At 38.4% G+C, this 57,671-nt stretch carries 48 protein-coding genes and 1 tRNA gene (1 of these 49 running past the window's edge); 30 read left to right on the forward strand and 19 right to left on the reverse strand.

Annotated features, from left to right (window positions below; all coding sequences use genetic code 11):
- Positions 1-1,274: 1,274 nt before the first annotated feature.
- Positions 1,275-1,481, reverse strand: coding sequence for a LysE family transporter (locus OOA_RS20930; RefSeq protein ID WP_336431281.1), 207 nt, complete (start codon positions 1,479-1,481; stop codon positions 1,275-1,277).
- A gap of 1,229 nt (positions 1,482-2,710) precedes the next feature.
- Between OOA_RS20930 and OOA_RS15980 the strand changes: the two genes are divergently transcribed.
- The 9 genes from OOA_RS15980 (at position 2,711) to OOA_RS16020 (ending at position 10,508) form a co-directional block, all read left to right on the forward strand.
- Positions 2,711-3,052 (forward strand): helix-turn-helix domain-containing protein, encoded by a 342-nt coding sequence (locus OOA_RS15980; protein WP_008913204.1) that lies wholly within the window; start codon positions 2,711-2,713, stop codon positions 3,050-3,052.
- Positions 3,053-3,214: 162 nt separating this feature from the next.
- The gene (locus OOA_RS15985) at positions 3,215-3,766 is read left to right on the forward strand and encodes a fimbrial protein (RefSeq protein ID WP_008913205.1); all 552 of its coding nucleotides are present in this window, start codon (positions 3,215-3,217) and stop codon (positions 3,764-3,766) included.
- Positions 3,767-3,828: 62 nt separating this feature from the next.
- Entirely contained in the window at positions 3,829-4,407 is a 579-nt protein-coding gene (locus OOA_RS15990) for a fimbrial protein (RefSeq protein WP_008913206.1), read from the forward strand.
- A 61-nt stretch (positions 4,408-4,468) separates the two neighbouring features.
- Complete coding sequence (locus OOA_RS15995) at positions 4,469-7,033, forward strand: fimbria/pilus outer membrane usher protein (protein WP_008913207.1); 2,565 nt, start codon at positions 4,469-4,471, stop codon at positions 7,031-7,033.
- Positions 7,034-7,070: 37 nt separating this feature from the next.
- Complete coding sequence (locus OOA_RS16000) at positions 7,071-7,808, forward strand: fimbrial biogenesis chaperone (protein WP_008913208.1); 738 nt, start codon at positions 7,071-7,073, stop codon at positions 7,806-7,808.
- A gap of 40 nt (positions 7,809-7,848) precedes the next feature.
- Positions 7,849-8,268, forward strand: coding sequence for a hypothetical protein (locus OOA_RS16005; protein ID WP_008913209.1), 420 nt, complete (start codon positions 7,849-7,851; stop codon positions 8,266-8,268).
- Entirely contained in the window at positions 8,261-8,794 is a 534-nt protein-coding gene (locus tag OOA_RS16010) for a fimbrial protein (RefSeq protein ID WP_008913210.1), read from the forward strand. The genes OOA_RS16005 and OOA_RS16010 overlap by 8 nt, the downstream gene beginning before the upstream one ends.
- Positions 8,794-9,327, forward strand: coding sequence for a fimbrial protein (locus OOA_RS16015; RefSeq protein ID WP_008913211.1), 534 nt, complete (start codon positions 8,794-8,796; stop codon positions 9,325-9,327). Before OOA_RS16010 ends, OOA_RS16015 begins: the two co-directional genes overlap by 1 nt.
- 29 nt (positions 9,328-9,356) lie before the next feature.
- The gene (locus OOA_RS16020) at positions 9,357-10,508 is read left to right on the forward strand and encodes an adhesin (RefSeq protein WP_236611258.1); all 1,152 of its coding nucleotides are present in this window, start codon (positions 9,357-9,359) and stop codon (positions 10,506-10,508) included.
- Between the two features lie 136 nt (positions 10,509-10,644).
- On the opposite strand, the gene OOA_RS16025 is transcribed toward OOA_RS16020, so the two are convergent.
- From OOA_RS16025 to narX, 5 genes are all read right to left on the reverse strand, one after another.
- Positions 10,645-11,112 carry a hypothetical protein gene (locus OOA_RS16025; protein WP_008913213.1) on the reverse strand — a complete coding sequence of 156 codons (468 nt, stop codon included), beginning with the start codon at positions 11,110-11,112 and terminating at the stop codon, positions 10,645-10,647.
- Positions 11,099-11,902 carry a winged helix-turn-helix domain-containing protein gene (locus tag OOA_RS16030; RefSeq protein WP_008913214.1) on the reverse strand — a complete coding sequence of 268 codons (804 nt, stop codon included), beginning with the start codon at positions 11,900-11,902 and terminating at the stop codon, positions 11,099-11,101. Before OOA_RS16030 ends, OOA_RS16025 begins: the two co-directional genes overlap by 14 nt.
- A 669-nt stretch (positions 11,903-12,571) precedes the next feature.
- Positions 12,572-13,108: an isopentenyl-diphosphate Delta-isomerase gene (idi, locus tag OOA_RS16035; protein ID WP_008913215.1), complete on the reverse strand. Its 537-nt coding sequence runs from the start codon at positions 13,106-13,108 to the stop codon at positions 12,572-12,574.
- 235 nt (positions 13,109-13,343) lie between these two features.
- On the reverse strand, positions 13,344-13,982 hold the full coding sequence (gene narL, locus OOA_RS16040) for a two-component system response regulator NarL (RefSeq protein ID WP_008913216.1): 639 nt from the start codon (positions 13,980-13,982) through the stop codon (positions 13,344-13,346).
- Positions 13,983-14,021: 39 nt separating this feature from the next.
- Entirely contained in the window at positions 14,022-15,800 is a 1,779-nt protein-coding gene (narX, locus tag OOA_RS16045) for a nitrate/nitrite two-component system sensor histidine kinase NarX (protein ID WP_008913217.1), read from the reverse strand.
- Positions 15,801-16,295: 495 nt separating this feature from the next.
- On the opposite strand from narX, the gene OOA_RS16050 reads away from it, so the two are divergent.
- The 5 genes from OOA_RS16050 (at position 16,296) to narI (ending at position 24,454) form a co-directional block, all read left to right on the forward strand.
- Positions 16,296-17,693 (forward strand): NarK family nitrate/nitrite MFS transporter, encoded by a 1,398-nt coding sequence (locus OOA_RS16050; RefSeq protein WP_008913218.1) that lies wholly within the window; start codon positions 16,296-16,298, stop codon positions 17,691-17,693.
- A 65-nt stretch (positions 17,694-17,758) separates the two neighbouring features.
- The gene (locus tag OOA_RS16055) at positions 17,759-21,520 is read left to right on the forward strand and encodes a nitrate reductase subunit alpha (RefSeq protein ID WP_008913219.1); all 3,762 of its coding nucleotides are present in this window, start codon (positions 17,759-17,761) and stop codon (positions 21,518-21,520) included.
- Positions 21,520-23,061, forward strand: coding sequence for a nitrate reductase subunit beta (gene narH / locus OOA_RS16060; RefSeq protein ID WP_008913220.1), 1,542 nt, complete (start codon positions 21,520-21,522; stop codon positions 23,059-23,061). Before OOA_RS16055 ends, narH begins: the two co-directional genes overlap by 1 nt.
- Positions 23,058-23,780 carry a nitrate reductase molybdenum cofactor assembly chaperone gene (gene narJ / locus OOA_RS16065; RefSeq protein WP_008913221.1) on the forward strand — a complete coding sequence of 241 codons (723 nt, stop codon included), beginning with the start codon at positions 23,058-23,060 and terminating at the stop codon, positions 23,778-23,780. The genes narH and narJ overlap by 4 nt, the downstream gene beginning before the upstream one ends.
- Positions 23,777-24,454, forward strand: coding sequence for a respiratory nitrate reductase subunit gamma (narI, locus tag OOA_RS16070; RefSeq protein ID WP_008913222.1), 678 nt, complete (start codon positions 23,777-23,779; stop codon positions 24,452-24,454). The genes narJ and narI overlap by 4 nt, the downstream gene beginning before the upstream one ends.
- Positions 24,455-24,512: 58 nt before the next feature.
- Here narI and OOA_RS16075 read toward each other — a convergent pair whose 3' ends face one another.
- Complete coding sequence (locus OOA_RS16075) at positions 24,513-25,433, reverse strand: DUF808 domain-containing protein (RefSeq protein WP_008913223.1); 921 nt, start codon at positions 25,431-25,433, stop codon at positions 24,513-24,515.
- 651 nt (positions 25,434-26,084) lie between these two features.
- Here OOA_RS16075 and OOA_RS16080 point away from each other — a divergent pair.
- Positions 26,085-27,068 carry a glycosyltransferase gene (locus tag OOA_RS16080; RefSeq protein WP_008913224.1) on the forward strand — a complete coding sequence of 328 codons (984 nt, stop codon included), beginning with the start codon at positions 26,085-26,087 and terminating at the stop codon, positions 27,066-27,068.
- A 62-nt stretch (positions 27,069-27,130) separates the two neighbouring features.
- Here OOA_RS16080 and uriH read toward each other — a convergent pair whose 3' ends face one another.
- The gene (gene uriH / locus OOA_RS16085) at positions 27,131-28,075 is read right to left on the reverse strand and encodes a uridine-preferring nucleoside hydrolase UriH (protein WP_008913225.1); all 945 of its coding nucleotides are present in this window, start codon (positions 28,073-28,075) and stop codon (positions 27,131-27,133) included.
- Between the two features lie 337 nt (positions 28,076-28,412).
- On the opposite strand from uriH, the gene OOA_RS16090 reads away from it, so the two are divergent.
- The 5 genes from OOA_RS16090 to OOA_RS16110 all read left to right on the forward strand — a co-directional run bounded on the left by OOA_RS16090 (position 28,413) and on the right by OOA_RS16110 (position 33,686).
- Entirely contained in the window at positions 28,413-29,222 is an 810-nt protein-coding gene (locus OOA_RS16090; RefSeq protein WP_008913226.1) for a helix-turn-helix transcriptional regulator, read from the forward strand.
- 183 nt (positions 29,223-29,405) lie between these two features.
- On the forward strand, positions 29,406-30,707 hold the full coding sequence (locus OOA_RS16095) for an NAD(P)/FAD-dependent oxidoreductase (RefSeq protein ID WP_008913227.1): 1,302 nt from the start codon (positions 29,406-29,408) through the stop codon (positions 30,705-30,707).
- 48 nt (positions 30,708-30,755) lie between these two features.
- A complete protein-coding gene (locus tag OOA_RS16100; protein WP_008913228.1) occupies positions 30,756-31,124 on the forward strand; it encodes a cupin domain-containing protein in 369 nt (122 codons plus the stop codon).
- Between the two features lie 28 nt (positions 31,125-31,152).
- Entirely contained in the window at positions 31,153-32,646 is a 1,494-nt protein-coding gene (locus OOA_RS16105; protein WP_008913229.1) for an aldehyde dehydrogenase family protein, read from the forward strand.
- A 296-nt stretch (positions 32,647-32,942) separates the two neighbouring features.
- Positions 32,943-33,686 (forward strand): SDR family oxidoreductase, encoded by a 744-nt coding sequence (locus OOA_RS16110; RefSeq protein WP_008913230.1) that lies wholly within the window; start codon positions 32,943-32,945, stop codon positions 33,684-33,686.
- A 46-nt stretch (positions 33,687-33,732) separates the two neighbouring features.
- Here OOA_RS16110 and OOA_RS16115 read toward each other — a convergent pair whose 3' ends face one another.
- A complete protein-coding gene (locus tag OOA_RS16115; protein WP_008913231.1) occupies positions 33,733-34,404 on the reverse strand; it encodes a LuxR family transcriptional regulator in 672 nt (223 codons plus the stop codon).
- A 394-nt stretch (positions 34,405-34,798) separates the two neighbouring features.
- Between OOA_RS16115 and OOA_RS16120 the strand changes: the two genes are divergently transcribed.
- From OOA_RS16120 to OOA_RS16145, 6 genes are all read left to right on the forward strand, one after another.
- Positions 34,799-36,292: an APC family permease gene (locus OOA_RS16120; protein ID WP_008913232.1), complete on the forward strand. Its 1,494-nt coding sequence runs from the start codon at positions 34,799-34,801 to the stop codon at positions 36,290-36,292.
- The gene (locus tag OOA_RS16125; protein ID WP_008913233.1) at positions 36,267-36,890 is read left to right on the forward strand and encodes a DUF3156 family protein; all 624 of its coding nucleotides are present in this window, start codon (positions 36,267-36,269) and stop codon (positions 36,888-36,890) included. The genes OOA_RS16120 and OOA_RS16125 overlap by 26 nt, the downstream gene beginning before the upstream one ends.
- A gap of 180 nt (positions 36,891-37,070) precedes the next feature.
- Positions 37,071-38,651, forward strand: coding sequence for an alpha/beta hydrolase-fold protein (locus OOA_RS16130; RefSeq protein ID WP_008913234.1), 1,581 nt, complete (start codon positions 37,071-37,073; stop codon positions 38,649-38,651).
- 222 nt (positions 38,652-38,873) lie between these two features.
- Positions 38,874-40,310, forward strand: coding sequence for an alkaline phosphatase (gene phoA / locus OOA_RS16135; RefSeq protein WP_008913235.1), 1,437 nt, complete (start codon positions 38,874-38,876; stop codon positions 40,308-40,310).
- Positions 40,311-41,005: 695 nt separating this feature from the next.
- On the forward strand, positions 41,006-42,658 hold the full coding sequence (locus tag OOA_RS16140; RefSeq protein ID WP_008913236.1) for a Na/Pi cotransporter family protein: 1,653 nt from the start codon (positions 41,006-41,008) through the stop codon (positions 42,656-42,658).
- A gap of 255 nt (positions 42,659-42,913) precedes the next feature.
- Positions 42,914-43,174, forward strand: coding sequence for a DUF1435 family protein (locus tag OOA_RS16145; protein ID WP_008913237.1), 261 nt, complete (start codon positions 42,914-42,916; stop codon positions 43,172-43,174).
- A 160-nt stretch (positions 43,175-43,334) separates the two neighbouring features.
- On the opposite strand, the gene OOA_RS16150 is transcribed toward OOA_RS16145, so the two are convergent.
- From OOA_RS16150 to rsmC, 8 genes are all read right to left on the reverse strand, one after another.
- On the reverse strand, positions 43,335-44,063 hold the full coding sequence (locus tag OOA_RS16150) for a nucleoside/nucleotide kinase family protein (RefSeq protein WP_008913238.1): 729 nt from the start codon (positions 44,061-44,063) through the stop codon (positions 43,335-43,337).
- Positions 44,060-44,569 (reverse strand): MltR family transcriptional regulator, encoded by a 510-nt coding sequence (locus tag OOA_RS16155; RefSeq protein ID WP_008913239.1) that lies wholly within the window; start codon positions 44,567-44,569, stop codon positions 44,060-44,062. The genes OOA_RS16150 and OOA_RS16155 overlap by 4 nt, the downstream gene beginning before the upstream one ends.
- Positions 44,570-44,854: 285 nt before the next feature.
- Positions 44,855-45,826 carry a class II fructose-bisphosphatase gene (glpX, locus tag OOA_RS16160; protein ID WP_008913240.1) on the reverse strand — a complete coding sequence of 324 codons (972 nt, stop codon included), beginning with the start codon at positions 45,824-45,826 and terminating at the stop codon, positions 44,855-44,857.
- Positions 45,826-47,100 carry a zinc-binding dehydrogenase gene (locus OOA_RS16165; protein WP_008913241.1) on the reverse strand — a complete coding sequence of 425 codons (1,275 nt, stop codon included), beginning with the start codon at positions 47,098-47,100 and terminating at the stop codon, positions 45,826-45,828. Before OOA_RS16165 ends, glpX begins: the two co-directional genes overlap by 1 nt.
- Positions 47,101-47,124: 24 nt before the next feature.
- Positions 47,125-48,507, reverse strand: coding sequence for a PTS mannitol transporter subunit IIBC (locus OOA_RS16170; RefSeq protein WP_008913242.1), 1,383 nt, complete (start codon positions 48,505-48,507; stop codon positions 47,125-47,127).
- A gap of 21 nt (positions 48,508-48,528) precedes the next feature.
- Complete coding sequence (cmtB, locus tag OOA_RS16175; protein WP_008913243.1) at positions 48,529-48,981, reverse strand: PTS mannitol transporter subunit IIA; 453 nt, start codon at positions 48,979-48,981, stop codon at positions 48,529-48,531.
- A gap of 514 nt (positions 48,982-49,495) precedes the next feature.
- Positions 49,496-49,581: transfer RNA gene (locus tag OOA_RS16180), tRNA-Leu, on the reverse strand.
- A gap of 167 nt (positions 49,582-49,748) precedes the next feature.
- Positions 49,749-50,762, reverse strand: a complete 1,014-nt coding sequence (rsmC, locus tag OOA_RS16185; protein WP_008913244.1) for a 16S rRNA (guanine(1207)-N(2))-methyltransferase RsmC — start codon at positions 50,760-50,762, stop codon at positions 49,749-49,751.
- Between the two features lie 183 nt (positions 50,763-50,945).
- Here rsmC and OOA_RS16190 point away from each other — a divergent pair, with 183 nt between their 5' ends.
- Both OOA_RS16190 and rimI read left to right on the forward strand, forming a co-directional pair.
- The gene (locus tag OOA_RS16190; RefSeq protein ID WP_008913245.1) at positions 50,946-51,356 is read left to right on the forward strand and encodes a DNA polymerase III subunit psi; all 411 of its coding nucleotides are present in this window, start codon (positions 50,946-50,948) and stop codon (positions 51,354-51,356) included.
- Positions 51,325-51,792 carry a ribosomal protein S18-alanine N-acetyltransferase gene (gene rimI / locus OOA_RS16195; RefSeq protein WP_008913246.1) on the forward strand — a complete coding sequence of 156 codons (468 nt, stop codon included), beginning with the start codon at positions 51,325-51,327 and terminating at the stop codon, positions 51,790-51,792. Before OOA_RS16190 ends, rimI begins: the two co-directional genes overlap by 32 nt.
- Positions 51,793-51,918: 126 nt before the next feature.
- On the opposite strand, the gene OOA_RS16200 is transcribed toward rimI, so the two are convergent.
- On the reverse strand, positions 51,919-54,834 hold the full coding sequence (locus OOA_RS16200; RefSeq protein ID WP_008913247.1) for an autotransporter domain-containing protein: 2,916 nt from the start codon (positions 54,832-54,834) through the stop codon (positions 51,919-51,921).
- 88 nt (positions 54,835-54,922) lie between these two features.
- On the reverse strand, positions 54,923-55,843 hold the full coding sequence (locus OOA_RS16205; RefSeq protein ID WP_008913248.1) for a LysR substrate-binding domain-containing protein: 921 nt from the start codon (positions 55,841-55,843) through the stop codon (positions 54,923-54,925).
- Between the two features lie 118 nt (positions 55,844-55,961).
- Here OOA_RS16205 and OOA_RS16210 point away from each other — a divergent pair, with 118 nt between their 5' ends.
- Positions 55,962-57,029 (forward strand): tartrate dehydrogenase, encoded by a 1,068-nt coding sequence (locus OOA_RS16210; RefSeq protein WP_008913249.1) that lies wholly within the window; start codon positions 55,962-55,964, stop codon positions 57,027-57,029.
- A 229-nt stretch (positions 57,030-57,258) separates the two neighbouring features.
- A protein-coding gene (prfC, locus tag OOA_RS16215; protein WP_008913250.1) for a peptide chain release factor 3 crosses the window boundary here: on the forward strand, positions 57,259-57,671 show its beginning. 1,177 nt of this gene lie beyond the right edge of the window; 413 of the gene's 1,590 nt are visible here — the first part of the coding sequence; it begins with the start codon at positions 57,259-57,261; its stop codon lies beyond the right edge, outside the window.

Raw genomic sequence — 57,671 nt, forward strand, 5'->3', positions numbered from 1 at the left:
CTCTTATCTCTTATCTCTTATCTCTTATCTCTTATCTCTTATCTCTTATCTCTTATCTCTTATCCCTTATCCCTTATCTCTTATCTCTTATCTCTTATCTTCATTCTGACTTATCTTTAATCCGTGATCCTATTTACCCGTGAATATTTAGCGTGTTACTCTGCTCGAACTAACAGCATGAATGGATTATCACGATGTAAATCAGTCAGTAATAGCTCACTTATTTTCACATGCTAATTCATAGAATTGTGGGGTGTGATTGATATTACAAATTTTATATTTAAAAAGGTAAATAACCATCCTATTTAATAGAAAGAATTACTGATATGAATATATTCTCACGATGTAAACTAGTGAGTAACAGCTCACTAATTTACAGATAACTTACCTCTAATGGTTGAGGGGTTGGCGTGATAAATTTGACTCAGTTTGCTTTATTTCGTGTTTAGGAAGAGCAAAATTATTTGTAATACTACTGTGTTGATATTTTGTCTGTAAATGATTACTAACTAATATGTAGCAGTTCACTTGTTTTGGAGATAGTGAATTGAATTATCTTGTTTTTTATCTATCGCTTGGCTTGTGTGAGACGAATGAGTTAGAGAGCGTAAAACTAGTACCATTGCGGTAATCGAATTGGCGATGTGAATAGATCACTGAGATTTAAACTAGTAAATAATTTACTTTTCTATTTTATTATGTAATGTGACATGTCACGATTTTTTGTTTTTTATTTAAAAATCAATGAATTAGTTTTATAAGGATAAAGTTGATATAAATACGAAATTATTGATTTTGAAATATATGATGTAATTAGCACACGATAACACCATTACTATGTATTAATTAGCTTTGACCTTTGGTGGGTCGCTTCCTAAGAGCGGTTCTAACGATGATAAATTAGATAGTATAAATCAGCCAAAACTGAGTGAAATCGAAAGTTATTATCTTGAATTTCATGATATTTGAGTCCAAATTGAAGGTAGATAATAACTAATGAAACGACGCAAAATGAACAGTTTTATAAGTAGGCAATCAAAATAACCGGCTTATTTTAAATTAAAAGATGGCTTCCTCGATTCAAAAACCATTCTTAATGCTAATCCAGCAAAGACTGTTTCCATCAACCAGCGCTGTATGGTCTGCAACGATGGGCGGCTAATCAATAACAACAAAATTGATCTCGCTATTACAATAATCATAGAGTTTATACTAAGGCTAATTAACATTTTAGTTATTCTAAGTGCTAAGGACGGAACGAGAATACCTCCATATTAGGATAAGATAAATTGTGGAAGTAACGAAAGAGACATAATAGCAATTTTGAGATTTGCTATGCTTATAAAAAATCTCATGATAAATAGCTTAAAAGTACTGTCTATAGGAAGGATTTGGACATTAAATACAGCTCTACCATTTGGTTTTATTGCCTGCCAAGCAAGATAAAGAAGATATAATGCGCCTGCTAAGCGAATATATATATAAAATAAAGCCTAAAGTCATAGCTGTTAATTAAATAAAATTTACTTGCTAATACTGACAAATAGGTCATGAAACTAAATAAATAATATTAGGTTCAGATGTAAATACTATTAAGAGAGCAATAAAGCCGAGTGCCAGTAAATTTGTTTAATCATGGATAATTGAACCCTTTTGAATTTAATAGTTTTCACCACCTATCGTGATAATAAATAAGTGAATATACTTGGATGGATCTTATTTGTACAGGTGTGAATGATTAATGAAAGTCAGAATATTGAAATGTTAATTAAAAATATTAAAAATTAGTAAGATATGCATATACATTATAGTAAAACATTTAAAGATGAACCAAGTAATTATTGTGTAAAGATAGTTAACTAAGCAAATTTTTTAGGTAATAGCTGATGTGAATAAACATACTTAATTAACTATAAAATTGAAATTTAAGTTAGTGTTGAATTAATCTGATTAAATGTTAGGGCTATTTAGTACGAATGAATTGTTTATCAGTATATGGAAAATTATTTTATGTAACTTAAATTTTAGGGAGTGAGCTATTGATGCATACAATATTAAGATTATATATTGAAACTTTTATCTTTTTAATATGGTAAGTTTCAATGATATGAGTGGCTTCATAGAATAATTAGTAATTAATGTTTAATATTAATAGTATCCTTATATCAAATGATTCATAAATTTTGAAAATTTTAAGGGTTGATTGTTTAATTTTAATGGAAAGGTACTCATAAATTTAAGGAAGGAAGTATAGTTAGCATATCTAATGAATAACCTAAGATTTTATCTTCTTAATGAAAAATAATGAAAATGGGAGTTTTTAAGATATTTCTGTTTTAAAAATAATTTTTTGAAATTAATATTATTTTTTCCTAATTAAAATAGGATTAAATAGTTTTCTCTAGGGGGGTTTTATCTAATATTAAGATAAAATAAGGTTGGTTAAACTTAAATACCACTTAAATGAGTATTTTCAAATCATTGAAAATAAAAGGTATTTTTCTTAAATTTTTTCTTTAACTCTTTTTTGGTTTAAAAATATCAAAAAAAAACTATTATTGTTCACAGTTTCCGAAGTGATGTTGATGTGATGAAGAGCGATTTGATTTTTTATTTTATTAGAGATTATCAAATTGATTAGTGACTGGTTGGTTACTATTTAAATGATTCATAACTATCCTAAACGATAAGTATCTAAAGGTAATTAGCTATGCGCGATAATTTTGAATTAATGAATTCATATGGTTCATATGATTTGGAAAATAATTCTTCATTTGAATCTAATAATGATGATGAAGAAATAGATCTTTCATTATATAAAGATAAAATATCTAAAGCTATAGGTCAGGTAATACGTGAAAACAGATTAAAACGAGGTATGTCAGGTAAAGAATTAGGTGATAAACTTCAAATTAGTCAGCAGCAAGTATCTAGATATGAGCGTGGTGTTAACCAAATAGATCTACCTAAATTTATTTGCTTGATGAAAATCTTAGAAATAAGACCTTATGTTATATTTGAAGTAATCAATGACGTATCTATTTTAAATTAGTGATAATTAATTAACAGTAGATGAAGCTATAATTGGTTTTAATTATCACCAATTATATCCTTATCTATTTTAATAATATTAAATTGGATGAGCAACAAGACTAATAATAATCTATTTTTATATGATAGATGAATTTTTATATTAAACTATAAAGGAAATAAAATGAAATTAGCTAAGCTAGCAGTTGCAACCTTATTTGCAGTATCTGTTTTACCATTAAGCTCAATGGCAGATAACACGGGTACAATTAACTTTGTTGGATCAGTAGTTAATACTCCATGTAATATTGCACAATCATCTTTAAAACAAACTGTTGATTTCGGTCAATTATCTCGTAAAGCATTAGAAAGTGGTAAAGCAGCAGAAACTGATTTTGATATTAAATTCACAGGTTGTGACTTCACTAATTTTAGTAAAGATGCTCAAGGTAACCCAGTTGCAGTGAAATCAATGGAATTAGTTTTCACAGGTCAAAGCTACGCAGATAAAGAAAATACTTTACTCTCAACTTCTACTGGTAACGTAAATAACCTGGGTGTTGCGATCGATGGTTTTGAATTTGGTAAAGCACAAGATGTATTAGCTCGTGTTGTTAATCTAAAAGGCGACAATACTTTGACATTTAAAGCATTAGCTAAAGCAATTGATGTTTCTAAAGATGTAGCTGAAGGTAAATTTAGCGCTATCTCTAACTTCCGTATTACTTACCAGTAAGTATCTGGATTAACCGCCAGCATTCCACTGGCGGTACTTTAATACTTTTAAGGGAGAAAAGGGTGGCTGTCTATCTGCGTCTAAGCTTTCAAATAACAGGGATCATGTTTGCACTAATGTATGGTTGTTCTGCAATATTTGCAGCAACAGAAATTGGTTCGAGGCATGAAGGAATAACCCAGCTCGTTGGGAGTGTGATTTCAACACCATGCTCTATCACCATGGATAATCGCGATCAAACTGTAGATTTCTCACCGTTAACTTTACCCATGTTATCGACGGAATCCTCACGAGAGCAATATCTTCAACAGTTTGACATTGAACTTCATGATTGTGGCAGTGTGTATTCTTTTGTTGATAGTAAAACTTGGACAATACGTTTTGATGGTCAAAGTGCAGAGCATATAAATGCATTTGTACTGCAAGGCCCTTCCCAAGGATTGGGAATTTCCGTGCTCGATAACCAAATGCGAAAACTAATACCAGGACATAATTACCCCTTATTTAATAATGTATTACTGCAAGATAAATCCGGGAAAACACTATTTTTGCGTTACTTTCTGCAACTCGAATTGACAGGAAAGCCTATTCAAGCGGGAAGTTATCAAGGACTGATTCGTTTTTTTATCGATTATCAATAAAACACAGAAATAATCCCCTCAATGAAATGGATGTTGAAGGAAAACTATTATCGGATTTGGGATGGTACAGGGCATGATGTTCAAACTTAGCAATATTAGGCAAGCCGTTTTATTAGCATTAAGTGTTACCGTATGGACAGCGCATGCTACTGAATTTAATACTGATGTATTAGATGCAGAAGATATTCAAAACGTAGATATGAGCCAATTTTCTGTTGCTGGGTATGTACCACCAGGTAATTATGTTTTAACAGTATTTGTTAATGGCCAGCGTTTAGGTGCTCCTCGTGATATCACAGTATATGCACAAAATAATGATGTAGAAACACCAATGGAGTTGACGTGTATACCGGCAGATATGTTGGATTTATTGGGGTTAAAAGAATCAGTACGAGAGCAAGTTACTACGACACATGATAAACAATGTTTGAATCTATCAGCCTTAACAGGTGCTCAGCTTAACGTAGAGCTTTCAACCTTATCACTAAAAATGACCATTCCACAGTCATGGATGGAATATCGAGATCCTAACTGGATACCGCCTGCCTTATGGGAGGACGGGATTAATGGTGCATTTATTGATTATAGTGCAACAGCGACAGCGACAGAAGAAACTGCGGGTAATAAACAGATTTATTTATCAACTAATGGAACCGCGGGAGTCAATTTAGGCGCTTGGCGCGTTCGGGGTGACTACAATGCCACTTATCAAAAGCAACATGGTGGTACAAATCCATTAGAAACGCATCAATTTGATTTTAGTCGGCTTTATGCATTTACGTCGTTGAAGACAATAGCTTCTCTCTTGACGTTAGGAGAAAACTATTTTTATTCCGATGTATTTGAATCATGGCAGTACAGTGGGGTTTCATTAGAAAGTGATGACCGTATGTTACCACCAAAATTGGTCGGTTATGCGCCAGAAGTTATTGGTGTCGCCACAACCAATGCCACTGTGACTGTACGCAGTCAAGACCGCGTTATTTTAGAAACAACTGTTCCACCAGGGCCTTTCCGTATTCAAACATTAGACAGCGGTATTCGTGGGGTCTTAGATGTCACAGTACGTGAAGAGAACGGAGAAGAAAAAAAATTCAGCTTGAGTACAGCATCATTGCCTTATTTAACTCGACCTGGTCGTATTGTTTATAAATTAGTTGCAGGTAAAACTCGTTATGATGGTCATCATTTAACTGGAAAACCAGTTATTGGAGGCGAGCTTTCTTATGGTTTATCTAATGCATGGTCATTGTATGGTGGATCACAGGTTAATGGCGATTATCAAACTGTTGCTATAGGTATTGGGCGAGATTTATTCGCTTTCGGTGCACTGTCATTGGATATCACCCAATCTGTCGCTCACTTTAAACAAGAAAATTTACAAGGGCGTTCATATAGATTGAATTATGCAAAATCTTTCGATGATTTACGAACCGATATTACGTTTGCAGGTTATCGTTTTGCGGATAGAAATTACCGTACATTAACGCAGTTTATGGATGAAGATCGTACTGGATATGTGAACCGTGCGCCAAAAGAAAACTATCAAATTTATCTAAATAAATATTTTGATAACTTTAATATTTCTCTTAATTATCAATACAGTACTTACTGGCAAGATAAACCACAAACTCAATATGGTTTATATGCAAGTACCAATATTAGCATTCCTGGGCTATCTCAGCAAAATGCAAACTTATCAATTTCAGCTACACGAACAGAGCGTGATAGTGGTTATAAAGATGATGCGATTAACTTATATCTTACGGTTCCATTATTTACAGGGAATAGCCTGACATTTTCAGAAAACTACTCGCGTTCAGGTGGGAACAATCAATATAACCATAATATTGGTTATAGCGGATATAGCGATCGTGATAACTATAATTTAAGTGTGGGTTATAACCACGGGCAAAATATGGATAGCCAATCAAGTATTAGTGGTTATTATTCACGCGACTTATCACAGGCTAATCTTTCAGCAAATGCGAGTTATGTACCTCACCAATATCGTAGTTTTGGTGCATCAATTAATAGTGGTATTACTGCAACATCTCATGGCGTCGCACTACATCGTAGTGCAAATGGTGATACACGATTAATGATAGAAACACCAGGTGCTAGTGGTGTGCCATTAGATAGTGGAGTGATTAAAACTAATGGATTGGGGTTAGCTGTGCTCCCAAATATCAATAGCTATCGTAAGTCTACTGCGTCTATTAATACCAGTCAGCTACCTGAAAACATGGAAACGTTAGCATCGACAACAGATATTACATTGACGAAAGGTGCAATTGGTTATCGTAGTTTACCCGTGATGAAAGGGGAAAAATTATTTGCCATTTTATCACTGAAAAATGGCAAAAACCCACCTTTTGGCGCGAGTGTACGCAATGTCGATAATCGTGAATTAGGTATTGTGGGAGAAGATGGTGTGACTTGGTTAGTAGGGATTTCACCACGAGAAAGGCTATCTGTTCATTGGGCTGGTGAAAAGCAGTGTGAGCTTTTATTGCCTGAAAATATGGATACCAAGTCCAATATGTTATTGCTGCCATGTTTACAATCAAATAATACTGTTATGGCCACGCCTTCAGTACCACGGACTCAAATAGAGTCTGAATAATTTTAAAAGTATTTAATTTATTTTTATGAGGTTAACTATGTTTCATTTACGTTTACGCCATGGGCTACTGGCGACATTACTTTCAACAACTGCACTAATATCAATGAGTGCTCATAGTGCCGTAACGTTAGATAGAACACGGATTATTTTTCCAGGCACAGAAAAATCCATCAATGTCACCATTTCTAATGACAATCCTGAAGAAGCTTATTTAGCGCAGAGTTGGATTGAAGATTTAAAAGGAAATAAATTAACCAAAGGCGCAATTTTGGCCACTCCCCCTTTGCAACGAATTGAACCTAATAGCAATAGTTTGATTCGTTTAAGTACTACCCCTGAATTGGGAAAATTGCCACAAGATCGTGAATCTGTATTTTATTTTAATTTACGGGAAGTGCCACCAAAGTCTGCAGAGGGTAATACACTGCAGATTGCTTTGCAGTCTCGAGTAAAATTATTCTATCGACCTACCAGTATTTTGTCTGAGTCTGAAACAAAATGGGCACATAAAGTGACATTAACTAAGACTACGAAAGGGTATCGTATTAATAATACAACACCATTTAATTTAACTGTGATTGGGTTAGGTAATAGTAAAGCACAGGCTGAACAAAATGCTTTTAATGTGGTAATGGTACCGCCAAAATCTGCACAAGAAGTTTCTTCACCAGCTTTATCAACACCTTATCTTACTTATATTAATGATTACGGTGGAAAGCCAACACTTACTTTTAGTTGTCAAGGTGAGGCATGCTCTGTCACGGGTGAACTTTAATTTCTATCGTAATAATGGGTGGAAGTAAGAGGATAACATAATGAAAAAACAGAAGATGATTTGGTTATTACCGCTTATTATTGGGAGCATCTTCAGTGTTTCTGTATGGGCTAAGAGTCTTGTTGCGAATACACCAGTAAAACAATCCGATTATGAATTATCACATCAAGGATTGGTGAAAGTAAACGCTACAGTATTTAACGCACCTTGTAACTTTCGCACGGACATAAAAACAAGGAAAACAATACTGACGGAGTGTGGTGCTGGTTCAGTATTTGGTGCAATGAAAGTATTCGATAGTGCAGCGAAAACTCCCGTATCGTTCCAATTGTACGATGTCCAAAGAGGTTATACTCATACTCGTCATGCTATTTATTTACGCAATGGCGATAATCTTATTAATTTACCTTTATTTATGGAAAGTAATAGAACATATCGATTAGAGGTGAGTTATGAATAAGATAAATAAACTTAGGTACCTGTTATTAATTCCATTTTTTTTAGGGGCACCGTTAGCATATAGTTCCAATACTCTTGATGTTGAATTTAATGGTGAATTAATCGCTACGGCATGTCAAATATCATCAAAATCAATTAAGCAGGATGTCCCGTTGTATAACTTACGTTGGCAATTTATTAATGAAAATGGTTCTAGTGCCGTAACACCATTTTCTATTGCTATTGATAAATGCAGTGCAATGGATTTGAAGAAAATTATCAAACTAACGTGGATAAGCAATAAATTAATTACTGTAAAAGGTGACAGTTTCATCGCCACTGAGGGCGACAGTAATGTCCTCTTAGGGTTAGTAGATAAAGATGAACGACCCATTATATGGAATAAACCAATGAGCGTCGGTGCTATTTCTGTCGTTGATAATACACAACAATTAGATTTTGGTGTTTTTGTTCGAAAACCGCCAACAGGCGAAGCAAAGACAGGTGATTTTTCGAGCATAATTATGTTTAATGTGGAGTATGAATAGTGAAAATAATCAATCAGCTGAACCGATCTTGTTTGCTACTATTCTTATTACAACCTTTATTTAGCTATGCAGATGTATTACTCGATGTTACGGCCACAATGATAGAACCTACTTGTGATATTCGCAGTGAAAATAATAGCTCACCATTAAAAATTAGCTTTGGAACACTTAATATCGATGATGTGAATAAATCAAAGGCAGTTAATAATTTCCCACTTTATATTACGGGCTGTAATTTGAATAAAAATCTTGCCATTATATTGAGCCCAAAAGGAATGGGAACATTATTATATAACGGAAAGAAAATTCTTGCGACGAGCATTAGTGGGTTAGGAATTGATTTTAATGAAGTGACTGGTGGTAATGTTCGTTCTTTAGATGTGAGTAAAAAACAACGTATTTACCCAGAAAATATTAGTAGTTCTCAATCTAAGATTGATTTGCAAGCAAAACTGGTAAGTACTGTACCAGTTAATCAACTAGAAGCAGGTAAATTCACATCTACGATGACGATTGCAGTGACTTATTATTAATGAGATTATTGATTATGCGATATTTTAAAATGAACTATTGGATTTTTCGAATAAATATTTATTTACGTAATAAATTTCAAGAAATTAAATTTCCAAATGTATTTTTTTATAATTTTAAATTAATCCTTTCCTATTTGAGTGTTTTTTTATTATTTAGTACATACACTTACGCTGATTATGCTGCTGTGGTTAAAAATCCCACTAGTGGTTATTTAATACGATTAACAAGCAATAATGCTAAGATCTCTGATCCTGTAATAGGTTCAGATGGGAAAAATTATTATCGCATCGGTAATCCTATCATTATTCAGGAAAATGCTTCGTCTGTTACTATTTCAGGAACAGCCTTATGTATGGGAAAAAAGTGGGCACCAAACTTTCAGGGTCTTCTTGAGGCTAATAATGCTTTCCATCGACTCTTCATATCTATACCAGAACTGGGGATCAAAATTGAGGGCATAAATGCTTATAGAATCAACAATAATGTTGCTGTGACAATTGAGTCAAAGATGACTAATAAATGGGTTAATATGAGCGCGGGTGCTTGCTCAACATGGTTGAACCAGCTAACAGCAAGTGTATCGGATTTTACTATGCAATTTCCAATTACTGTTACTTTCTACATTAATGAAAAAATTATTGATAACCAAATTGTCATTGCAGGTATGGATCTTGGTGGGTATGTTAGGGCATATACTGCTAAACGTACTACACCACCTTTTAGTAGCTGGCCAATTGGTGAGTCAACGGCACCTATGCGCCTAGCTTCTTCAGTACTTAATGTTGACTCCTCCTGTAAAACCACGACCAGTACTGGTCAGGCAAGTACCCTTAACTTAAAACATGGGCATTTAAATAGCTTGAATTATGATAGCTTGGTTACAGAGAAAGTGACTTATAATTGTACGTTTTCGAAATCGACAGATGTTCGATTACGCTTAGATTATGCAACCGATGGTGATCCCCAAAAACGATTACCGATGATTAATGCGACTAATAATGAAGATAGAATATACAGTGAATTAAAAATGGTCGATGAATCAACAGGGCAATCAGGAACCGATTTTAAAGTGAATATAAAAGATTTAAAAACCATTACTATTAGCAGTCATCTTCAAGGAAAAAATGCGGTTGCCGGTGATTATCGTGGCTCAGCATGGTTGATTGCAACCTTTGATTGAAATTATCACAACAAAGAATTAAATAATCACTCTATAATAATTTCTTGATTGATTACATGGATTTTTTCAACTTTACCGAATCACAAATATATGTGATTCGGTTTTTTTTTAATCATCTAGATTAACTTTAATGTATCTATGGTTGACAATACACACCATGTTGTTCGGTGGAAGAAATAAAATACCCACCATCTCCCTGAGGGTAAATGGAAAGATCCATATTAGAATCTTTATAAATATAAGCATAAGAAAATATATTTTCTAAAATTTCATTTTTTGCATTATCGCTTTTATATGTAATTATTTCATTTGTATTTAGATTTAATGTGTTTTTAGATTGCGTATAGCTGAAAAATACTTTCCTATTTATTATAGATGAATCATTTCCATTTTTGATATCTCCTTTTATTTTAATCCAACCGTTATTTTTACTTAAAGCCAAATTAAAATAAATATGTGATATAGTATCTTCATTCAATGATTTCATTTTCAATTTTGCACTGCAACTTATATTTGAAAAATCATCTTTTTTGTTTAAAATAAAAATAAGAGCTGCGGATATAACTAAAAAACAGGATAAATAAAATACATTAATTAGTTTCATGAGGGGTTTTTCCTATGATGTAATAAGAAATACAATCGTTAGGGCGTAGATTGAACCGGCTAAATTTATTTTCACAAACTAAGAAGGAAAAGTCATTTCTATATTTATAACTTTTTAAGTAAACTATTCTATATCGTTCATCTAAATTAGCGGTTTCTTTTTCGATTAGCTTTAAATGGTTATCGTCATGGTCATTGTCATAATTACAATATATATTCTTACCTTTTAAGTTTCCACAATGTTCATAATTAAATAATGTTTTTTTATTATCAGAAATTGCATTTTGAAAAAAATAAAAATAGATAACAAAAAACAAAAATGACAATAACAATATGGGGATATATTTTTTATTCTTTAAAGCAGTAGCAGTAGCAGTAGCAGTAGCAGTAGCAGTAGGATTAATATCTTTTTCTATTGTATTTTGTTTTTTTTCATCATCAATAGCAATCAATTCCACTTCTAATTTTTCAATGTGAACATTGTTATTGATTAAATACCCTTTTCTTGGTACTGTCGTGATAATGTTACTTTTTAGATGAAGCTCTTCAAATGCTTTTCTAATTAATAGGATGTTTTGATAAAATGCATTATTAGTAACGTACTTTTCTTTTTCCCCCCATCCTATTTTAAATAATTCCTGCTGTGTTGTTATATTACCACTATTATCGATAAGGTGTTTTAATATCCTTGTTGATGGCGCTAATAATTTTTTATTTACGTTTAAGCTTCTAGATATCAACTCCCCCTCATTATAATGGAATTCAATATCATTATTGATAATATATATCATAAATTGCTCGTTATATTTAATTCGTAGGAATGAGAATTGAATGAATTTAATTATTAATTATAACATAATAATTAAATTCATGTGAAGCTTCATAATTTGAGTGATTTATTGTTTGATGTTTTATTCTAGTTATTACTTTTAAGTATTTAAAAAAGAGTGGATTAAATTAAATTAATATCTGATTGAGTAATCGTAAAAGGAGTGATGGGGTTGTGGATGATTATAAATCACTTTTTAGATGAGGGTAGTCTGTATGCGATAATCGTTATTGTATATTTTCATTCTATTTACTATTAAAGTTACCGTAGCTATATTTATATTTTAAAAAATTTAGAGTTAATCTAAGTTTAGGAGATTTCCGTATGATATTAATATAGATTGGCAATGATTTTAGTTGTGCTTGTCACATTAATTATTAATGTATTTAATTTTACTTCACATTTCTTAGCGTTTTTTATATTTAAACTCGGAAATTGTTAAAACTAATCGTTATTGTTGGGTTTTTGTTATGCCGCGACCGCTAATGTTTGTTTTTGTTTTTAATATGTTAATTTCACCCATGATAAAAATAAATTAACGTTACAAAATATTTTATTACGTAATAATAATTAAGTTAAAATAATTGATTAAATGAAAAAAAATAACGTTTTTTAAGCGTGAGGAAAAATTTTATTTTAAATATGAAAGTTCTTCTATTAGATTTCCTTTAGAAAGTTGCTCTAATATCATTTTAAGCCAAGGTGTAAACTGTTCAGGGGTGCTTTCTATTTCATTACGTAATTGGGATATTGTCACCCAGCGAGTTGCGGCAACTTCATCAGGATTAGGACTTACTTCTTGATTATAATGACCAACGAACAGATGGTCATACTCGTGTTCTATCAACCCACCACTCACATCAGAATGGTAAATCAAATGGCCAGCAGGGGAAATCGCTGTAGAAAAACCAAGTTCCTCTATTAATCTACGTTTTGCTGCATTCAAGGTAGTTTCATTGGGGCGTGGGTGGCTACAGCAGCTATTTGCCCATTGACCGGCAGAATGGTATTTATGAGCAGCTCGCTGCTGTATTAATAATTCGCCTTTATTATTGAAAATAAATACAGAAAATGCGCGATGTAACTTCCCTAATTGGTGTGCTAATAGTTTAGGCATCGTGCCTATTTCAGTATCATTTTCGTCAACAAGAATTATATTTTCATTCATAATATATCTTAGTGGGTGATGAAATGTTAGACCATAGTATTATAGTTTAATACTTCTTATTTGTAGATTTGAGCTGTTTAAATGTTGGTTATTTGTTAATTATTAAAGCTTACAGTGATGAATATTAAGATAGATTTGTCATTCTTCGAGTTGCTTGATTGTTGCATTCGCTTAACTTTACTTCTACAAGTAACTCGAACTATTTTAGGTATAAAAACGGTGAGCCTAATAAAAACTATTTTTGCTGTAGCACCCATACCGCAGCCTCAACCCGTGATTTTAGATTTAGCTTTTTGAGTAAATGTTTAACATGAACTTTGACGGTACTTTCCGCGATATCGAGCTTACGAGCGATCATTTTATTTGATAATCCTTGTGAAATTAACTCTAAAATATCGGACTCTCTTGGTGTTAAAGAGAGAAGACTACTGTCTGTTTGCGGGCGATTATCTCTTAAGGACTCAGCAAGCACTGACGTCAATGCTGGGCTGACAACCATCTTGCCACTTGCTGCTTCTTTAAGGGCAACAATAAGTTCTTCGGGTTCCATATCTTTTAATAAATAGCCATCCGCGCCACGTTTTAGCGCATTCACAAGGTCATCTCCATAATTAGATACGGTGAATAGAATGATCCTTCCTGATAATTCACGTTTTCTGAGTTCATCGAGAGTTTCAAAGCCGTTCATGCCCGGCATATTGAGATCAAGTAAGATAAGATCAGGATCTTGCTCTTCTGCGATTTTTATTCCTGTCATTCCATCGCCAGCTTCGCCAATCACTAATAGTGATGGCTCAAGGCTAATCAGTTGCTTAACGCCACTTCTTAACATGGGATGATCATCGATAAGTAAGATTGTTGATTTTTCGTTCATTATATTTGTAATTTCCATAAATTGTTTTGCTTTAAATAATTAAGCTACTGATTGAGAGAACGTGATTTTAACTTCGGTTCCCCCTTGAGATCTTGGAATAATCTCGAATGTGCCATTGAGGCTGAGTGCTCTTTCTCTCATTATAATCAAACCGTAGTGGTTTTGTTTGTCTGGTGAAGGGCCAATTCCTTCACCATTATCTTCGATTGTAATGGTAATGACGCCTGAATTTTGCTGGAGTGTGACTTGTGCCCAGTTTGCATGCGCGTGTTTTAGAATATTGCTCAATGCCTCTCTGATTATCTGTATGATATGAATAGATTGGTGTGGAGTAATACTTTTTACGGGGAGATCATAATTTAATAAAATTTGAAATCCCATTCGCTGACTAAATTCGCTAATTGTTCCTTCAAGTGAGGGAAGTAATCCTGGCTCCATTAATTTTAAGCGGAATGTCGTTAAAAGTTCTCTAAGTTGGCTGTAGGCGGTATTAATTTCACTTCGCATTTCGCTGAGTAACTGCTGATGCTTTTCAGGTAATGATTCAGGTTGCATTTGTAAGTAGCTAATTTGCATTTTTAGGCAAGAGAGTGATTGTGCTATGGAATCATGTAGTTCTCTTGCTATAGCCGAACGTTCATCCATAATTAGCAATTGTTGTTGCTGCTCTATTTGATGTTCCATCGCTAGCATTCCTGAAATTTGTTTAGCCAGTACCAGAACTAAATTGTTTTGTTCATTTGATATAGCTTCGCTCGTTTCTATTTCTGCGACAATCACGCCATATCGATGAATATTGTCCGATAATTCCCACAATAATGTTTTTGGGTGAAGAACTGTTTCTCTTGGCAAGGGTTGCTTATTGTGATTAAGGCTATTTTGGGTATCGTGATGATCCATTTCATCTGAAGTACAGTAAATTTCATGAAAATATTTTTCATTACTGTCTTCATATAGCCTTAAGCTGAGATTTTTTAATATCGTAATATTTTTGAGTTCACCAAGGACTTTTTGTAGCCTTAAGTCGAGTGGTTTAGCAGAGTGCAGTATTTGGCTTGATTGATAAAGATATGAAAGTACACGATTTTTATTACGCAAATCTGCCGTTTTTTCCGCCACTCTTGATTCTAATTGGTGATAGCTTTGAGCTAATTCATCTGACATTTGGTTCAATGTTAGCCCTAAAGCATTTAATTCATCTTGCGTATTATTAGCTGGGTATCGTTGACTAAAATCTTTTTGTCCGATGGTATTGACCATAGAAAGAAGTTTTTTCCATGGATAGTAAATTTTACGCCTAAGGTGCCAAATTGTCCCCATCAATAATAAAAAGACTAAACAAATAAAGATCATTTGTGTCATTGCGACATAGGCTATTTTTCGTTCTGTTTTTTCATCAATGTCATGAACTAGTTCATCGAGTTTATTAACGAACCCAATCACTTCATATCTTGCGTCATTTGGTGCGGAAGCCTTATTAAGCGCAGGACGTAAGATTTCTAACCAAAAGGTGTGTAGATCAGTCAATTTTGCTGTTAAGTCTTCAGCTTTAACAACTTGAGTTAATTCGGGATTGGATAAATCATGTTCTAAGGCATCTAGATATTTTTCCGAGTGTGCATTTAGAGGGACTAACGAAAGCAAGCGATAGCTTTGCATCCTAAGTGAACCTGATGTATTAATCGCATGCGCATTACCTTGCACACTGATAATCATACGATTTGATATTGTCATGCCAATAATGCCGAGAATAGCAATGAGTAACATCAACCCGATGACTTGATTGATGATTGAAAATCGACGATGAAAATTCGGCATAATAAATTCCTTCAAAATATCCCCGTCATACTTCAATTTGCATGGTTGTTGACTTCACTCAGCTAGCCGAGTCACATAGTTTATCTATGATCCCCGCCTATCTTCACTTGTCGCCTACATGCAACTTGAATTATATATTTCAAGTTACTAAAGTCTGCTACCCAAATTATTGGGGGCATCGACCTTTCGTTATGTTTCTTTTTCTTAAGGGTTGTATTGTTAATAGATTGCTTAAAATTAAATATACTACTTGAGGGTTAACCCTAAATATCCAGTCGATAGAATAACGTAAATATTGATATAAAAGTAATCTTCATAAATCTATTTTTATTATTAATATTTAAATAGTTACTATCAGCTACTCCCTCTACTACTGATTAAGGTTGCTGCTATAGTGTGCAAAATCTAAGTTGAATCTCTCTTGATTTAGATCAGCCTAGTGGTTGCTAAAGCATCACAAACTTGCCTCGAAAATGATATTTATCGAGGTAGGTCATGTCTCAACGAACAGATTTGAATGTAGCAATAAAACAATCTGGGTCTATTATTCAGGATTGGCGTCCTGAAGATACCCAGTTTTGGCAACAAACAGGCCAACGAATTGCAAATCGTAATTTGTGGATTTCTATTCCTAGCTTATTACTTGCGTTTTGCGTTTGGATGTTATTTAGCGCTGTTGCCGTTAATTTAAATAAAGTGGGATTTAATTTCACCACAGATCAATTATTTTTATTAACCGCGCTGCCTTCCGTTTCTGGAGCACTTTTACGCGTACCTTATTCTTTTGTTATTCCGATTTTTGGTGGACGCCGTTGGACAGCAATGAGTACCGCTTTTCTGGTTATTCCTTGTATTTGGTTAGGATTTGCCGTTCAAGATTCAACAACGCCGTACAGTATCTTCATCATTATTTCACTTCTTTGCGGTTTCGCTGGCGCTAACTTCGCGTCAAGCATGGCAAATATCAGCTTCTTCTTTCCTAAAGCACATCAAGGTGGGGCGTTAGGCCTCAATGGTGGGCTAGGTAATTTAGGGGTTAGCGTGATGCAGCTGGTGGCACCATTTATTATTGGTGTCGGTGTTTTTTCCTTTATGGGAGGAACGGGCACCTTACAACAAGATGGCTCAATGCTATGGCTGGAAAATGCAGCATGGATTTGGGTTCCTTTCTTGTTGTTTTTCACCGTAATGGCTTGGTTTGGCATGAATGATTTAGCTGCCAATAAAGCATCTTTAAAAGAGCAATTACCCGTCTTAAAGCGTGGACACCTTTGGATTTTAAGCTTTTTGTATCTCTCTACATTTGGTTCATTTATTGGTTTTTCTGCTGGCTTCGCAATATTGTCCAATACGCAATTCCCAGATGTCGTTATCTTAAAATTTGCCTTCTTTGGCCCTTTTCTTGGTGCTCTAGCTCGCCCAATTGGCGGCATGTTATCTGACCGATTTGGTGGCGTAAAAGTGACTTTGATTAATTTTATCGTGATGACCATTTTCTCAGGCTTATTATTCCTCACATTACCTGAACACGGTCAGGGCGGCTCATTTATTGCGTTTTATGGTGTGTTTATGGTGCTGTTTTTAACTGCGGGACTTGGTAGTGGCTCAACATTCCAAATGATTGCAGTGGTGTTTCGCAAATTAACTATCGATCGCGCAATGTCTCAAGGTACATCAGAACAAGAAGCACAGAAACAAGCAGTAACAGAGAGTGCAGCTGCATTAGGATTTATTTCAGCCATTGGAGCAATTGGCGGCTTCTTCATTCCGAAAGCATTCGGTACCTCGCTAACGCTAACTGGCTCACCTGCTGGCGCGATGATTATTTTCTTTGTGTTCTATATCTCTTGTGTGCTTATCACTTGGTTAGTGTATGGGCGTAAGCACAAATAATAACAATCAATAAAATGACTTAAGCAATGTATGGCGCAATTGGCGTCTCTTTGGAGGTAATCCGAATGAGCAAATTTATAGATAGATTTCGTTATTTCAAACAGCTAGGTGAGACTTTTTCTGGCGATCATGGGCAAGAATTAAATGTAAACCGTGATTGGGAAGATGGTTATCGTAGCCGTTGGCAACATGACAAAGTTGTACGCTCGACACATGGCGTAAACTGTACCGGTTCATGCAGTTGGAAGATTTATGTCAAGAATGGATTGGTGACATGGGAAACTCAGCAAACTGATTATCCACGTACTCGTCCTGATTTACCTGATCATGAACCAAGGGGCTGCCCACGTGGTGCAAGCTACTCATGGTATCTCTACAGTGCCAATCGCGTTAAATATCCAATGGTTCGTAAGCGCTTACTTAAATTGTGGCGCGAAGCGAAAGCAGAACATCAAGATCCAGTGAATGCATGGTTTTCCATCATTAACGATCCACAAAAAGCGCAAAGCTATAAGCAAGCTCGTGGTCGTGGTGGTTTTGTACGTTCAAGCTGGCAAGAGGTGAATGAGCTGATTGCTGCGGCTAATGTCACAACTATCAAAGAGTTTGGTCCTGACCGAATTATTGGCTTTTCGCCAATTCCAGCGATGTCGATGGTTTCTTATGCATCGGGGGCACGTTATTTATCATTAATTGGTGGTGCTTGCCTGAGCTTCTATGATTGGTATTGCGATCTACCACCTGCTTCGCCAATGACTTGGGGTGAGCAGACCGACGTACCAGAGTCTGCTGACTGGTATAACTCCTCTTACATTATTGCATGGGGATCTAATGTTCCTCAGACACGGACACCCGATGCACACTTCTTTGCTGAAGTGCGTTATAAGGGAACGAAAACAGTTGCAGTAACCCCCGATTATGCCGAAATTGCGAAACTGTGTGACCATTGGCTGAACCCAAAGCAGGGTACAGATAGTGCGATGGCGATGGCGATGGGGCATGTCATCCTCAACGAATTCCATGTAAAACGTGAAGCAGAATACTTCCGTGAATATGTTCGCACTTATACCGATATGCCAATGTTGGTGATGTTGGATAAACGGGAGGATGGCTCTTATGTTAGTGGCCGTATGCTGCGCGCTTCTGATTTAATTGATTCACTTGGTGAAGAGAGAAATGCCGAGTGGAAAACGGTTGCGATTGATCAAGCAACAGGAGCGCTATGCGCACCACAAGGTTCGATGGGATTCCGTTGGGATGATAGCCACAAATGGAACCTTGAACCTCGCAATGCGAAAGATGGCCAAGAATTTAAAATGCAGTTGAGTCTTGCTGATTCTTCTGATGAATTTGTTGACGTTGGTTTTCCTTACTTTGGTGGCCTCGAAAGTGAATATTTCCAAAGTGTGGAGCTAAAAGATGTATTGCTTCATAAGCTGCCAGTTAAGCGTATTCAGCTGGTGGATGGTAGTGAATCCTTAGTGACTAGCGTCTATGATTTGATGCTAGCAAATTACGGTATTGACCGTGGATTTGGTGATGAAAATTGCGCCGTAGACTACGATGATATGAAAGCATATTCACCTGCGTGGGCGGAAAAAGTCACCGGTGTGAGTCGTCAAAATATCATTCGTATTGCTCATGAGTTTGCCGATACTGCTGAAAAAACTCATGGACGTTCAATGGTTATCGTCGGAGCGGGGATCAACCACTGGTATCACATGGATATGACCTATCGTGCGATTATCAACATGTTGGTTTTCTGCGGCTGTATTGGGCAAAGTGGTGGTGGATGGTCACACTATGTTGGACAAGAAAAATTACGCCCTCAAACTGGTTGGTTACCACTGGCTTTTGGTCTAGATTGGCAACGTCCACCTCGCCATATGAACAGCACTTCATTTTTCTATAATCATTCCAGCCAATGGCGCTATGAAACCGTCAGTCCTGAAGAGCTATTATCGCCATTAGCGGATAAAAAAGCGTTTAGTGGTAGTCTGGTTGATATGAACGTGCGAGCTGAACGCATGGGCTGGTTACCTTCTGCACCTCAATTAAATGTTAATCCGTTAACGATTGCTAAAAAAGCGCTAGCTGAAGGATTATCTGTTGCTGACTACACTGTCAAACAGCTCAAAGAAGGGACTATTCGCTTTGCCGCAGAGCAGCCAGATAATCCACAAAATTTCCCACGTAATTTGTTTATTTGGCGTTCCAACTTGTTGGGTTCCGCAGGTAAAGGGCATGAGTATCTATTGAAATACCTTTTGGGGACTGAAAATGGAATTCAAGGAACCGATTTAGGTCAGCAAGGTGGAGTGAAACCTGAAGAGGTTGAATGGGCAGATAAAGCAGCCGAAGGTAAAGTCGATTTGGTGGTAACTCTCGATTTCAGAATGTCCAGTACGTGTCTGTTTTCTGATGTGGTTCTTCCTACCGCCACGTGGTATGAAAAAGATGATATGAATACGTCGGATATGCATCCGTTTATTCATCCATTATCTGCTGCCGTTGACCCTGCTTGGGAATCTAAGAGTGACTGGGAAATTTATAAGGGAATAGCGAAAGCATTCTCTGAAGTGAGTATGGGGCACTTAGGCAAAGAAACCGATGTGGTGACATTACCGATCCAACACGATAGTGCCGCTGAAATGGCACAACCTTTTGATGTACGCGATTGGAAAAAAGGTCAGTGTGAGCTTATACCCGGAAAAACCGCGCCACACATTATGGCGGTTGAGCGTGATTACCCATCCACTTATGCACGTTATACCTCATTAGGACCTTTACTCGATAAATTAGGTAATGGTGGTAAAGGGATTAGTTGGAATACGCAGGATGAAGTCGATTTTTTGAAAAAATTGAATAAAACCCAGCCAAGCGGTGCTAATGAAGGGCGACCAAAAATTGAAACAGCGATTGATGCCGCAGAAGTCATTTTAACCTTAGCACCTGAAACTAATGGACAGGTTGCGGTTAAAGCATGGGATGCGCTAGGAAAAATTACGGGTCGTGATCACACCCATCTTGCTCGCAACAAAGAAGATGAAAAGATCCGTTTTCGCGATATTGTCGCCCAGCCGCGTAAGATCATTTCTAGCCCAACGTGGTCGGGTCTAGAAGATGAGCATGTTTCTTACAATGCTTGCTATACCAACGTACATGAAATGATCCCTTGGCGTACTTTGAGTGGCCGCCAGCAGCTGTATCAAGATCACGAATGGATGAGAGCCTTTGGTGAGAGCCTTGTGGTTTATCGCCCGCCGATTGATACACGTGCCGCCCAACCATTGATGGGTAAGAAACCCAATGGTTTCCCAGAAAAAGCACTGAATTTCTTAACCCCACATCAAAAATGGGGGATCCACTCTACCTACAGCGATAACTTACTGATGTTAACACTCGGTCGTGGCGGGCCTGTGGTGTGGTTAAGTGAGGAAGATGCACGTCAATTGGGCGTTGAAGACAATGATTGGATTGAAGCTTTCAATAGCAATGGTGCACTTACTGCAAAAGCGATTGTCAGCCAGCGAATTCCCGATGGCATGATCATGATGTATCACGCACAAGAAAGACTGATCAATCTACCGGGCTCAGAAATTACCGCGCAACGAGGCGGGATCCATAACTCAGTCACCCGTGTCTGCCCTAAACCTACCCATATGATTGGTGGGTATGGTCATCTTGCTTATAGCTTCAACTATTACGGCACAGTAGGTTCAAACCGTGATGAATTTGTGGTGGTAAGAAAAATGAAACAGGTCGATTGGCTTGATGGTGAACAAGATGGCTACCAGCAAGTATTGAGCGGTAAGGAGAAAGCATAATGAAAATTCGTTCTCAAGTCGGCATGGTGTTGAATCTCGACAAATGCATTGGTTGCCATACCTGTTCCGTGACCTGTAAAAATGTCTGGACCAGCCGCGAAGGTGTGGAATACGCGTGGTTTAATAACGTCGAAACTAAACCCGGTATTGGTTATCCCCATAACTGGGAAGACCAAGAAAAATGGAAAGGTGGCTGGATCCGCAATATTAAGGGTAAATTGGTTCCTCGAATGGGGAATAAAATGGGTGTGTTATCGAAAATATTCGCCAACCCAGATGTGCCAGCCTTAGATGATTATTATGAGCCATTTGATTATGACTATAGCAATCTGAAAAATGCCAAAGAAGGCAAACATGTGCCAACGGCTCGACCGCGTTCGTTAATTACTGGTCAGCGAATGAGTAATGTCACCATGGGCCCTAACTGGGAAGATGACCTTGGTGGTGAATTTAGCAAACGCGCCCAAGATAAGAACTTTGAAAATATTCAAAAGGAGATGTACGGGCAGTTTGAAAATACCTTCATGATGTATTTACCGCGTCTGTGTGAGCACTGTTTAAACCCTGCCTGTGTTGCGACATGCCCGAGCGGCGCTATCTATAAGCGTTCTGAAGACGGTATTGTGCTTATCGACCAAGACAAATGCCGTGGTTGGCGTATGTGTTTGACGGGTTGTCCGTACAAAAAAATCTACTTTAATTGGAAAAGTGGCAAGTCAGAAAAATGTATTTTCTGTTATCCACGTATTGAGTCAGGTATGCCAACGGTTTGCTCTGAAACTTGTGTTGGGCGCATTCGCTACTTAGGCGTGCTACTTTATGATGCCGATAAAATCGAACTAGCAGCGAGTACTGAAAAAGAAACCGATCTATACCAAAGCCAACTTGATGTGTTTCTCGATCCGCATGATCCCAAGGTTATTGAAGAGGCGCAAAAACAAGGGATCCCACTGAGTGTGATCGATGCGGCTCAGAAGTCACCTGTGTATAAAATGGCAATGGAATGGAAATTGGCGCTGCCATTACACCCTGAATATCGCACGTTACCGATGGTCTGGTATGTGCCACCTTTGTCACCGATTCAGTCAGTGGCAGATGCGGGAATACTCGCGAATAGTGGTGTCCTACCGGATGTTGAAAGTTTGCGTATTCCTGTACAGTACCTCGCCAACTTGTTAACGGCGGGGGATGTTGAACCTGTTCTATTGGCGCTGAAACGAATGCTAGCTATGCGGCATTATAAACGTGCAGAAACGGTTGAGAATCAATGTGATACCAGTGCATTAGAACAAGTTGGATTGACTGAGTCTCAAGCACAAGAGATGTATCGCTATTTAGCCATCGCTAACTACGAAGATCGTTTTGTGATCCCATCTAGCCATCGTGAACTTGCCCGAGAAGCATTCCCTGAAGCGAAAGCATGTGGTTTTAGTTTTGGTGATGGTTGCCATGGTAGTGACAGTAAGATGAATTTATTCAATAGTCGCCGAATTGACGCTATTGATGTGACACCAAAAACATCACAGGAGAAAACACTATGATGTCATTGAAAGTGATTTCTCGGTTACTTGATTATCCATCAGAAGAATTATGGAAACACCGTGATGAGCTAATTATCGCTTTAGAACAAGCCGACGAGCTACCGTTTACGCGCGCAATCCAATTGATGATGTTTGTGCGCGAATATCTCAATGAAGATCTATTAGATATGCAAGCACAATACTGTGAGCTGTTTGATAGAGGGCGTGCAACATCTTTACTGTTATTTGAGCATGTACATGGGGAATCGCGTGATCGAGGACAAGCGATGGTCGATTTAATGGCGCAATATCAGCAACAAGGCCTCCAGATTGACTGCCGCGAACTGCCGGATCATTTACCGATTTACTTGGAATATCTGACCGCACTTGCACCTAATCAAACTCGTGAAGGTTTAAACGATATTGCCCCCATCTTGGCTCTATTGGGTGAAAGGCTGAAGCAGCGCCAAAGCCGATTTGGTATGTTGTTTGACTTGCTACTTGAGCTTTCAGACACTGCAATCGAAACCAGTCAATTGAGTGGCAAAGTTGCATCAGAAGCGCGTGATGATACACCTGAAGCACTGGATGCCGTTTGGGAAGAAGAGCAAGTTAAATTCTTTGCAGATGAAAAAACGTGTGGTAGCGAAGTTTCTGCTCATCAACAACGTTTTGCCAATGCGGTAGTCCCTCAATATTTGAACCTTGATGCTGATTATAATACGGGAGTTCAAAAATGAATTTTATCAATCAATTCTTCTTCGATATCTACCCGTATATTGCTGGTACGGTTTTTATTGTCGGTAGCTGGCTGCGTTATGATTATGGCCAATACAGTTGGCGTGCAGGTTCAAGCCAAATGCTGGATAAAAAGAATATGCGTTTAGCTTCCAATTTATTTCACATCGGGATTATTGGTGTGTTTGTGGGGCATTTTTTTGGCATGTTAACACCTCATTGGATGTATGAATCATTCTTGCCAATGCATATTAAGCAGTTAATGGCGATGATTGGTGGTGGCGCTTGTGGGGTAATGGTACTGATTGGCGGCGCGATGCTATTGAAGCGTCGCTTAACGAATCCACGCGTCAGAGCTACCTCGTCATTCGGCGATATCATGATCCTCACCTTGCTGGTGGTACAGGTCTGCTTAGGCTTATTGACCATTCCATTTTCTGCCCAGCACATGGATGGTAGTGAAATGTTGAAGTTAGTGGGGTGGGCGCAATCTGTTGTGACATTCCATTGGGGAGCATCTCATTACCTTGAAGGTGTCAGTCTGATTTTTAAACTACACCTTGTTTTGGGGATGACACTGTTTTTACTCTTTCCATTCTGCCGTTTGGTCCATATTTGGAGTGCGCCGATTGAATATATTACGCGTCGCTACCAACTAGTGAGAAATCGCCACTAAATAATATGGCTTCGTACATCGTATTCAGTACGAAGCCATTATCTTAGTTTTGTGAGTGCTATTGAGAAATTTTGCGAGATTTAATTAAGGTAAATAGCAAGACGAGTACAACGCCGACAATAACGCCGAATACTAGGTTTACTAATGACGGAGTAATCAACTGCATTGTTGATCCGATAGCAGGTGTGAGAGTAGCGGCTAGCGAAACCTCTTCGATCCATTGATGAATAAAAGGAATGCCATGTGTGAGTATTCCTCCACCAACCAAAAACATAGCGGCAGTACCGACGACAGATAATGCTTTCATAAGATAAGGTGTTGCATGAATTAGGCCGTTGCCTAGCTTATTTAGCAACATAGACGTTTTTTTCTGTAAATAAAACCCAAGATCATCGATTTTTACAATGCCAGCCACTAGCCCATAAACTCCGATTGTCATAACAATAGCAATAATTGAAAGAACAACTACTTGGTTCATTAGGGTTGTTGAAGACACTATTCCCAAAGTGATAGCGATAATTTCAGCTGACAGCACAAAATCAGTGCGCACCGCACCTTTAATTTTACGTTTTTCGAATGCGGCTAGCTCTTCAGGCGACATTACTGCGTCATGTTCATTTTTTTCTTCTTGATCGACGGCGTGATGAAGATATTTATGCATCAGCTTTTCGGCACCTTCAAAACACAGGTACGCCCCGCCAATCATCAATAATGGCGTGATAGCCCAAGGTATAAACGCACTGATAAGTAGGGCTAGAGGAACCAATATCAGCTTATTGATGAATGAGCCCTTTGCAACGGCCCATACCACGGGGATCTCTCGTTCCGCACGAACACCAGTAACCTGTTGAGCATTCAATGCAAGATCATCACCCAATACTGCGGATGTTTTTTTGGCGGCCACTTTGGTCATAACAGAAATGTCATCTAATACTGCTGCGATATCATCAAGTAAAGCGAGTAAGCTACTTCCTGCCACGGGAATATCCTTATATTGTCTAATTAAGATGTGTTCAATGTTTATTAGGTTGGTCTTGAGATAATTAGTTCAATTGTATATAGGCTGATAAATCTTATTTAAGTCTATATTTGTCATAATTCAAGTGCATAACTGTTGGCTGTGCTCAGCGAGTCGATTCATATAGTTTATCTATATTCCACATCTATTTTTCCTTGTCGCCTACATGCAATTCGAATTATTTAGAGTACATATCGTCATGCTTCAAATGAAGGGTTGTGAATTTTATGCTACAACCTGAATTATATCGCTATACGACTATTTCGATAGTGTCGCGAGTTTATTAGCGCTAATACTCATAATTGAAGTATAAAATGGTGCATAAAAAGACGTAAAATACTCGCTATTCGATAGATTTAGCTTATGAATAATGAATTTTGTATGGTAATGGAACCAATGGACTTAGTTTCTTTCTAATTACCTAAATTTGCTTTGCATAGATTGATTTTTTGAGTATATACAGAATAATTTATGCTGTAGGCTTTATTTACATACACTGCTGACAGCAACTGGGAGTATCGCGATTACATATACCGCGATTTTCAGTAAAAATAATGAAAGAGGATGATCGATAAGGTCATCTCAAAATGAATGGTTTAATAAGGTTAACTCATGTCCTCTCAGCCTGTTTTGAGTATTGTTGTTGCGGTTTATAATGGGGAAAAATTTCTTCCTCACTTTTTTGATAGCTTATTGGCACAGAACTTAAGCAATTGGGAACTGATCATGGTAAATGACGGTTCTAAAGATAATACTGAAGATGTTATTCGCCAGTATCAAGATAAGTTCAGCAATTTTAAATTGCTCACTCAAGAAAATCAGGGAGTATCAGTTGCTCGTAACACGGGTATGGTCGAAGCGACGGGTAAATACATCACATTTCCTGATATCGATGATGAAATAAGCCCTCAAATGTATGGACGTCTGTTGGAGATCGCACTGGCCAGTGATCTGGATGTTGCGACCTGTAACGGTACCTATATTTACACTAACGGTGATGCACCTAAAGCTATTTTTCCGCCAAATAAAGTTCCCTCAACAGGAATTATCAGTGGACCTGAATGGCTTGAAATGGGCTTAAGCTCTCGCAAATTTTTGCATGTGACTTGGCTGAATCTTTATCGTCTCGATTTGATCCGCCAGCACAATTTTTCATTTGAACCGAAATTACACCATCAAGATATCCCGTGGACAACCGAGTTATTGTTGGTAGCAAAACGAGTTCAATTCATTAACGAACAATACTATGAATATTTGATTCATAACCAATCTGTTTCTCATTCACTTAGCGGTGATGAGCGCTCGGTTCGAAAAATCAATACTTACTTGAAAATCATCGATATGCTGCTGGGTATCTACAAACGTTATCCTGAACAAGTTAAACAAGCGCCATCTTGCTTATGGCAGGTAGGTAAAGAAGGTTTAGGTGTGATTCAGGCGATACTCGCTATTCAGTCACCAGAAATTCAGCGTGACATGTCACGACAGTTTTTTGAGAAAGGTTATTGGGATATTGTTTGGTCTCATGCAACGACTATTAAGCTAAAGTGGCGATTAATTAGACGTTACTCTAAATTAAAAGCTATAAGTAAGTAGTCTTCTATTCAGGTAGCTTATTGGTGAGTAAGCTACCTTGTTGTTTTATTTACTAATCATCATTAATGAGATAATTCTCTTATTGAATCAATAACCATTGTCCACAATCGCTGATTATCTAATGTTACCGCAACCTGTGTATGGCAATCTTCAGCTGGTGGGTGGCGAAAATCAGCAACGGTCATTCCTGTTGTCAATCCACCTTGCAATTCAATGTCTACAGGGACTTTCTGAGTTGTTATCAATGATGAGTCAATTACATAAGCAACTGCGCAAGGATCATGCACAGGTGCATGGTCATCGGTTCCATTACGTTTGCGATATCCAGCCGTATAGTAACTCAATGAATCGACAACAAATTGGCTGATGGGGCTATTAATATTAGCAATATCAGTCATTATTTGATCGGTGGGCTTGGCTTGATGGGTTAAATCTAATCCAACCATAGTTAATGGCCAGCATTCATTAAAAACGATATGAGCTGCTTCGGGGTCAATTGCAATATTGAATTCGGCTACCGCAGAGCGATTTCCTTTGTGATAACCGCCTCCCATCAATACCACTTCTTTTACTAACTCAACAATTTCAGGTGCTTTTCTCACCGCCAATGCAATATTTGTTAAGCCTCCAATAGGAACTAACGTGATCGTTTTAGGCGGATGCGATTTAAGTGTTTCGATAATGAGATCAACAGCATGGCGCGGATCAAGTGGATGGGTTGGTTCTGGGAGATGTGTGCCATCAAGACCACTAATACCATGAACTTCCGCTGCATTTTGAATGGAACGCACAAGTGGGCGAGAGCAGCCAGCAGCGATAGGGATATGTCTAGCCCCTACCAGCTCAATAATAGCTTGAGCATTGCGAGTGACTTTCTCTAAAGTTTGGTTTCCTACCACGGTGGTGATGGCGAGTAAATCAATATCTGGGTGGCCTAAGGCAAGTAAGATTGCGATTGCATCATCATGTCCAGGATCACAGTCCAAAATTATTTTCTTTTGAGGCATTTTTTCTCCTACCTAATAGACAAAATAATTTGAGTTATCTGGAGGCTAATTACATTCAGGCATTTAATTAGATGACTCTCAAATTATTTTAGGTGCAACAAAATACACTAAGAAATTTTGAATAAATTTCCTGTGATCCACCTCGAATTTATTGGTTGTAACTTAAATGGTTAGTAACAAAATATTAACACTAAAGAACGATAGTGTGATTTAATTAACATATTAATAACATCTGAATTGAGTTAGTTGAGATAATGTGTTTTTTATAAGTTTAAGCTAGCGATTTTATTACCCAAAATGTGAGATTTGTTAATAAATTAATGATTCTGGAGGCAGAATGGAAAACTATCTGGAAAAACTACCTGATGTGATTGATTCTGTTGCAACTAATCAATTTTATCCCAATTTATTATCATGGCTATCGTCCTTTATTGCTTTTGATAATGCCATTGTTTATTCATTTGAAAAAAATGCACCACCACGTTTTCTTTCCAAAGTTGAACGGCGCAATAGCGACAATATAAACCGTATCTATCAGCGAGGTGCTTATCTGATGGATCCCTTTTATCAAGCATTGCAAAAAGGCATTGGTTCACAAGTTTTAACGTTGAAAGAGCTTGTTCCAAAAGGTTTTTATCACACGGATTATTATCTCAATTTTTATCGTAAAACAGGTTGGTGTGATGAAGCGGGTTTAATACTGGAAATCGCGCCTGAAAAGCAACTTGGTATCTTTTTTGGTAATGAAAATTCGCCATTTTTATCGGAAAAATGCAGCTTTACGTCTTTAAAAGAACCTTTTGAAATCATTCGGAGTATGGCAAGGCTGCATAAAGAAGTTTCACCTAATGATGTTTCTGGTCATTCACGGCTTACTGATATGCAGACTCGTTTTGGATTAACACCAAGAGAGTGTGAAGTGGTGGAATTGATCTTAGAAGGCAATGGTTCTCCTCAAATTGCTCAGTCACTTTTTATCAGTTTAGGTACAGTCAAAAATCATCGAAAAAATATCTATCAAAAGCTAGATATTAACTCTCAAGCTGAATTATTTAACTTGTTAATGAATCGGCAAAGCTTTCAAATTTCGAATCATGGTTCGAATATCGCTGGTACAGCAATTCGCTCAACAGTCCTAGCCATATAAGAGAATGCGATTGGTCTGTATGCCAGTTAGTTAGCCACTTTAATCTCGATATAGATATCAAAATAATGTGTCTACCTCACAAATGTTAACTTAATGTTTCAAATGTCCCTAAAGGGCTATGTAAATGTTAATGGTGGGTTAAGATAATCAAGGTTATGACAAGATACTAACAAGGTATCCAAAATGAATAACCAAGTTGAATCATTAACCTATTATGCAGCAACTAAAAAATACGATCTTCGCTTTCCAACACTCAAAGAGGATCTGGATGTTGATGTTGTGATCATTGGCGGCGGTTTTTCAGGGATCAATACAGCGCTTGAACTGTGTGAGAAAGGGATCACTAATATTGCCATTATTGAAGGTCGCCATCTTGGTTATGGAGGATCAGGGCGTAATGGTGGGCAAGTGATGGCAGGGATCGGCCATGACTTAGACGTGATTAAAAAGCATGTTGGTTCTGAAGGTTTAGAGACCATATTTAAAATCAGTAATATGGGAGCAGGCATCATCCGCGAGCGCATCGCCAAATACAATATCGATGCTGATTTTTGTCATGGATATGCTTATTTAGGTAGCAATAAACGGCAAGAAAAAACCTTACGTAGCTGGATGGCTGATTTCAAATCAGTATCGCCAGATGAAGAAATTGAATTCTATACAGGGTCTGACCTAAAAAAAATTATCGGCTCTGATGCTTATACTAGTGGGATCAAGCATATGGGCGGTGGGCATGTTCATTCATTGAATTTGCTGCTTGGTGAAGCGAAAGCTGTTAGTGAATATGGCGTCAAAATTTTCGAAAATAGCCAAGTACTTAATGTGGAATATGGCGATACGGTAACGGTACGTACTGCGATGGGCTCAGTTCGCGCACAGAAAATGTTGTGGGCGTGCGATTCATTTTTAAATGGTTTAGAGCCAACGATATACCCGAAAACCATTAATACATATGCCTACCAGCTAATGACCGAAGCGTTATCTGATGAAATGATTGAGCGTATCAGCCCAATTCGTGGGGCGTACAGTGATATTCGTCCTGTTATTGACTACTACCGAGTCACTAATGAAAACAGACTGTTATTCGGTAGTTCAACCCATTTTCTAGAGTACATTCCTGCCGATCTTAAAGCCTGGAACCGTAACCTTATGTTGAAAATTTTCCCGTATTTAAAAGACGTGAAAATTGAGTTGGCATGGGGTGGGCCAATGGCATGTAGCGCTAATTTATTTCCACAAATCGGTACGCTACCTGATCACAAAAATATTTTCTTTGTACAGGGCTATTCAGGCTTTGGCGTTACACCGAGTCACATTGTGTGCAAGGTATTAGCGGAAGGAATGGCTGAAGGGTCACATCGTTATGACCTGATGAGTTCGATTCCACATGCCAACATTGCGGGTAAAGACAGCATGCGTAATGCCATCGTATCACTCGCTAAAATATGGCACCAAACATCGGGTTATTGGCAAGGTCGCCGTTAAACCGTGAATTTTTTGCATCATTATGTCAATTGATAAAAAGGTAAAATCATGATCAGTCCATTACTGTTAAACAAACCACTACCTGAACTGCTTAATATCGGCAGCGTCACTAATTTGGGATCAGTAGTTGTTGAAGGTGATCCACAAGCTAGCGTTGCAATGATCCACGGCGAACCAACCGATAACCTCTCCTGTGGTATTTTTGCTTGTACTAAAGGTAAATTTAAGATGGTTTATCCATTTGATGAAATGGCAACTGTCCACGAAGGTTCAGTCAAACTCACCGACGTGAAAACAGGCGAAACCGTTGAGTACCACAAAGGTGACTCTTGGTTTGCGGCGAAAGGCACTGAAGTCCTGTGGGAGATTTCAGGTGAGCGTTTCGTTAAGCATTACTTAGCCTGTGTAAATGCATAATTAATATCTAAAAAGTGGAGTGGTAACGATGAGCGAATTAACCCTATTGCCGGAAGTCCGTGAATTTTTAAATCGCCAACATGGGCATTATATTAATGGCGAACCTGTTTCTGGCGCGGGGAATGCCTTCTTCGAAGTCGTTAACCCTGCCACAGAGCATGTTATTGCTAAAGTGAAAGATGGCACCAAGGTGGAAGTGGATGCTGCCATGGCCGCAGCTTATGCTGCTTTTCGTGGTGCTTGGGCAAAAACAACGCCGATGGAAAGAGGAAATTGCCTTAATCGCTTAGCTGACTTGTTTGAAAAAAATCTAGAAGAGCTGGCGCAGCTAGAAACCTTGTGCTCAGGGAAAACCATTCAGTTATCGCGTTTTCTTGAGGTGGGCTCTGCTGCGCAGTTTCTACGCTATTTTGCCGGATGGGCAACTAAAATCAGTGGCGAAACACTGAATGTTTCTCTGCCATCATTTAACGGCGAGCAATACAAAGCGTTTACACAGCGTGAGCCTGTTGGTGTAGTTGCTGGCATTATTCCATGGAATTTTTCAATTATGATTTCTATTTGGAAGCTAGCAGCAGCACTCACTTGTGGTTGTACTATCGTATTAAAACCGAGCGAATTTACACCTCTGACTATGTTGAGAGTTGCTGAGTTAGCTAAAGAAGCCGGTATTCCTGATGGTGTCATTAATATCGTCAATGGTGGTGGTCGTGAAGTTGGGCCTGCATTAATCAGTCATCCATTGTGCTCAAAAGTGACCTTCACAGGATCAGTGCCAACAGGTTTAGCCGTTGGTCGAGCAGCAATGGAAGGGAAAATAACGCGAGTTACCCTTGAGTTAGGGGGAAAAAATGGTGCTGCTTTCTTAGCTGATTTATCGGTTGATAAAATTGTTGATGGCATTATTGAAGCGGGTTATTTAAACCAAGGACAGATTTGTGCGGCGGCTGAGCGTTTTTATATTCACTCATCATTGATAGATGAAGTTCTACAACAGCTCAAACAGCGCCTATCGACCTTTAAGATCGGCTCACCATTGGATGAAACAACAGAAATGGGGCCGCTTGCCAATAAAGCCCATTACGAAAAGATCCTTGGACTATTTGAAAAAGCTCGCCAGGAAGGAAGTGAAATTATTTATGGTGGAGAAGCAATTGCCGGTGCGGGTTACTTTGTACCGCCAACGATTATTCGAGCAAACAGCCCTGATGATGCCTTGATGAAGGAGGAGACATTTGGCCCCGTGGGAACCTTCCTCAGTTATGATGACGAAGAAGAACTTATCGAGCAAATGAACAGCACACCATTCGGCCTTGCAGCGAGCATTTGGACGAATGATCTGAGCAAAGCGATGCGGATGATTTCACGTATTGAAGCGGGGACAGTTTGGGTGAATATGCATACATTCCTCGATCCTGCGGTTCCATTTGGTGGCGTTAAATCATCGGGTATTGGTCGAGAGTTCGGGAGTGCATTTATCGAACACTATACAGAATTAAAGTCAGTCATGATGCGTTACTAGTTGTTAATTTTAAAGGTGTTTTGCCACACCCATTATTTAAGTTTTTATGATTATTGGAATGCTTTTACTTGTTGCTTAGCAGTAACTCGAATTCTTTGTGAATATTGGCAGATATTATCGTATTTCCCCGGCTTATGCCGGGATTTTTTTGTCTGAAAATCGGCAAATTCTTTGAATGTTATCATAAACATTGTTACCTGATTTCATCGAAACAACTTCACTTGTTACCGATATACAAGGCTAATTGTTTTGGGTATAACTCATTTTAAAGCGTAAGCCTAAAATAAGGTGAATCAATGAAAACGGCATTAATTACGGGTGGAAGTCGAGGAATTGGCCGAGCGACAGCACAACAGCTTGCAGGTCTTGGAATGCAGGTACTTATTAACTATAAAAGTAATCAACAAGCGGCTGATGAGGTTGTTAATGAAATTATTGCATCAGGCGGAAATGCGGTTGCGATCCAAGCCAATATTGCCAGTGAGGACGAGGTTACCCAGATGTTTGCTACCATCCGTGAACAGTACGGTGACTTGGATTATTTAGTCAATAATGCCGGAATTTTATTTCAACAATGCACCGCAGAGCAATTAACTGCTGAGCGAATTAATACCGTGATGGCGACGAATGTCACGGGGCTTCTGATTTGTTGTCGTGAATTTATCAAAAACGCCCGACACTTTAACCAGTTTCACGGTAAAGCCATTGTCAATGTATCATCAGCTGCTGCTCGTTTAGGTTCTCCGAATGAATATATCGATTATGCAGCATCCAAAGGCGCTGTCGATACTATCACCAAAGGCTTATCTCTTGAGCTAGCGGAATTAGGTATTCGTGTTAATGGTGTCCGTCCCGGCTCGATTTATACCCACATGCATACAGATGGTGGGGAACCTGCTCGAGTCGACCGTGTTGCTAGCCAAATCCCAATGAAACGAGGTGGCCAGCCAGAAGAAATTGCAGAAGTGATTACTTGGCTACTCAGTGATGCTTCATCCTATGTCACAGGTGCGATGATTGACGCAACAGGTGGGCGCTAAACAGTGTAAGTGTCGATGTTTCTCTACCTTGAGGTCTCGACTCCATTTATAGCATTTTTTCTTGGCGAATAATGAAGCCAGATGAAACAAGCTCTGTTCGGTTACTCACGTTGGCTTTGGTAAAAATATTGCGTAAATGAGTTTTCACCGTGGAGAGTGAGACTCCAAGCAGTAATGCAATTCGTTTATTGCTCGAGCCTTCACGAACCAAATGAATGATTTCTTGTTCCTTGGGCGTATAAGAAACCAGTGAATCCGGTAAAATATCAAAAGTCATTAACTCAGCAATCGGCAATATTGCATTTAGCCGTATCACCTCTTGCGGTTGAAATGGCGAATCCCTTAAGACTGAAATGCCTGCAATAATTTTGTTTTTACGTCGAATAAAAATCTCTGCCATATCCGTAATATTATTAGGCTGCATAAAATCATGATAAAACTCCTGATTTTTATGTTTCATCTCAGGTGCCATTTTGACTAAACGTAATTCATCATTACGAAATTTATCCGGATGAAGCGGATCCAATTGATAAAAATGTTGTAAATAATCTTGATGCATACGTGAACTGATACCATACAAAACATGGTTATCAGGCTGCCACAAATCATCAACAAGATAATAAACGGATGCTGAGATAGGAATAATATGAGCGATTGTATTTAGACAACAATTAATCAACGTTCGCTGGTGATAGCACAGAGGTGGCGTTTTCATCATATTACCTTCCGTAGTGAGTCCGTTTATTATCATGCTACTAAATGTTATTAACATAAAGTAAACATGTTAATAACGTGAACTTGATTGCAATATTTAAACGTAACAATTGGTAGATAAATTCATTGGATACGCCTATCGGTATATTTCGCTGATAATTTATTAATATATTAATAAATAAGGTTGGCGTTATACCTTGATATTTCATGGTTTATCTATTTTTAAACACCTTTCGTAGTACTTTTCGTCATAACCTTCTTGCTTATCTACCCCTATAGGTATCGTTCTTTAGGACGATAGCGGTATGTTTGTGCTTATTTCTATAGTGGCAACATTGTTACTTTATTTTTACAAGCTGTTCACAGTTGCGGCTATGTTCTAGAAAGAGGGAAATAAAATGAATATGTCCTCAAAATTAACGTCACACATTGAAAAGGGGAAGGTGGGCTTTCCCACCACATTAGCTAGCTCGGTGGGTGTGATTATGGCAAGCCCTGTCATCTTGACGGTGACAAGCGGTTTTGGGATAGGTGGTGATACCTTTGCACTCGCTGTATTACTAAGTTTTATCATGATGCAAGCGCAGTTAACCACCTTCTCTGAGGCGGCTGCTATCTTGCCAACGTCTGGCTCTGTTTACGACTATATTTCATGTGGTATGGGCCGTTTTTGGGCGATCACAGGGGCGCTATCGGCTTATCTTATTGTGCATGTATTTGCAGGAACGGCAGAAACTATCTTATCAGGCATCATGGCGCTGGTGAATTTTGAAAGTCTCAATACCGTGATGGAAACCAGCAATACCTCTTGGATGGTTGGTGTTGGGTTAGTCATTATTTTTGGCCTCTTGAATGCCTTTGGTATCGAGGCTTTTAGTAAAGTTGAAGTTATTTTAACCTTTGCGATGTGGACGACTTTAATGATTTTCAGTATTGCGGGGTTGCTAATGCCTTTTCATGTCTCCGTGGAAGGGTGGTTTGGATTAGGGCTGAACATATCTGATCCAACGTTAGTGCTAAGTTTTGTGGGAATGGCGATGTTTATGTTTGTGGGCTGCGAGCTAGTGACCCCGATGGCTCCTGAAATTAAAAACTCAGCCAAAGTGATCCCTCGTGCAATGGCAACGGGCTTATGTGGTGTCGCGTTGTGTATGTTTTTATTTGGCGCAGCAATGACCAACCAAGTTGAAAATGTGATAGTTGATCCTGCGCATCAGATTAGCTTGTTAGAAACACCAATGGCAATTCCGGCCTTTGCTGGGCAAGTGTTTGGTGATATTGGGAAATATTGGATCGGTATTGCGCTATTACTGGCTGGTGGAGCGACGATTAATACTTTAATGGCTGCAGTACCACGGATTCTGTATGGTATGGCTCTTGATGGCGCATTACCTCGTATTTTCGCTTACCTGCATCCACGTTTTAAAACACCGGTATTTGGTATTTTGGTCGCGGTGATGATCCCATGTTTACACACTTTCGCCATCCAAGGTGATTTGAATAGGATCATTCCATTAGTCTTAGCGGCAGTATGTTCTTGGGGAACGGCTTACCTTTTGGTGACGATTTCAGTGATTTCATTGCGTATTCGCCGTCCTGATTTGCACCGAGCTTACCGCTCACCTTTCTTCCCAATACCGCAAATTATCTCTAGCATTGGTATTATCTTGGCGATCATTTATATCACGCCACCAGGTATGAATAAGGCTGATGTCTATATCCCGTTTGCAATTATGTTAGGTTTGACCGCCAGTTATGCCTTGATCTGGACGATATTTGTACAAAAAGTGAATCCATTTAAACCTGTTGAGGTTGAACTGGTGTTATCCAATACATTCACTGAAGAAGAGTTAAAGGAGGTGAAAATTGAACCACTACGTAACCTCGCTTAAATCTTCTATTTGGCAACATTTGAATAAAAAACGATTGCCAATAGGCTATCAGCAGGGCTTAACACTGAATAAATTAGAACGAGATATTTTGCCTTATCAATGTGAATGGGGAGCGCCTGGTGAGCTCCTGATATACCCACAAGATGAATTGACTATTCAGGTAACTGAACGAGTTAAAACATTATTTATGGCTTTTATTGTCTTTAGCTGTTTTTCGATTGAAGGCCATTGTAATCAGGAGATTAATGCACAAGTCATGGTGAAAACGCGTGGAAATTGGCGGAAAAAGTATATCGACTTCACTTCAAAAGATGAAGAGGGGCAATCACTCATTAAGTTACTTGCTCAGTACCCGGTTATTGCAAAAACCCTTGAGGAGTTAGATTTTAATCATTGTCACCTTGAGATTAAAAATGGTATTTGGCGGTGTGAAATTGAGCCTTTTACCGCTTCAGAAATGGTGAGCCGCATTCCTGCTACACGTCGTTATTTGCGTCTAACAGCACAGCAACGCTATCGTTTATTGAGTGCTTTACAACTTTTTGATCAGTTTATGGCAAAACATTTTTCTTATGGATGTTCAGCTTCTAAGCTGTAATACCGATGATGCTTTACGTGATATTTAGCGTGTTCACTTAACAAGTTGCACGCTATCAATATGAATAAAAAATTTTAACTCATTACTTACACATAATCTGAGAAATGATGGATATATTGAGTTTCAAGTATTAATTTGATAGTAATATTCACATAAAAATTATCTATCAATGGAATTGATATGAAATCGTTACCACTACTGGGTTGTATTCTGTTTTCATTCGCAGCAATAGCAACCCAACCTGATTGTATTCGTCTGGATGAATTATCCTCTTTTGTTGAGGGTATTCATGATAGTGAAGGGCATAGTTGCTTATTGGTTGAAATCTCAGACAAACACTATATTCGCCAAGAAGGCGAAGGCATTTCAGATGCCGCATTGATTAGCATCGATAAAAAACCACTTCGAGTACTATTGCAAAAAGCATCACCTCAAGAACCTCACACGTTATCCTATATTGTGCCTACAACAGGTCAGTATTATGTGGATTTAAAAGGGGTGCCTGACCAGAAATGGCAACTCAAATTTAATTTAACGGAGTATCAGCCGATAGCGATTGAGGCAGAACACAAGTTAGATAGCCCTAAGTTACAAGCCTTGCTTGATACTTATCAAAATGAAAAGAATACAGATGCTTTTTGGCGAGAGATCAAAGCCCAAGGAACACCATTAATCGAAGATTTTAAAAAAGGGCAAAAGAAAGTCACTTTTTTATGGCGTGGAGCAAAAGCGAATGCCTATATCTTAGGTGCGCCTTCTGGTAACCATGAAACCATGGCACATATACCCAATACTGATATTTGGTATCGTAGCTTTGTTGTACCGAATGACACATTATCGCAATATAAAATTGCGCCTGATATTCCGAAAGTGGCGGAAGGTGGATTTGCTCAACGAAGAGCCATTCTCGCGACGGCACAGGCAGATCCATTCAATTCACATGCGATCCCTTCATTTTTTGCCGATCAATATAATCGCTTTTCGTTGTTATCCTTAGCACCAGAAAAACGCCAATGTGACTTCGCAAAAATTGAGCGTTATCAGCTAAAAGGCCAGTTAGATTCTTTTACTTTTCATAGTGAAATTCTTGATAACGATAGGAAAATTTATATTTATCGTCCTAATGTTGAGATGAAACAACCAGCTTTACTGGTATTACTCGATGGGCAAACCTATCTACATACCTACAAAATGGCTGATTTTTTTGATAAATGGATGGACGAAGGCGCAATACCACCAATGTATGTCGTTTTCCTCGACAGTATCAGTGCTAATCGTCGAGCAGATGAATTGCCCCCTAATCCACAATTTCCTCAAATGTTGGCTGAAGAATTAATGCCAATCTTAGCGAAAAAAGGTATTCACGCTCCTGCGCAATCGACAATTATTGCCGGTTCGAGTTATGGAGGACTCGGTGCAACATGGAATGCATTAGAGCACCCTGAACTATTTGGAAATGTGATCAGCATGTCAGGATCTTACTGGTGGGCTCCAAAAGGCAAAGATCCCGAATGGCTAATCAGTGAGATTGAGCAAATGTCGAAGAAACCGCTACGCTTTTATCTTGAAGCAGGGTTATTTGAGCAATATGGAAGTTGGGGGGGGATTATTCAAAACCACTATCGATTATTGGATGTTTTGAAACATAAGAAATATCAGGTCGAAGCCAATGAATTACCGAGCGGTCATGACTATGTTTCTTGGTGTGAAACATTGTATGAAGGCACGCGATACCTAACTTCAGAACCAATGACACAATAACATCGATGAAACGATGGTATTGATGAAATCATAGCGTCATAAAATTAGAATTGAAAAATAAATAAAGCAACTAGATATTAGCTGCTTTATTTTCATTTATGACAATCATCTTTTTTTCGACACAAAAACGTCATTCAACTGTCATCTAGCTCGATTAGCATGCCTGCCATTATTCGAAGTTACTCAATGTTTAATATTTTTATATTGGCAAGGAAAACGATTATGACAGGTCATTGCATGAAATCTATTTTAGCAGTTGCTGTAAGTACAATGCTTTTTGGTAGTGCTATCCCTGCATATGCAGCGACACCAACAGATGCGGTTTCTGAAAATCGTGCAGCACAAGGCGATATCACAAAATTTGGTGGTGCTCGTCGTGTTGCTCAAGAACAAACAGAGATCATGAAAGCAGCTCTGCACAATGGACAGGCAAAAAATGTAATCCTATTTATTGGCGATGGTATGGGTGACTCTGAAATTACTGTTGCACGTAACTACGCGGAAGGTGCAGCGGGCTTTTTTAAAGGTATCGATGCATTACCGATTACTGGCCAATATACGCATTATGCGTTAGATAAAAAGACGCAAAAACCTGATTATGTAACGGATTCAGCTGCTTCTGCAACTGCATGGTCTTCAGGGGTTAAAACCTATAACGGCGCATTGGGTATTGATGTTTTCGGTAAAGATCACGATACCTTGATTGAAATTGCGAAACGTAACGGTAAAGCGACAGGTAACGTTACAACCTCCGAAATTCAAGATGCTACACCTGCGGCTCAGTTCTCGCATGTGACCGGACGTAAATGTTATGGCCCTGAACAAACTTCTGAGAAGTGTGCAACGAATGCCTTAGAAAATGGCGGACGTGGTTCTATCTCTGAGCAATTGCTGGTTACGCGTGCGGATATTACTTTAGGTGGTGGTGCAAAAAGTTTTAAACAAGTTGCTACCGCGGGTGATTACAAAGGCAAAACGCTAGAAGAGCAGGCAAAAGAGCGCGGTTATAACATTGTTCGTGATGCCAAATCATTAGAGGCGATTACTGTCGCTAACCAAGACAAACCCGTACTTGGTTTATTCCACGATGGGAATATGGCAGTAGCGTGGGAAGGGCCAAAAGCCACTCATTACGGCAACATTAATGATAAACCACTTGAATGTAAGCCGAATTCTAAGCTAGACCCTAATGCACCAACACTGGCTCAAATGACAGAAAAAGCGATCGACCTGTTACAAGCGAATCCAAATGGTTTCTTCTTACAAGTTGAGAGTGCATCTATCGACAAACAAGATCACAATGCTAACCCATGTGGACAAATCGGTGAAACAGTTGCACTGGATGAAGCTGTACAAGTTGGTTTAGAGTTTGCGAAAAAACATGGTGATACGCTGGTTATTGTCACGGCTGACCATGCTCACTCTAGCCAAATTATCCCTGAAGGGACCAAGTCAACTGGGCTGACACAAGCCTTAATCACAAAAGATGGTTCAGTGATGGTTGTTAACTACGGTAACTCAGAAGAAGATTCACAAGAGCATACAGGCTCTCAACTACGTGTTGCAGCATATGGACCACATGCTGCAAACGTAATGGGTCTGACTGATCAAACAGATTTGTTCTTTACCATGCGTGATGCCATGGGACTGAAACAATAAACCAACCCTGTAAGTTAAATCCTCCGCGATAGGATGTCACGGGGGATTTTTTTACTTTATGCGCTACACATATCAAGTTTCATCGCTTATGTTGGAAATATACTATTTACTCAGCGTATTTAACTAACGTGGTTTTCGATGACTGTCATCATCTAAATCGAGTTATTCAATACGGTTAGCTTATAAACCACCAAAAGAACACATTCATCATTTCTAATCTAAATTAATGCTCTCTTACATTAACTCTTTTGCGTTACTTTACCGTTTCAGGTATAAAAAATCGTCATGTGTTTATATTAGATTGATTGGTATGGCTATAGAATCGCTTAAATCAGCCTTTCTACTTTATCTTCAAGGTGTGTGCATTACTTTTCAACTTGCATGGCAGGTTTAAAAACTTGAGTATGGTGTTTAGCGTTCCTGATTAGATTATTTTTATACATATCAGGTAGTCTCATTTATTGGCAAAATGCACCAAAAATTATTTAAATCTTAGGGTGGCTGGCTTAACTTTTTGAAAAATAATGATAATTATGTATAATGAGACAATTAAGCCTAATGTAATATCACCTTGAATTACTCAATTTTCTTTTATCCATCAGGTTAAAAAGACAACTCTCTTCACGTTAATTAAGCTCATACTGTTTTAACAACTGTTGTCACGAATATAACAAATACAACACCATAGGATTTCAATGTTAGAACTTTTACATCTTTTATCTTCAGTCGCATTGCTGGTTTGGGGAACACATATTGTTCGTACTGGCATTATGCGCGTCTTTGGTGCCGATTTACGTCGTATCCTAGGGAAAAGCGTAAGTCGAAAGTCGAGCGCATTTCTTTCTGGCGTAGGTGTAACGGCACTGGTACAAAGTAGTAATGCAACCGCATTGTTAGTGATCTCTTTTGTTTCTCAGGGGTTGATTTCGCTCGCACCAGCAATGGTTATCATGCTCGGTGCAGATGTGGGAACAGCGTTGATGGCTCGAGTTCTGACATTTGATCTCTCATGGCTATCACCTTTGCTGATCCTCGTTGGTGTATCGACCTTTTTAAGTCAGAAAAAAAATAGAACCGGTCAAATTGGTCGCGTAGGGATAGGCCTCGGGCTTATATTATTAGCATTACAGCTTATCGTTGCATCGGCTGAACCTATCACTCATGCAGAAGCTGTTAAGGCTATTTTCAGCTCACTGAGTGGCGACGTGGTATTGGCTCTGCTGGTGGGTGCTTTGTTTGCGATGATCAGCTATTCAAGCCTTGCCGCTGTTTTGCTGACCGCGACGCTGAGTGCTACAGGATTAGTACCACTTTATATTAGCTTGAGTATTGTTATTGGTTCTAATATTGGTAGCGGTTTATTAGCACTAATGAGTAGTCGAGGGCAAAATGAAGTTTGCCGCCAAGTCGTTCTGGGTAGCTTGTTTTTTAAATTAATTGGCTGCATCGTGGTATTGCCATGGGTGACACCGTTAGCGAATTGGATAGGTGAATATAAATTTAATGAAGCGGAAGTGGTGATCTATTTCCATGTATTCTATAACTTAATTCGTTGTCTATTGATGCTCCCTTTTGTCGGACCAATGGCTAAATTGTGTAGTAAACTTTGTCCAATCGTTCCTTCAACAGAGCATGAAACTGCTCCTCGTTATCTGGATAAAAGCGCATTAGAAACGCCGTCACTGGCTATTGCCAATGCGGTGAGAGAAACCTTACGGCTGGGTGATGTACTTGAGTCGATGTTACAACGTTTTATTGATGTGCTTAATGGCAATAAAGAACAAAAAAGAGAGATCAATCGATTAGAAGAAGAAGTGGATATGCTGCATAGCAGTATCAAGCTTTATCTTGCTCAGTTGCAGCAAAGTGAGCTAAGCGAAGAAGATTCAAGACGCTGGGCTGAAATTATTGATACTGCATTTAACTTGCAACAATCTTCAGCCATTATTCATCGCATGACTTCTGAGGTAGTAAAAAAATCGATTGATGATCGTCGCTCATTTTCTGTTGAAGGATATAAAGAACTTCATTCATTACTTGAGCGCTTACAAACAAATTTAAACCTTGGTATGTCTGTTTTCGTCTCCGCTGATATTGATAATGCAAAACGTCTTCGCCGAGCAAAACACCGTTTCCGCTTAATTAACCAGCGATTTGCCTATTCACATGTTGAACGATTACATGAGCAAAATATGCAAAGTTTGGATACCAGCAATTTACACGTTAGTTTGTTGGGGGATATGAAGCGGTTGAATTCATTATTTTGTGCTGTTGCTTACCATGCGCTGGAAGGTGTTGCTGAAACTCGAAAAGATCAGCAGGGTTTAGAAAATGAAAAAAATAGCTGAGTGATACGCTTTATTTTTATCTAGTCTTAAGCAACTTGAATTATGCCATGTATAGTCTGGATTAATCGAAAATACGGGCTGTTATGTGTCATCGATTCAAGTGTTATCGACTGAATAATTTGAAATGAAAGCGTACGGCTGAGTTATATTAAATCGTTATTCAATAGAGCAGTTACCTCAACAAAATAATATTGTATTTTGTTAAAAAATAGATATTATTGATAATAATTATCATTTGTATTATTGAGGTAGCTTATGCCAACTAGCGTAACAAAAAGCACTTATCTTCGGCGCACTACAGCTGGGTTATGGGGTGTCTTTGCCGTTATTTTGTTGAGCGTAATTTATCTACTCAGTAATATGGGGTTAAATAGCCTTAAGATTGTCACCATTGTGACGATGCTGACTACCGCCGCAATGTTGTTCAATCGTGGTTCTCGGCGTTTATTGATTGTTCCAGCGGTGATTGCGTTGTTATGTAGTCTAGTCGCATTGGGGCTACAGCATAATGCGTAGTACAACCTGATCAATATTGCTTAGCATTTAATTTATGGTCAGGGGTGAGCGGCTAACTCAAGGTAATGCACTGTTGTTGTTTAATTTTATTTATTGGTTAGATAGTTTAAAATTATGTTGAATGAGATAAAGTTAAACTCATTCAACATAATTATTTAGCTTAATTTTGTAAAAAACGGTAACTGGAGCGTTCATCCATCTCTAACATTAAGTCTGCGGGTCTGCTTTCATTTAACACTTTTCTGACATTTGGCCCATCTGTAGATAAATAAAATGCTTCTGCTTTTTCAAGGGATAATCCGCCTTGAACTTTACGCGCGATCAAACGCTGAGTTAATAATTTTTCAGGGGCGTGAATAAAAATACTTAAATCACAATATGGCTGCAATGCTAGCCATTTAGGATCGTTTAGGAGTAACCAATTACCTTCAATAATTACAATTGGTGCCGTGACAGTAATCGCATGTTCAATTGGATTGTGTAATTTACGACTATATTGTGGCCAAGTTCCGTCTTTTTGGCATATTTCTTTGATATTTTTTGCAAGCTTTATGATATCAAAGGTTTCAGGTGCACCTTTTAATGATTTTAATTGATGAGCTTCTAACCAATCATTGTAATGGTGGAATCCATCCATGGGCAAAGTTTGTATTGATGGTAGCTGCATGGTTGAGTATTCATCGTGTTGACACAAATATTCCCAAAACGTTGTTAATGTTGATTTACCGGTTCCTGGCGGTGCACTCAAAAATATAATCGTTCTTTGATTTTTAGATTTTTTATGTAATTCAGCAAATTGCTTAAGTATTGGAAGGTGAACTTGCTCAATTTCATCATCACTAAAACTGACGGGTACTGATAACCCGTTAACACTAAGAGTCACATTCATGGATTCAATTCCTGTAGGATTTCCGTTACTGCCAGTGTGAGTGTTGTTTTTAGCATTTGGATAAATCGTATATCAGAGTAGATAGCAAAATCTGCAAATTTGATTCTTTTTAATCCAGAAAATAATATTTCATTATTAGTGATTGCATTGATATTGCAGACAAAATCCCATGTCATATCACTTAAAAAATCGACATCGTTATTTTGCTCTGATAGATATTCATGGAATTGCGAAAAGCTAATGATATCGCTGTATAGCCACTTGTCTATTTTACCTAACGCATAAATAAGTCTCAGTGATACATTGATGTCATCTAAAGGCCCACTCCGTGCAAGTAATGGCTTTACTGCATATTCGAGGATTTCCTCATCATTATTGACGAAGAGTGAAGGTAAAAATTTATGTATCCCCTCCATTAACATATTATTAGTGGTACTCATAAAGCTGGATAAAGTATCTTGAGCTTCAAGTTGTTGTAATATGTCGTCTTCAGTCAGTCTGGTCATTAGCTCTTTATCATTCAATCGTTTTTGTTTTCACAGTCTGCGGATTTTTGGCCAAATTTATCCTACATCATAATCAGTATAAAAAGGCATAATGTATTTTTGATTATTATTTCCTTGTAGTGTAAACCGTTTTACCATCCCTCGATATATTCTTCATACTTCAAGTTGCATGGTGTGCTAATAACATGAAACTAGTCGAGTCACATAGTGTATGTATGCTCCTCGAATAGCCTCATTTTATTCTTTGCTATACCTCAAATGATGATGAGCGTAGACATGTGAATTTTATCGATAATGTTGAGAGCTAATTATATTCGTCGTTCGTTCTATCCCATTGATCACTAATGTTTGAGTTGTAATGGTATGCTCATTTTGAGAAATACCACGTAGTAAATCCCCTGAGGTGACGCCTGTTGCTGAAAAGAGAATTTGATCACTTTTAACTAATTCATCTAATTCATAACAATGGTTGATTTTTACATTCATTTCTTGGCAGCGCTGATACTCGCTTTGTGCAATTTTACGTCCGTTTTCACTATCACCTTTTGCTTGGCAGTAATCGATCAATTCAGCTTGCATATCACCATTCATTGCTTTTACAGCACAGGCAGTAATTACGCCTTCTGGTGCGCCACCAATGGTATACATCAGATCAAATTCATTATTTCTCTGACAAGTCAAAATACTTGCTGCTACATCACCATCTGCAAAAGCGAAGACTTTAACACCAAGGTGTAACGCTTCCTCGATGTCTTTTTTTAACCTAGGTTTATCTAAAGTGACCATTCTAAGGGAGGATAATGGTTTATTTAAAGCTTGAGCGATACGATTTAAGTTCTCCGACAAAGAAAGTTTGATATCAATGCAGCCTTTCGCTTGATGACAAACAACGAGTTTTTTCATGTACATATCAGGTGCATGAAAGAGTGTATCTCGCGGAGCAAAGGCGATGACGGCCAAGGCATTACTTTGCCCCATCGCCGCCATTCGAGTTCCCTCTATCGGGTCAACGGCAATATCAATGGCTATTTCTTGACCATTTCCGACTTCTTCTCCAATGTACAGCATGGGAGCACAATCTATTTCACCTTCACCAATGACAATTTTACCTTGCATTGGTAATGTGTTTAACTCCTCTCGCATCGCGCTTACGGCTAACCCATCAATAATGTTTTTATCGCCACAACCAACCTCAGGCCATGCAGCAAGAGCCGCCTTTTCTGTTACCCGGAAAATGGGCCAACTAAGATGTTGCATTACACGCTTTCTCCAATATCAACACCAAAATGTTTTAGTAAGTAATGCTCTGCTTGTTCATTCCAAATTCCATGCGTTTCAGCAACAAGGTAAGCTAACTCTTTAAATAATGGGTCGGTTTTACCTTTTTCAGCAAAATCAGTAATCGCTGTTAATGGCATTGTGACACCGTTATAAATAAGTTTTTTACCGCCTGGGATATTTGGTAGATTAAGTAAAGTTTCAGGTACGGCATCTAACCCACCAATATGAGTCACCATGAAGGAGGGTTGTATTATTCCTGTTTCACTCAATTTAATAGCATCTTTCATATCTTGTGTTGAACCACCTGAAGTTCCTACTATATGGGTACTTCCGTAGTGAACGTTGTAGAAATTAAAAGGTACTTTGAAGTTTTTATCGGTAGGACCTGCAAAAAAGTTAAGGCAACCATCTTCACCTAAAATATTATCTGCAAGTTCTATAACGGATGGAACGGCAGCATAAACGAAAACATCATCAAAGCCTTCGTTATCTGTAATATGCATTAACTCTTGCTGCGGATTATCCAGTTTTGCGCTATTAATATAGTGCAGCTCAATTCCCTTACTCGCGGCTAGTTCTTTTGGGAGTAGTTTTTCTGCTTGAGCTAATCGTGTTTCATCAATATCCACAACCACGATTCGTTTGGGCTGAATACCACCATTGATAGCATAGTCAATAGCACCAATGCCCATAGGACCCGCACAAGCAAGTAGCGCAAGGTTTCCTTGTGGTTTAGTTCCCATTCGATGCTCATAAACATATGGCGTTGTATGATAATTGGCGTTATAAGCTCCGATGATGCAGCTCATCGGTTCAGCTAAAGAAGCCGCAGCAAAATACGAACCTTCATAAGGTAAGACGCAATCTAAATTAATAGCGATTTCAGGAATGATCATATAAGTGGCATTCCCTCCGAAGTATTCATAGCTATAACCGGCTGAATAACCACTAGGTAGTCCCATAGCTGGTTGTAGTACGAAGCGTTGACCTTTGTGATATCTATTTTGTAAGTTCTTACCAACTTCGACGATGATTCCTGCGCATTCATGACCTGCAATGATTGGGTGTTCTTCTAAATTGTCTGGGACACGTTTATGTTCACTTCCTAACATGGCTGCTTTCCAAGTTGAAAGACAGATGCTATCGGAAATCACATTAACTAATAATTCATTATCCGTAATTTTAGGTAATTCAAATTCACGGATACGGATATCACCTTTACCATAGATAGCTGCAACTTTAGTTTTCATTTTTATACTCTATTTTTTAAAAAATTATTTGGAAGTTAATCGATTAAAAAGCTCATCAAGTGTTGGATCGCCTAGATAGTTTTTAATTAATATCAGAGGTTTATCCGTTACAAGCTTGACTCGACCTTCAAGATTGGCGTGAGTAATAATGATGTCAGCATCTGCAGGAACATTTTCGATAGAGTAGTGCTTAACATAAATAGTCAATCCATTCTTCTCAAGTCGTTTGCGAAATGTGGTTGCCCCCATAGCGCTTGATCCCATACCTGCATCACAAACAAAAGCTATATTTTTGATGTCTGAAGATTTGAATGAACCAGCTTGCTTCATTGCTTTAGAGTTATTGGCTGATTTTGCAAATTGGTCATCTGTTTCTTCATCAACACTTTTACGTTCCATTTTTAAAATGAAGGCAGTAACAATAAATGAGACGAGAGCGCCGACGGTAACACCTGATATTGTGGCAAGGAAAGAGCCTTTAGGTGTTAACGCAAGGTATGCAAATATAGATCCAGGGCTTGGTCCTGCGACTAGCCCACCATCTAAGAGGTTAAAGACGTAGATACCTGACATTCCACCTGCAATCATGGCGATTAAGGTCAGTGGTTTCATTAATACATAAGGGAAATAAAGTTCATGGATTCCCCCTAAGAACTGAATAATCATGGCTCCCGGTGCAGATTTTTTACTCATTCCTTTACCAAAAATGGCAAATGCAAGTAGTAGACCAAAGCCAGGGCCTGGGTTAGACGCCACCATAAAGAAGATGGATTTTCCATATTCGGAAGCTTGTTGCATACCTAATGGATAGTAGACGCCTTGATCGATAGCATTATTTAAAAATAATATTTTGGCAGGTTCATTAATTACTGACAGTAGTGGCAAGTAGCCTGTTTTCACTAATGCTTCGATACACTCTTTAACGAAGTTATTTGCAGCTAATACGGCAGGGCCAATAACCTCAAAAGCTAAGAGGCATAACAACATACCTGCGATACCAATTGAGAAGTTATTAATCACCATTTCAAAGCCGGCAGGAATACGTTTTTCTAATGCCCTATCAATATGTTTGATAACCCAGCCACCGAGTGGTCCCATTATCATTGCACCGATAAACATAGGAATGTCAGCACCGACAATGACACCGATCGTACCAATCCCACCCATTACTGCACCACGCTTACCACCAACGAGTAATCCACCAGTGGAACCAATCATCAATGGCAATAAATATGTGATCATGGGTCCAACGAGTAGTGCAAATTTTTCGTTTGGTAACCAACCCGTAGGGATAAATAATGCAGTAATAAAACCCCAAGCAATGAATGCCCCAATATTAGGGATCACCATTGCTGTTAAAAAACCACCGAATGCTTGAATATTGGCGCGTGTAGACTTGTTTTTCATAGTGGTAACCTGTCTTGTTTCTTACTGAAATTCAGAGCTCGTTAATATATCCACGAGTTGTTGTTCTGACTGGGCATCTAACAGTGCTTGTAATGATTCTTCTTCACTGAGTAATTCACTTAAAATTTGAATAACGCCAATATGTGCATCAGGATCGATTGCTGCTAGTCCAATTAACAAACGTACAGGCTGGTGGTCATCACCAAAATGAACTTCGTCTTTGAGAAGAGTTAGTGTTAAACCTGTTTTTATTGCACCGAGTTCTGGCCGCGCATGTGGCATTGCAACATATGGGCAAAGAACATAATACGGGCCATTTATTTGTGTGGATTGTTTGATAGCGTCGACATATCCTTCGGTGACATAGTCGTTGTTGAGTAAAGCTTCCATAGAAAAATCTATTGCTTGCTGCCAGTCTTTGGCAGAAGATTTAATCGAAATCGCAGAATTAGGGAAAAAGTCAATTAATCGCATAAAGGGTATTCTCTTTGTTATTTTCTGTAGGGAGTTGTGTGACGAAATTAAAATACGATTAAAAATTTTTTTAAGCAATGGAGTGATTTTTGTGAAAACAGAAAAGCACTACAATATACTTAATTGATTCATAAGTTAAAATATTTTGTCAACTTAGTTATTGTGATGCAGTTAACATAAATTAAGTTGATAATTGATGATTATTTTTGACATTCATCACGATAATTTTTACTGTAAATATTGTTTTTGTGATCTTTGTCTTTTCTTTGCTATCAGGCTATCAATCAACTTTAGGTAATTGTTGGTTAATTATTCACGTAAGGCGCACCGCTTAAATTTTATTGTTTTTCGTTTCTATCTCGATTTTTTAAAATAAAAGCAAGGTTATTTGATAGATATAAGCCTATCAATCGATGTTGGAATTATAGATGATTGATGTTGTTGTGAATCACTACGATTTACGGTGTTTACTTGATTGAAAATAGATAATTATCAGGAGAATAAGCGGTAACAGTGGTACGAAAGGGGGGGCTTGAACACCCACGTCTGAAGGACACTAACACCTGAAGCTAACGCGTTTGCCAATTCCGCCACTCTCGCAATATAAGACTTTGTCTTATATTGATAATACGCAGAAAAATTTAGGCTAATTTACTTAGCTAGCAATAATTTTTTATCAATAGATTCTTTATTGATGTAGAAACATGGATAAAAAAACGGCCAGCCTTAATTGGCTAGCCGTTTTTGTCACTACAATATAATGAAAATTAGCGTTTAATCGCTTCGTAAACTTTAAATTTACCGGTTTTTGCTAACATCACATGGCCGCCAAATGCTTTATCTAACATGTCTGGATAAGGCAAGAAGGCATTGGCAACAATACGGAAATGTCCGCCTTTTTTCAGGTATTTTGGTGCTTGTAAGATCATGTTCTCAACCGCACTGTAGCTGGTATTCAGCCCATCATGGAATGGCGGGTTGGAGATTATCCAATCAAATTTGTCATCAATATCAGAGTAAACATCGCTAGCAATCACTTTACCTTTCAGCTGGTTAGCTTCGAGTGTGGCAATCGATGAGGCGATTGCACTTGCACTCACATCACTTAGCGTTAATGTGACATCTGCATTATTTTTACCGATGACTGCCGCAAGCACACCGTTACCACAAGCAACATCAAGGACATTTCCACTGATAGGGCCATTGAATGTAGAAAGTAGTAAGTTGCTGCCCATATCGATTTCATTATGACTAAATACGCCCGGTAATGCGTGGATCTGGACATTTTCTTCTTCGTAGCGACGCCACCAACGAGCAATATCAAAAGTCGTTGGTTGTTCTAATTCGCCATAATAGAGCCCACAGCGTCTTGCCGAGTCAATCTTTTGCAATGTGGAGATGCCTTCCATAATCGATTCGGCACTTTTTACACCGCTACGGTTTTCACCAACGACAAAAATTTGGCTACCCGCAGCAAGGTAAGTGCATAAATCATCTAACTGGAAACACGCTTCTTGCTTATTTTTAGGCCAAAAATAAATTAACGTATTGCAAGGACGAACGAAGTCCGCAGGCGCAGTGGCGGAAAATTGGACATTTTCTCCAATCAGTGCATGCAAACTTTGCCAGCGATGGTATTGATTCGTTAGAACGCGTACACTTGCGGCGTCTAAAGTGGCGGCAAGTTCATCCTGAATGTCACCAGCCAAAATGACATGACGATCCGTAAAATGCTCAAGATGGCGCTGGATAACTTCACTAGCTGGTGTCAATAATGACATTATTTATCTATCTCCTAAAATACTCTTCGTATTCGAGCTGTTTCGTTGTGGGTCACATTAAGTGACAACTCGAATTTATTTGGCGTATACCTTACCAGAAAACAGAGAAATAGCATTGCATGTTGGCGCTATTAATCCCCTTTGATAAGATGTGGCTGTTAACAAGCGACTGGAATGAAACTAATGGCACGACGTGACAGGCTTTTAAAGCAAATGGGTATCACTCAATGGGTAGTGAGAAACCCTGCCGTATTACGTGGCGAGCGTGGTGTTAGGATCCCAGACTCAACTAAGCTTATTATTATTACTGATGACAACTTGAATTTAAATAACCCGCTGCTAAAAGATATTTTTCTTGCGATGAAAATTTATCCGAGTGATGTTGTTTGTATTAACTCGACGCAGCTGGCTATGCTCCCAACACCAATAACAATAAATTGTTGGGTTTTAGGTAGTCAATCCCACCTTGAAGGGTCAAAAATGACCTTTATTTCTCCTGCATTAGCTGAGCTGGCCGCCAGCAATAGCGCTAAACAGGCACTATGGAAGCAGATTTATCAATATGACGAAAATTTCAGCACTAAAGCAGTCTGATCTTGCTACTGCCTTCTTAATCGAGAAGTTAAGCCATGATTTTCCTTGGACTGAGCGAGTTTTTTATGGAAATCAAGGGGAAAGATATCATAACATTAAACTTTCTGTTAATAATCATATTGTTGGGTTTGCAATAACTCAATGTGTTCTTGATGAGGCAACGTTATTCAATATTGCAGTTCATCCTGATTTTCAGGGTAGAGGCTATGGGCGTCTTTTAATGGATCAGCTTATCAACGATCTGATTGAGAAAGATATTTTGACGTTATGGCTTGAAGTCCGTGAATCTAATGCTGCCGCATTAGCCCTCTATGATAAATTGGGGTTTCATCAGGCGACAGTACGCAAAGATTACTATCCTGCGAAGCAAGGGCGTGAAGATGCACTGGTTTTAGCATTAACGCTGTTTAAAGATGATATGTTTAAAGATAAGTAGGGTAGAAATAAGCTAATATTTTTAGGTGCCCCTTTCTGATAGAAGAATCTATGCTAATTTTCTATGCATCCAACAAGTCAAGTTGCCTATTGGCAACTTGACTTGTTCTGGGAATAGCGGATTAACTTAAAAAGTCAGCTTAATTTGTGCATTCACCATATTATCTTTGTAGTTTTCAGAGAGTACGCCGTCGTAACCAACTGAAATTTGTGTATTACCATTTATTTCAAAACTTGAGTTAACTTTAATGGTTGCTCCATCTCGTGACGCAGTGATACTGCGAGCCATAAACTCATTGCCACCACTGTTGAAACGTAGTTTTGCTTCTCGCTCAGGGTCATTATATTGATGTGTCCAACCTAGCTCACCGCTTAATTTAACGGAGTTTGTTTCAGTTAATGAAAATTTGCGGTCTGCACGTAAACCCATGGTGGATGATGATGAATTAATATGCTGTTTTTTACCTTGTAAGGAAGCTGCTCCACCTTTTTCTGTAAAGCTATCATTGTTGGTGCTTACATAGCTAACGTTAGCGAAAGGCTCTAAATCCATCACTTGCGTATTTATGGTATAACCAGCTTCAATAAATGCTTGGCTTGTCGATGAGTTATATTTAGCGTTGTTCTTATCCCTCTGGGCTAAATAGTGGGTAGTTCTTGATATTTCATTTCGATGCCAAGTTCGTCCTAAGCCACCACGCAGTGAAAGATCGCCTATCTGTTGACCACCATAAAGAGCAACATGATAATTATCGCTATCAGCATGCGCGTTATTTCCAGAGAGTGACGTTCGTGTGTAGCCAGTCGCTACGCCGAGTTTAAGGTTATTTTCATTCAATATTTTATCAAGACCTACTATCACGCCGTAGGTGGAAGCATCAAAACTTGTGGCATTACCATCATGAGATGCACGTGACCAATTTCCCAGTAATTTAGCCCAACTTCCGCTGTGGTTAAGTTGATAACTTTCTTGAGAGCGAATGCGTGAGGTTAAAGACTCTCTGAGTTGTCGGCTAGCATTAATTTGTTGTGATGCAGTATCTGCATAGATCTGACCTGAAAGCCCTTGGAATGCAGCTCTTGCATCATCTCCAGTTTGGCTTTTTAAAATACTTTCAAAGACCGGATTACCATTCGCTAAGCTATCCGCTGCATTTGCAACCTCTCGTTCATTAAACGTGAGTCCTTGACTTGCAAAGGCTGTTTTATTACGACCAACATTAAGGGTGATATCTGTAGGGCTGTGCGTCAGATAGGTCCCTAAGAATAAATAGTTTGGTTCTGCGTTATCAAATTGCCCTGAGATGCCTTTATCTGAGGTTAATATCTGATATTTAGAGCCAATTAAGCTATGAACATCAGTTAGAGAAAGAAGGTTTTGATTGTTTTCAAGTGAAACTTTTACTGTGCCCCCATTCAGTATTGTGATGCCTTTATTTTCGATTTTATCAGTAAGCCCATCAGTGGAAACTTCAACAAGGTAGTTTCCACCTTTTGAAAATACTAATTCATCCACAATATTAAGCGTTCCAATTGAGTGCCCTGGCGAAATGGTACTACCTTTATTTAAGGTTAGTTTCTGTATAGTCCCTTCGCCTGAAAGAAGCCCTTGGTCATTAATTGTCACCGCGGAATTGACTGAACCATCGACTAAGTCAAGCATACCTTGATTAACATTTAAGGCCGAATTCAACGAACCAGAAATGACTAACGCACCACCATTAACATTGGATACATCAGTGTATTGATTATTGCCCGCAAGAATTAAAGCCCCTTGATTGAGAACAATTCCGCCAAACTGACCATTACCCGTCAATTTTAATGTGCCATCCCCGTTTTTAATTAGCTTACCGGGGCCATTAATATCATTCTTCCACTCATCCCATGAGGAAAAATTAGCAATATCATATTGGTTGTTAGTTGGATCTTGGTTAACGACAAAAGAGTCATAAAAATAGGATGGACCATCATAGGCTTTTGGTAGATTAACAACGCCCCAATAAGAATCTGAATTCCCCTCTTTAATATCCCAACCGGCTAGCGAGTTTGTTGGATATACAGTGCTTGCGATAATACTTAACCACTGTTCATTATTGAGATAAGGAAAACGCAAACGTAATAAATATCCAGCAGTATCAGGCATTTCATTGGGTTTTATTAATGGCGCTTCAGTGGCTTCTTTTTTGTCATAGTAACCGACAGTATTATCGAACTCTTTTGCGTCTTTATTTTTTTGGACACAACTGCGTACATCAATTTGGCAAACAGTGGCGATATTGTTTCTTGTCTCTTTAGCAAGTTCGACAAAAGTTTCTGTTATTTGATCATCAGAGAGTAATTGAGCTAAAGTGAAATAATTACCTATCCTTGAAGCTATTGTGTCAGTGGCAAAATGAGCATCGACAATGACGCGACTTTCACCATACTCAATAGCTCTGGAAAAAATATCACCGCCACGTTCAGGAAAAAGAATTGATAATGTTACGGCTTGTCTATAGCCATTCCAAGTATGTCCACTTGGGAATGATGAACCAACTATATCGGTATAATTTTCAATATAATTACCGTTTTTATCTAGGACTTGATAAGGCCTTCCTCGGCCAAAGTGATCTTTGAGGATAAAATCGAATGAGCGAGTTTTGCGAGTATTTGTATCATAAGCGTAGGTAGCTTGTTTATACAGTGCTTGTAATTTAATAAACGATGCATCGTCGCGAACATCAATATTTTTTGCCTGTTCATTAAGGATGATATCGGCGAAACTATCATATACATAATCGTCAGATTGTGATTTGTCGGCAACTGCTAAGTCATAGCGTTCTTTTGATATGTTTTTATAGTTATTAGTGACTTGTCTATCCCACTCGGCAGTTTTTGAGCTTTTTTCAGGGATACGAGTGATAACCTTGCTTTTTAAATGGTCAAACCAATTATTTCGTTGCTCTAATATGCGATCTTGGGTTGTGTCTGTATCTGCGAATGCCAGAGAAATGCTGCCGTAGAGAATTGTTATTATACTTAATTTAAGAAAATTAATTTTCATGTAATGCCATCCCTTCATTTTTAGAAGGGGCTAAAATAAAGGCGTAATATGAAACTATGATGACGATCAGCTCGCTAAATGCTGATTATTAATTCTGAAATTGATGTGATAGGTATTGCGCTAAATATTGCTCAAGATTTTCAATAAAAACGCGTAAGTTTGCATTGCTTCTTGTACTTCGTGAATATACCGCATACACATCGGCAGTTTGGTACCATTGTGGAAGAATCTGTTTTAATTTTCCCGTTTTCAATTCGGGTAATACACTCCATAGTGATCGCAACAATATTCCTTCACCACTGATACACCACTGCTTAGCCACATCACCATTATTGACCATCAATTTACTGTTGGGAATAATCGTCATACTTTCTGCTTGTTGTTCTAATTTCCACTGCGCCGAGGCTTGATTACGCTCTTTAATCGTGATGCAAAAATGTTGTTTTTCAAGTTGCTGAAGATGTTCAGGCCAGCCATGTTGCGCTAAATAAGACGGGGATGCACAGAGGATCCGTTTATTTTCAGCGATCCGTCTCGCAATATAATGATCAGGAATTGCACCACCAATATAAATGTCCAAATCTATATTTTCATTGATGATATCAATAGCGCGATCAGTGAGCGTGAGATCAATACCTAGAAGTGGGTGATCAGCGCGTAATGTGAGGATAAAAGGGTTGAGATAGGCGCTCCCAAAACCCGTGCTACAACTGACTCTTAGTTCACCGCGGATCTCTTCTCGACACGCTTCCAGTTGATTGTGCATATTGTCTATTTCTTGTAATAGCAGCTCACTACTTTTTAGAACAATACGCCCCTCAGTAGTCAAATTAATGGTGCGAGCAGTGCGAAAAAATAGCGTCTGTCCAAGATTTTCTTCTAATAATTTAATGCGTTTTGAAACGTAGGCAGGCGAAACGAGAAGTTGCTCAGCAGCTCGCGAGAAACTCATCAAGCGGGCAACAGTTACAAATACTCTTATATCTTCTAATGCGGGTAACTTGTTCATGGCCTGTAAACTTAGACATTACACTTCGTGGCTATACTTTATCATAGCAACCCATAAACTGGCGGTATTACTCACTCATTTATCCCACTTAATATCACTATTTTGAGAGGTTCGTGACATGTCACAGTTTAATATTGCCGTTATTCCGGGCGATGGTATTGGAACAGAAGTCATCCCTGAAGGATTAAAAGTTTTAGAGGCAGCGGCAAATCAGCACCAAATTAAGCTCAACTTTACTCGCTTTGATTGGTCCTGTGAAACCTATCACCGCACTGGTCGAATGATGCCAGAAGATGGTTTAGAGCAATTAAAAAAGTTTGATGCAATTTTTCTCGGAGCAGTCGGTTTCCCTGGAGTACCGGATCATATTTCATTGTGGGGGTTACTATTACCTATTCGTCGTGCATTTAACCAATATGTTAATTTGCGCCCAGTTCGCTTATTTGATGGAATCAAATCTCCTTTAGCGGATAAAAAACCCGGTGATATTGATTTCTATGTGGTGCGTGAAAACGTCGAAGGCGAATATTCAGCAGTCGGCGGCATTCAGTATGAAGGTACTGAAGATGAAGTGGTTTTACAGCAGAGTATTTTTACGCGTAAAGGAACTGATCGCATTTTAAAATATGCATTTGAACTTGCCCAATCGCGTGACAAAAAGCATTTAAGTTCAGCAACTAAATCAAATGGCCTTTTTCACTCAATGCCTTATTGGGATAACCGTTTTGCTGCGATGTCGGAGCACTATCCTGATGTGAAAGTTGACCAATTTCACATTGATATTTTCGCTGCCAACTTGGTGAGAATGCCAGAGTTTTATGATGTTATTGTCGGTTCAAATTTATTTGGTGATATTTTATCTGATTTAGGGCCTGCTTGTACGGGAACAATCGCCATAGCACCTTCGGCAAACATCAATCCAGAAAAACAATTCCCATCGATGTTCGAGCCTGTTCATGGTTCTGCTCCTGATATTGCTGGGCAAAATATTGCCAATCCAATAGGGACTATTTGGGCGGCAGCAATGATGATGCAACATCTTGGCTGCCCTCAAATACATGACACTATCATGCAGGCAGTCGAATCTGTTATTAAAGAGCGTCAGCACTTAACGCGTGATATGGGGGGATCGGCGAGTACACAAGAGTTAGGACAAGCCATTACGGATGTTATTTTGTCTAACTAGCTTGTGAATGTCATTGAGCGAATAAAAGTTAAAATAACGTCAATCAGCCTAAGAACGATTTTCGTGTTACTTGGGCTGATGATGTGATGCATTGATTGTTTATAACACCAAGATCTGCGAAAATGGCCGTCAATTACGATTAACAAGACGGATTTGCTGAGCTAAGAGCCACATTTTGCCTCTCCTAATGCATGTACAAATCTGTATTCAGATGAAAAAGAACAGTTAAATGGCAGATCAGAATTTTCTACATGAAGTCAACGCGCGCAGGACATTTGCAATTATCTCTCACCCTGACGCCGGTAAAACCACCATTACTGAAAAAGTTTTACTATTTGGACACGCAATTCAACGTGCAGGAACAGTAAAAGGTCGTGGATCAAACCAACACGCCAAATCAGACTGGATGGAGATGGAAAAGCAACGTGGTATCTCGATTACGACGTCGGTGATGCAATTCCCTTATCATGATTGTCTGGTTAACTTACTCGATACTCCAGGACACGAAGACTTTTCTGAAGATACCTACCGCACATTGACAGCAGTTGACTGCTGCTTAATGGTTATTGACTCAAGTAAAGGGGTCGAGGATAGAACGCGCAAACTGATGGAAGTTACTCGTCTGCGTGATACGCCAATTCT

The organism is Providencia burhodogranariea DSM 19968 (assembly GCF_000314855.2).
Classification (GTDB): domain Bacteria; phylum Pseudomonadota; class Gammaproteobacteria; order Enterobacterales; family Enterobacteriaceae; genus Providencia; species Providencia burhodogranariea.

What these genes read in the sequence shown, in the direction of transcription:
- OOA_RS15980 (WP_008913204.1), top strand. Translation starts at nt 2,711, where the DNA reads ATGCGCGATAATTTTGAATTAATGAATTCATATGGTTCATATGATTTG.
- OOA_RS15985 (WP_008913205.1), top strand. Translation starts at nt 3,215, where the DNA reads ATGAAATTAGCTAAGCTAGCAGTTGCAACCTTATTTGCAGTATCTGTT.
- OOA_RS15995 (WP_008913207.1), top strand. Translation starts at nt 4,469, where the DNA reads ATGGTACAGGGCATGATGTTCAAACTTAGCAATATTAGGCAAGCCGTT.
- OOA_RS16000 (WP_008913208.1), top strand. Translation starts at nt 7,071, where the DNA reads ATGTTTCATTTACGTTTACGCCATGGGCTACTGGCGACATTACTTTCA.
- OOA_RS16005 (WP_008913209.1), top strand. Translation starts at nt 7,849, where the DNA reads ATGAAAAAACAGAAGATGATTTGGTTATTACCGCTTATTATTGGGAGC.
- OOA_RS16010 (WP_008913210.1), top strand. Translation starts at nt 8,261, where the DNA reads ATGAATAAGATAAATAAACTTAGGTACCTGTTATTAATTCCATTTTTT.
- OOA_RS16020 (WP_236611258.1), top strand. Translation starts at nt 9,357, where the DNA reads ATGAACTATTGGATTTTTCGAATAAATATTTATTTACGTAATAAATTT.
- OOA_RS16025 (WP_008913213.1), bottom strand. Translation starts at nt 11,112, where the DNA reads ATGAAACTAATTAATGTATTTTATTTATCCTGTTTTTTAGTTATATCC.
- OOA_RS16030 (WP_008913214.1), bottom strand. Translation starts at nt 11,902, where the DNA reads ATGATATATATTATCAATAATGATATTGAATTCCATTATAATGAGGGG.
- idi (WP_008913215.1), bottom strand. Translation starts at nt 13,108, where the DNA reads ATGAATGAAAATATAATTCTTGTTGACGAAAATGATACTGAAATAGGC.
- narL (WP_008913216.1), bottom strand. Translation starts at nt 13,982, where the DNA reads ATGAACGAAAAATCAACAATCTTACTTATCGATGATCATCCCATGTTA.
- narX (WP_008913217.1), bottom strand. Translation starts at nt 15,800, where the DNA reads ATGCCGAATTTTCATCGTCGATTTTCAATCATCAATCAAGTCATCGGG.
- OOA_RS16050 (WP_008913218.1), top strand. Translation starts at nt 16,296, where the DNA reads ATGTCTCAACGAACAGATTTGAATGTAGCAATAAAACAATCTGGGTCT.
- OOA_RS16055 (WP_008913219.1), top strand. Translation starts at nt 17,759, where the DNA reads ATGAGCAAATTTATAGATAGATTTCGTTATTTCAAACAGCTAGGTGAG.
- narH (WP_008913220.1), top strand. Translation starts at nt 21,520, where the DNA reads ATGAAAATTCGTTCTCAAGTCGGCATGGTGTTGAATCTCGACAAATGC.
- narJ (WP_008913221.1), top strand. Translation starts at nt 23,058, where the DNA reads ATGATGTCATTGAAAGTGATTTCTCGGTTACTTGATTATCCATCAGAA.
- narI (WP_008913222.1), top strand. Translation starts at nt 23,777, where the DNA reads ATGAATTTTATCAATCAATTCTTCTTCGATATCTACCCGTATATTGCT.
- OOA_RS16080 (WP_008913224.1), top strand. Translation starts at nt 26,085, where the DNA reads ATGTCCTCTCAGCCTGTTTTGAGTATTGTTGTTGCGGTTTATAATGGG.
- uriH (WP_008913225.1), bottom strand. Translation starts at nt 28,075, where the DNA reads ATGCCTCAAAAGAAAATAATTTTGGACTGTGATCCTGGACATGATGAT.
- OOA_RS16090 (WP_008913226.1), top strand. Translation starts at nt 28,413, where the DNA reads ATGGAAAACTATCTGGAAAAACTACCTGATGTGATTGATTCTGTTGCA.
- OOA_RS16095 (WP_008913227.1), top strand. Translation starts at nt 29,406, where the DNA reads ATGAATAACCAAGTTGAATCATTAACCTATTATGCAGCAACTAAAAAA.
- OOA_RS16100 (WP_008913228.1), top strand. Translation starts at nt 30,756, where the DNA reads ATGATCAGTCCATTACTGTTAAACAAACCACTACCTGAACTGCTTAAT.
- OOA_RS16105 (WP_008913229.1), top strand. Translation starts at nt 31,153, where the DNA reads ATGAGCGAATTAACCCTATTGCCGGAAGTCCGTGAATTTTTAAATCGC.
- OOA_RS16110 (WP_008913230.1), top strand. Translation starts at nt 32,943, where the DNA reads ATGAAAACGGCATTAATTACGGGTGGAAGTCGAGGAATTGGCCGAGCG.
- OOA_RS16115 (WP_008913231.1), bottom strand. Translation starts at nt 34,404, where the DNA reads ATGATGAAAACGCCACCTCTGTGCTATCACCAGCGAACGTTGATTAAT.
- OOA_RS16120 (WP_008913232.1), top strand. Translation starts at nt 34,799, where the DNA reads ATGAATATGTCCTCAAAATTAACGTCACACATTGAAAAGGGGAAGGTG.
- OOA_RS16130 (WP_008913234.1), top strand. Translation starts at nt 37,071, where the DNA reads ATGAAATCGTTACCACTACTGGGTTGTATTCTGTTTTCATTCGCAGCA.
- phoA (WP_008913235.1), top strand. Translation starts at nt 38,874, where the DNA reads ATGACAGGTCATTGCATGAAATCTATTTTAGCAGTTGCTGTAAGTACA.
- OOA_RS16140 (WP_008913236.1), top strand. Translation starts at nt 41,006, where the DNA reads ATGTTAGAACTTTTACATCTTTTATCTTCAGTCGCATTGCTGGTTTGG.
- OOA_RS16145 (WP_008913237.1), top strand. Translation starts at nt 42,914, where the DNA reads ATGCCAACTAGCGTAACAAAAAGCACTTATCTTCGGCGCACTACAGCT.
- OOA_RS16150 (WP_008913238.1), bottom strand. Translation starts at nt 44,063, where the DNA reads ATGAATGTGACTCTTAGTGTTAACGGGTTATCAGTACCCGTCAGTTTT.
- OOA_RS16155 (WP_008913239.1), bottom strand. Translation starts at nt 44,569, where the DNA reads ATGACCAGACTGACTGAAGACGACATATTACAACAACTTGAAGCTCAA.
- glpX (WP_008913240.1), bottom strand. Translation starts at nt 45,826, where the DNA reads ATGCAACATCTTAGTTGGCCCATTTTCCGGGTAACAGAAAAGGCGGCT.
- OOA_RS16165 (WP_008913241.1), bottom strand. Translation starts at nt 47,100, where the DNA reads ATGAAAACTAAAGTTGCAGCTATCTATGGTAAAGGTGATATCCGTATC.
- OOA_RS16170 (WP_008913242.1), bottom strand. Translation starts at nt 48,507, where the DNA reads ATGAAAAACAAGTCTACACGCGCCAATATTCAAGCATTCGGTGGTTTT.
- cmtB (WP_008913243.1), bottom strand. Translation starts at nt 48,981, where the DNA reads ATGCGATTAATTGACTTTTTCCCTAATTCTGCGATTTCGATTAAATCT.
- rsmC (WP_008913244.1), bottom strand. Translation starts at nt 50,762, where the DNA reads ATGTCATTATTGACACCAGCTAGTGAAGTTATCCAGCGCCATCTTGAG.
- OOA_RS16190 (WP_008913245.1), top strand. Translation starts at nt 50,946, where the DNA reads ATGGCACGACGTGACAGGCTTTTAAAGCAAATGGGTATCACTCAATGG.
- rimI (WP_008913246.1), top strand. Translation starts at nt 51,325, where the DNA reads ATGACGAAAATTTCAGCACTAAAGCAGTCTGATCTTGCTACTGCCTTC.
- OOA_RS16200 (WP_008913247.1), bottom strand. Translation starts at nt 54,834, where the DNA reads ATGAAAATTAATTTTCTTAAATTAAGTATAATAACAATTCTCTACGGC.
- OOA_RS16205 (WP_008913248.1), bottom strand. Translation starts at nt 55,843, where the DNA reads ATGAACAAGTTACCCGCATTAGAAGATATAAGAGTATTTGTAACTGTT.
- OOA_RS16210 (WP_008913249.1), top strand. Translation starts at nt 55,962, where the DNA reads ATGTCACAGTTTAATATTGCCGTTATTCCGGGCGATGGTATTGGAACA.